Origin of the sequence: Micromonospora sp. NPDC005257, from assembly GCF_042872445.1 — a bacterium.
GTDB lineage: Bacteria > Actinomycetota > Actinomycetes > Mycobacteriales > Micromonosporaceae > Micromonospora.
This window is the reverse complement of record NZ_JBIAKL010000002.1, coordinates 676,772-724,129: the sequence shown is the minus strand read 5'-3', so window position 1 is coordinate 724,129 and position 47,358 is coordinate 676,772. Positions and strand designations below refer to the sequence as shown.

Annotated in this window: 45 protein-coding genes and 1 pseudogene (1 of these 46 running past the window's edge); 27 read left to right on the top strand and 19 right to left on the bottom strand. The window is 71.9% G+C overall.

Annotated elements, in window-relative coordinates:
• The 5 genes and pseudogenes from ACFYO8_RS06830 to ACFYO8_RS06810 all read left to right on the top strand — a co-directional run.
• Positions 1 to 2,514: pseudogene (locus ACFYO8_RS06830) on the top strand (DEAD/DEAH box helicase); the annotation flags it as partial.
• Entirely contained in the window at positions 2,511 to 3,029 is a 519-nt protein-coding gene (dpdK, locus tag ACFYO8_RS06825; protein ID WP_387256860.1) for a phospholipase D-like domain-containing protein DpdK, read from the top strand. The pseudogene ACFYO8_RS06830 and the gene dpdK, both read left to right, overlap by 4 nt.
• Entirely contained in the window at positions 3,026 to 5,023 is a 1,998-nt protein-coding gene (locus tag ACFYO8_RS06820; protein ID WP_387256858.1) for a hypothetical protein, read from the top strand. The genes dpdK and ACFYO8_RS06820 overlap by 4 nt, the downstream gene beginning before the upstream one ends.
• A 630-nt stretch (positions 5,024 to 5,653) precedes the next feature.
• On the top strand, positions 5,654 to 6,832 hold the full coding sequence (locus ACFYO8_RS06815) for a sensor histidine kinase (protein ID WP_387188867.1): 1,179 nt from the start codon (positions 5,654 to 5,656) through the stop codon (positions 6,830 to 6,832).
• Entirely contained in the window at positions 6,829 to 7,491 is a 663-nt protein-coding gene (locus ACFYO8_RS06810) for a response regulator transcription factor (RefSeq protein WP_354867644.1), read from the top strand. Before ACFYO8_RS06815 ends, ACFYO8_RS06810 begins: the two co-directional genes overlap by 4 nt.
• Positions 7,492 to 7,538: 47 nt before the next feature.
• On the opposite strand, the gene ACFYO8_RS06805 is transcribed toward ACFYO8_RS06810, so the two are convergent.
• A complete protein-coding gene (locus ACFYO8_RS06805) occupies positions 7,539 to 7,910 on the bottom strand; it encodes a DUF6223 family protein (protein ID WP_354867647.1) in 372 nt (123 codons plus the stop codon).
• 183 nt (positions 7,911 to 8,093) lie between these two features.
• Here ACFYO8_RS06805 and ACFYO8_RS06800 point away from each other — a divergent pair, with 183 nt between their 5' ends.
• Positions 8,094 to 8,393 carry a hypothetical protein gene (locus tag ACFYO8_RS06800; protein ID WP_354867649.1) on the top strand — a complete coding sequence of 100 codons (300 nt, stop codon included), beginning with the start codon at positions 8,094 to 8,096 and terminating at the stop codon, positions 8,391 to 8,393.
• Between the two features lie 37 nt (positions 8,394 to 8,430).
• Positions 8,431 to 9,513, top strand: a complete 1,083-nt coding sequence (locus ACFYO8_RS06795) for an NAD-dependent epimerase/dehydratase family protein (protein WP_355095212.1) — start codon at positions 8,431 to 8,433, stop codon at positions 9,511 to 9,513.
• A gap of 144 nt (positions 9,514 to 9,657) precedes the next feature.
• Here ACFYO8_RS06795 and ACFYO8_RS06790 read toward each other — a convergent pair whose 3' ends face one another.
• The 4 genes from ACFYO8_RS06790 to ACFYO8_RS06775 all read right to left on the bottom strand — a co-directional run bounded on the left by ACFYO8_RS06790 (position 9,658) and on the right by ACFYO8_RS06775 (position 13,075).
• Positions 9,658 to 10,407 (bottom strand): ZIP family zinc transporter, encoded by a 750-nt coding sequence (locus tag ACFYO8_RS06790; protein ID WP_354867654.1) that lies wholly within the window; start codon positions 10,405 to 10,407, stop codon positions 9,658 to 9,660.
• Between the two features lie 40 nt (positions 10,408 to 10,447).
• Entirely contained in the window at positions 10,448 to 11,647 is a 1,200-nt protein-coding gene (gene eis, locus ACFYO8_RS06785; protein WP_355095210.1) for a GNAT family N-acetyltransferase, read from the bottom strand.
• Between the two features lie 51 nt (positions 11,648 to 11,698).
• Positions 11,699 to 12,418 (bottom strand): protein phosphatase 2C domain-containing protein, encoded by a 720-nt coding sequence (locus ACFYO8_RS06780; protein WP_354867659.1) that lies wholly within the window; start codon positions 12,416 to 12,418, stop codon positions 11,699 to 11,701.
• Positions 12,419 to 12,493: 75 nt separating this feature from the next.
• Positions 12,494 to 13,075: an XRE family transcriptional regulator gene (locus ACFYO8_RS06775; RefSeq protein ID WP_355095208.1), complete on the bottom strand. Its 582-nt coding sequence runs from the start codon at positions 13,073 to 13,075 to the stop codon at positions 12,494 to 12,496.
• 58 nt (positions 13,076 to 13,133) lie between these two features.
• On the opposite strand from ACFYO8_RS06775, the gene ACFYO8_RS06770 reads away from it, so the two are divergent.
• Positions 13,134 to 14,348 (top strand): benzoate/H(+) symporter BenE family transporter, encoded by a 1,215-nt coding sequence (locus tag ACFYO8_RS06770; protein WP_355095205.1) that lies wholly within the window; start codon positions 13,134 to 13,136, stop codon positions 14,346 to 14,348.
• A 66-nt stretch (positions 14,349 to 14,414) separates the two neighbouring features.
• Here the strand turns inward: ACFYO8_RS06770 and ACFYO8_RS06765 are convergent, their stop codons facing one another.
• From ACFYO8_RS06765 to ACFYO8_RS06745, 5 genes are all read right to left on the bottom strand, one after another.
• Positions 14,415 to 15,140, bottom strand: a complete 726-nt coding sequence (locus tag ACFYO8_RS06765; protein WP_354867664.1) for a DUF3800 domain-containing protein — start codon at positions 15,138 to 15,140, stop codon at positions 14,415 to 14,417.
• A 79-nt stretch (positions 15,141 to 15,219) separates the two neighbouring features.
• Positions 15,220 to 15,585, bottom strand: a complete 366-nt coding sequence (locus ACFYO8_RS06760; RefSeq protein ID WP_355095203.1) for a hypothetical protein — start codon at positions 15,583 to 15,585, stop codon at positions 15,220 to 15,222.
• Between the two features lie 29 nt (positions 15,586 to 15,614).
• The gene (locus ACFYO8_RS06755) at positions 15,615 to 15,863 is read right to left on the bottom strand and encodes a hypothetical protein (protein WP_026268772.1); all 249 of its coding nucleotides are present in this window, start codon (positions 15,861 to 15,863) and stop codon (positions 15,615 to 15,617) included.
• Between the two features lie 77 nt (positions 15,864 to 15,940).
• On the bottom strand, positions 15,941 to 16,411 hold the full coding sequence (gene mscL / locus ACFYO8_RS06750) for a large conductance mechanosensitive channel protein MscL (protein ID WP_355095201.1): 471 nt from the start codon (positions 16,409 to 16,411) through the stop codon (positions 15,941 to 15,943).
• 40 nt (positions 16,412 to 16,451) lie between these two features.
• Positions 16,452 to 17,135: an FCD domain-containing protein gene (locus ACFYO8_RS06745; RefSeq protein WP_354867670.1), complete on the bottom strand. Its 684-nt coding sequence runs from the start codon at positions 17,133 to 17,135 to the stop codon at positions 16,452 to 16,454.
• A gap of 49 nt (positions 17,136 to 17,184) precedes the next feature.
• Between ACFYO8_RS06745 and ACFYO8_RS06740 the strand changes: the two genes are divergently transcribed.
• Complete coding sequence (locus ACFYO8_RS06740) at positions 17,185 to 18,453, top strand: MFS transporter (protein ID WP_354867672.1); 1,269 nt, start codon at positions 17,185 to 17,187, stop codon at positions 18,451 to 18,453.
• Between the two features lie 10 nt (positions 18,454 to 18,463).
• Here ACFYO8_RS06740 and ACFYO8_RS06735 read toward each other — a convergent pair whose 3' ends face one another.
• Positions 18,464 to 18,820, bottom strand: a complete 357-nt coding sequence (locus tag ACFYO8_RS06735) for an STAS domain-containing protein (RefSeq protein ID WP_135242831.1) — start codon at positions 18,818 to 18,820, stop codon at positions 18,464 to 18,466.
• Between the two features lie 159 nt (positions 18,821 to 18,979).
• Between ACFYO8_RS06735 and ACFYO8_RS06730 the strand changes: the two genes are divergently transcribed.
• From ACFYO8_RS06730 to ACFYO8_RS06705, 6 genes are read left to right on the top strand one after another with little or no spacing between them, the layout of a single operon-like run.
• A complete protein-coding gene (locus ACFYO8_RS06730) occupies positions 18,980 to 19,840 on the top strand; it encodes an STAS domain-containing protein (protein WP_357708675.1) in 861 nt (286 codons plus the stop codon).
• Positions 19,840 to 20,250, top strand: coding sequence for an STAS domain-containing protein (locus ACFYO8_RS06725; protein ID WP_357708678.1), 411 nt, complete (start codon positions 19,840 to 19,842; stop codon positions 20,248 to 20,250). Before ACFYO8_RS06730 ends, ACFYO8_RS06725 begins: the two co-directional genes overlap by 1 nt.
• Positions 20,247 to 20,666 (top strand): ATP-binding protein, encoded by a 420-nt coding sequence (locus tag ACFYO8_RS06720; protein ID WP_357708681.1) that lies wholly within the window; start codon positions 20,247 to 20,249, stop codon positions 20,664 to 20,666. Before ACFYO8_RS06725 ends, ACFYO8_RS06720 begins: the two co-directional genes overlap by 4 nt.
• A complete protein-coding gene (locus tag ACFYO8_RS06715) occupies positions 20,663 to 21,676 on the top strand; it encodes a SpoIIE family protein phosphatase (protein WP_357708852.1) in 1,014 nt (337 codons plus the stop codon). Before ACFYO8_RS06720 ends, ACFYO8_RS06715 begins: the two co-directional genes overlap by 4 nt.
• Positions 21,673 to 23,019, top strand: coding sequence for a sensor histidine kinase (locus ACFYO8_RS06710; RefSeq protein WP_357708684.1), 1,347 nt, complete (start codon positions 21,673 to 21,675; stop codon positions 23,017 to 23,019). Before ACFYO8_RS06715 ends, ACFYO8_RS06710 begins: the two co-directional genes overlap by 4 nt.
• A 2-nt stretch (positions 23,020 to 23,021) precedes the next feature.
• Positions 23,022 to 24,560, top strand: coding sequence for a SpoIIE family protein phosphatase (locus ACFYO8_RS06705; protein ID WP_357708688.1), 1,539 nt, complete (start codon positions 23,022 to 23,024; stop codon positions 24,558 to 24,560).
• Positions 24,561 to 24,876: 316 nt separating this feature from the next.
• Here ACFYO8_RS06705 and ACFYO8_RS06700 read toward each other — a convergent pair whose 3' ends face one another.
• Positions 24,877 to 25,485 (bottom strand): DUF6597 domain-containing transcriptional factor, encoded by a 609-nt coding sequence (locus ACFYO8_RS06700; protein ID WP_387256857.1) that lies wholly within the window; start codon positions 25,483 to 25,485, stop codon positions 24,877 to 24,879.
• 31 nt (positions 25,486 to 25,516) lie between these two features.
• Between ACFYO8_RS06700 and ACFYO8_RS06695 the strand changes: the two genes are divergently transcribed.
• Positions 25,517 to 26,083, top strand: coding sequence for a TIGR03086 family metal-binding protein (locus ACFYO8_RS06695; protein WP_387256856.1), 567 nt, complete (start codon positions 25,517 to 25,519; stop codon positions 26,081 to 26,083).
• Positions 26,084 to 26,162: 79 nt separating this feature from the next.
• Here the strand turns inward: ACFYO8_RS06695 and ACFYO8_RS06690 are convergent, their stop codons facing one another.
• Positions 26,163 to 26,306 carry a hypothetical protein gene (locus ACFYO8_RS06690; protein ID WP_184681142.1) on the bottom strand — a complete coding sequence of 48 codons (144 nt, stop codon included), beginning with the start codon at positions 26,304 to 26,306 and terminating at the stop codon, positions 26,163 to 26,165.
• Positions 26,307 to 26,341: 35 nt separating this feature from the next.
• Positions 26,342 to 28,435: a S9 family peptidase gene (locus ACFYO8_RS06685; protein ID WP_387188855.1), complete on the bottom strand. Its 2,094-nt coding sequence runs from the start codon at positions 28,433 to 28,435 to the stop codon at positions 26,342 to 26,344.
• Positions 28,436 to 28,535: 100 nt separating this feature from the next.
• Between ACFYO8_RS06685 and ACFYO8_RS06680 the strand changes: the two genes are divergently transcribed.
• Positions 28,536 to 29,954 carry an FAD-binding oxidoreductase gene (locus ACFYO8_RS06680; protein WP_354867693.1) on the top strand — a complete coding sequence of 473 codons (1,419 nt, stop codon included), beginning with the start codon at positions 28,536 to 28,538 and terminating at the stop codon, positions 29,952 to 29,954.
• A gap of 47 nt (positions 29,955 to 30,001) precedes the next feature.
• Here the strand turns inward: ACFYO8_RS06680 and ACFYO8_RS06675 are convergent, their stop codons facing one another.
• Positions 30,002 to 32,062: a SpoIIE family protein phosphatase gene (locus tag ACFYO8_RS06675; protein ID WP_354867696.1), complete on the bottom strand. Its 2,061-nt coding sequence runs from the start codon at positions 32,060 to 32,062 to the stop codon at positions 30,002 to 30,004.
• Positions 32,063 to 32,231: 169 nt separating this feature from the next.
• Between ACFYO8_RS06675 and ACFYO8_RS06670 the strand changes: the two genes are divergently transcribed.
• Both ACFYO8_RS06670 and ACFYO8_RS06665 read left to right on the top strand, forming a co-directional pair.
• The gene (locus ACFYO8_RS06670) at positions 32,232 to 36,596 is read left to right on the top strand and encodes a HAMP domain-containing protein (protein ID WP_354867698.1); all 4,365 of its coding nucleotides are present in this window, start codon (positions 32,232 to 32,234) and stop codon (positions 36,594 to 36,596) included.
• Positions 36,593 to 37,150: a response regulator gene (locus tag ACFYO8_RS06665; protein ID WP_354867700.1), complete on the top strand. Its 558-nt coding sequence runs from the start codon at positions 36,593 to 36,595 to the stop codon at positions 37,148 to 37,150. The genes ACFYO8_RS06670 and ACFYO8_RS06665 overlap by 4 nt, the downstream gene beginning before the upstream one ends.
• Before the next feature lie 4 nt (positions 37,151 to 37,154).
• Here the strand turns inward: ACFYO8_RS06665 and ACFYO8_RS06660 are convergent, their stop codons facing one another.
• On the bottom strand, positions 37,155 to 37,679 hold the full coding sequence (locus tag ACFYO8_RS06660) for a GbsR/MarR family transcriptional regulator (RefSeq protein ID WP_262015609.1): 525 nt from the start codon (positions 37,677 to 37,679) through the stop codon (positions 37,155 to 37,157).
• Between the two features lie 53 nt (positions 37,680 to 37,732).
• On the opposite strand from ACFYO8_RS06660, the gene ACFYO8_RS06655 reads away from it, so the two are divergent.
• The gene (locus ACFYO8_RS06655; protein WP_262015608.1) at positions 37,733 to 38,674 is read left to right on the top strand and encodes an ABC transporter ATP-binding protein; all 942 of its coding nucleotides are present in this window, start codon (positions 37,733 to 37,735) and stop codon (positions 38,672 to 38,674) included.
• Positions 38,671 to 40,263, top strand: coding sequence for an ABC transporter permease (locus ACFYO8_RS06650; protein ID WP_354867704.1), 1,593 nt, complete (start codon positions 38,671 to 38,673; stop codon positions 40,261 to 40,263). Before ACFYO8_RS06655 ends, ACFYO8_RS06650 begins: the two co-directional genes overlap by 4 nt.
• A gap of 95 nt (positions 40,264 to 40,358) precedes the next feature.
• Here the strand turns inward: ACFYO8_RS06650 and ACFYO8_RS06645 are convergent, their stop codons facing one another.
• Positions 40,359 to 40,691 (bottom strand): STAS domain-containing protein, encoded by a 333-nt coding sequence (locus ACFYO8_RS06645; RefSeq protein WP_135242846.1) that lies wholly within the window; start codon positions 40,689 to 40,691, stop codon positions 40,359 to 40,361.
• A 146-nt stretch (positions 40,692 to 40,837) separates the two neighbouring features.
• On the opposite strand from ACFYO8_RS06645, the gene hemL reads away from it, so the two are divergent.
• The 6 genes from hemL to ccsB are packed head-to-tail and all read left to right on the top strand — an operon-like array spanning position 40,838 to position 46,888.
• The gene (gene hemL / locus ACFYO8_RS06640; protein WP_355095486.1) at positions 40,838 to 42,178 is read left to right on the top strand and encodes a glutamate-1-semialdehyde 2,1-aminomutase; all 1,341 of its coding nucleotides are present in this window, start codon (positions 40,838 to 40,840) and stop codon (positions 42,176 to 42,178) included.
• 58 nt (positions 42,179 to 42,236) lie between these two features.
• Positions 42,237 to 42,884 (top strand): histidine phosphatase family protein, encoded by a 648-nt coding sequence (locus ACFYO8_RS06635; RefSeq protein ID WP_354867708.1) that lies wholly within the window; start codon positions 42,237 to 42,239, stop codon positions 42,882 to 42,884.
• Positions 42,884 to 43,459, top strand: coding sequence for a TlpA disulfide reductase family protein (locus ACFYO8_RS06630; protein WP_354867710.1), 576 nt, complete (start codon positions 42,884 to 42,886; stop codon positions 43,457 to 43,459). Before ACFYO8_RS06635 ends, ACFYO8_RS06630 begins: the two co-directional genes overlap by 1 nt.
• A complete protein-coding gene (locus ACFYO8_RS06625) occupies positions 43,459 to 44,295 on the top strand; it encodes a cytochrome c biogenesis protein CcdA (RefSeq protein WP_354867712.1) in 837 nt (278 codons plus the stop codon). Before ACFYO8_RS06630 ends, ACFYO8_RS06625 begins: the two co-directional genes overlap by 1 nt.
• The gene (locus ACFYO8_RS06620) at positions 44,295 to 45,914 is read left to right on the top strand and encodes a cytochrome c biogenesis protein ResB (protein WP_354867714.1); all 1,620 of its coding nucleotides are present in this window, start codon (positions 44,295 to 44,297) and stop codon (positions 45,912 to 45,914) included. Before ACFYO8_RS06625 ends, ACFYO8_RS06620 begins: the two co-directional genes overlap by 1 nt.
• Positions 45,914 to 46,888, top strand: a complete 975-nt coding sequence (ccsB, locus tag ACFYO8_RS06615) for a c-type cytochrome biogenesis protein CcsB (protein WP_354867717.1) — start codon at positions 45,914 to 45,916, stop codon at positions 46,886 to 46,888. The genes ACFYO8_RS06620 and ccsB overlap by 1 nt, the downstream gene beginning before the upstream one ends.
• Here the strand turns inward: ccsB and ACFYO8_RS06610 are convergent.
• Positions 46,857 to 47,081 carry a hypothetical protein gene (locus ACFYO8_RS06610; protein ID WP_354867720.1) on the bottom strand — a complete coding sequence of 75 codons (225 nt, stop codon included), beginning with the start codon at positions 47,079 to 47,081 and terminating at the stop codon, positions 46,857 to 46,859. The genes ccsB and ACFYO8_RS06610 overlap by 32 nt on opposite strands.
• Positions 47,082 to 47,125: 44 nt before the next feature.
• A protein-coding gene (locus ACFYO8_RS06605; protein WP_354867723.1) for a MarR family winged helix-turn-helix transcriptional regulator crosses the window boundary here: on the bottom strand, positions 47,126 to 47,358 show its final stretch. Its footprint extends 238 nt past the window's final position; 233 of the gene's 471 nt are visible here — the last part of the coding sequence; the start codon falls outside the window, past its right edge; it ends in the stop codon at positions 47,126 to 47,128.

The following is a 47,358-nucleotide window of genomic DNA, read 5'->3' as shown; positions in this document are numbered from 1 at the left end:
CCCAACGCGGCCACCACGTCACCGGTTACGACCACGGCTCACATTCACATGCCGGGCCGAACCCACAATGGACGAAAGCTACCGAACCACCCTCTCAAAATCCAAGGCGCGCAGGCTCTGCTGGACTGGCTATCCACGACGCTACGGGACAACCAGATCGACCCACGCCGGCTGCTGTCCGCGCCACGCCCGACTGCCCGCCCGCCGTCTCCAGCACAGGGGCAGGCACTCGCCGATTTGCTGGAAAAACTCATCATCGACCCAACATTGCAGGACAGCCTGATCGTCCACCTGCGTCGCGCCCTTGACATCAGCGCCGACGAGGCTCAGGCATTGCTCTGGGAACAGCCGCGTGCCCTCCTGCTCGGCGTGGTGCCCACAGCCCTGCGCCGGCTGCGGTCCGGGTGGCGACCCGTCGACCCGGACCCAGGCGCGCATCCCGGAAGCCTGCTACCCGAGTTCCTCACCACGGCCTTGTACGAGCCGCTGAACGTGCCGGAGGTCAACTTCCGGCTGCCATTCGCAGAGGATTGGGAAGCCCTTCCCATCGAGCGGGCGCTCCGCGAGGCAGTGCCCGGACGCGTCAGCCGCCGCTATGGCTACCGCCGCAGCAATCACCGCACATGGCTGCCGCTGCCAGATGTCCAGGCCAACGGCGCTCTAGAGATCGACAGTTTCGTCGAGACCTATACGCCACAGGGCACCTGGTCACCGACGGGACACCAGCCGGTTCAGGTCTTCCGGCCCCACGTCGTCGCTCTGCAGCAGCCACCGGACGCGGTCGCCGATCGATCGCAAGGCATTCCGGTGTGGGCGTCTGAGATCCTTGAACCCAGCAGCGGCCTCTACATGGCGGACATCCCCAAGCCGTCCAACTGGACCGACCGCATCACCGCTGTTGGTTTCGCCACGAGCGCCGCCGGCAACCCGGCTGAGGTTCGCCGAATGACGCTCGGGGCCGAATGCGACACGACCTATGACCGCGGCACCGCAGGCACCGTCACCAGCAGCGTCCGCTACAGCTTGGACGGCCGGCCGGCTGCGCTTGGCTTCCGCCTAAACGTCGACGCAGTCCGGTTCGACCTCGCACCGCTTAACCTCACTCGGCCGACCGTCGTCGAACACTTGAAATCGCCAGAGTGGCGATCGCTGGCGTTCGCCACCGCCGTCGCGGAGGACCCGGCGCTCGACGGTGTAGCCAATCCATTCCAGCGGAACTGGCTGACCACCGTGTATACGGCCGCATATGCCCTGGCCGCCACCCAGCCCAACAACGCGACCTCCGGCGAACGCCTTCACGCCCAATTGAGTCGTGGCGCCTGGCGCAACGACGTCCAACAGATCCTGCGGGCCCTCTACCGCGACGCCGGATCCGTCGCGACCGCCGCACCTGAGAGGCTCGTCGCCGGTCTGACTGAACTCAGCAACGACGCGCGGCTCACCGACTGCCTCGACCGTCACGCACGGCTGCTCTGGACCGATCAAGTCGTAAGCCTCACGGAAGACCTCGCCCAACGGACGTACCGCGAGACCGTGGCAGCCGCGATTCTGGCCGCTGCCCAACGCGCGTGCCCCGACGCTCAAGACCGCGACCTGATCGTCGACGTCGTTTCGCCGCCTGGGACCGGAGGCCCCGCCGCGGTCTGGCTGAGCGAAACATCGCTGGGCGGTATCGGAATCATCGAGCAGCTGACGCACTACTATGCCGAGAATCCGCGCCGATTTTGGAACCTCGTCGACAGCGCTTTAGGCCCCAGCGACCACGACTACATTCACAGTACCGTCGTGCAACTGCTCGACCATGTCGTGTCCCAGCCATCAGGGCCCGCCGCACAGGCAATGTCCACGCTCCGTGACCCGCGCTCGGCCCATGCCGCTGAGAGCGCGCTGCAACAACTTCGATCAGCATGGGCGAAACTCACCGGCCACCCACGCCATCAAGCCGTGGCAGCGCTCTCCACCCGCCTGCTAAGACCAGGAACCACCAACGCCACCGACGCCGCAGCGCTCGGACTCGTCCACGCCTGGGACGCCCTCCAGCAACGCCTCGGCTTCGAGGTCGAGGCAGCAGTGTTCGCATATCTCATCGGCAGCGGACAAGTCGCCGTGCCGAATGCAGGCAACACCAGCCTTACACCGGACCAGGTGTTCAGCTTGCTGTGGCCCCGAGGCAACAAGGCCCGAGTCCAACACCTGCAGCACTACCAGCCATACGCCCCCACGCCGATCCTCGATCGGCTCTTGGCGCAGGCAGCACACGACGAACGGCTGCCTGTGGTCAACGTCGACGACGTCGACTGGCTCGACAACTACCGATCGGCAGTACGCGACCGCGGCGCCGTCGTGCTCGTCGCCCCGGCACAGCGGATGCGAGCCTTCAGCACAGCCCTCAGGACCGTGCCGGCGGTTGCCATCGATCGCGACGTGCTGCGGGTCTACGGCGACGTTCGCACCATCACACGTGACGGCGACAATCTACGCGCGACGATCGAAGTTCGTGAGGCTACACAGTGACGTTGGAACGAGTGGTCCGGACCGGCCGGGCGACCGGCCTTCGCATCGACACAGTGCTGGCAACCGTGCTCACCGCTGAACTGGTGGCGCCGAGCAGCCAACTCTGGCTCGTGTCTCCCTGGATCAGCGACGTACCGGCCATCGACAACACCAGCGGCAGCTTCGACAGCGTGTTCGTCGACCCCTCGAACCGGATGTACACCCTTTCCGAAGTCCTATCCCTACTTACCTACAACCAGGCCCGGGTGACAGTCGTCTCGCGTCCCGACCGGCACAACTCGACGTTCTTGGACCGCCTTCGCCGCAGCGCCGACGGCGAGAACCTGCAGATCAAGCAACACGAAGACGTACATGAGAAGACTTTCTGCGGAGACGATTGGCTCCTCACGGGGTCCATGAACCTCACCCTGCGCGGCATGCAGATCAACGACGAAGCCGTCACGTACAAGGTGAGCAGTGAAGCTGCCGCTACCGCCCGCCTCGACTTCCGGCACCGTTTTGGAGGACTCGAATGACCGGGCGCCGCACCGAGAGCAGCTACGCCATTCGGGCGGACCGGCTCATCGAAGCGTTCTTCGGTCCAGCAAATCCTGTGTGGCCGGACCGCGATCCGGGCTCGCCTGTCGGACGCCGCCTCGTTCCTTACCTCCAAGTCCTTCATGAGGCATCTGACGTCCCCATCATCCTGCCGCGCCAGGACCCCGAGACCCGGCAATGGGTGGCATACGTCATCCCCCACGATGAACGACATGCGGCGACGGTTGGTGAACTGCTCCAGGCGTTCATCGGCACCAGCTTCGCCAGATTTCACGGCCTGCCCGCACGCCTCAACCCGAATGATCCGATAGATCGGGCTGTCCTTGAGTTCGCCGGCCACAGTTCAATCTTCGTCATCGCGAGCCCACGCTCGAAAGAGAAAGACATGTGGGACGCCGTACGGCTACTCCAGCAAGCCATACGAGCACGCCCACGACGGTCCTGGCATACGCCGACTCCCGTCGGCCGGCTGCTCAGCCAGTTTGACGTTGCCATGGCCGCAGGCGACAACTCCGCCTCAGCATCGATCCTCGATCAACTCTCGGCCACCGGCGGGCTCAGCGCCACAAACGTCGCTCACCTGCGCATCAAGCGCTTATCCCGCCTCGGCCGGAACAGCGAACTGCTCCGGCTCGCAGAACTGCCCGATGTCGCCATCACGCACCCACCCATCCCTGTGCGCGACGCCATCCTCGCAGCGATCTTTGCCACCGCACTGGCGGAACCCCTAGCAAACGGCGACCTCGACCTTGCGCGGACCCGCCTCATCGAGGCCGGAACTCTGGTCCCCGCCCTCATGAACGGCGAACTTTCCGAACTGAGCCCTGAAGCGCTCACTGTCCTCGCGCTAGCTGCAATCGTCGTAAACAGCACACCCATCTTAGACCTCCTACGCGACCAACCCGATGTCCTCGAAGCGGTCGAACGGTTGGCACCTGAACTGGCCGCGAAATACCGCAACACCCGCCCCGAACCGCATGGGGGAGGCAATGTCCCAGAACCGACCGAACGCAGATCCAGCCCGCCGGCAGCAGCACCAGCGTCATGGCTTCAGTTGGTACAAGCCGTCGCAGTCCGGTCACCCGTCACTGAGGTCCTTGCCGGCGAGCAGTGGCGCCAATGGTCACAAGCAGCCGAGCACGACGACCAGATCGCTGCCGTCCTCGGTCAACTCGACGATGCAGCGGCGGACCGAATTTGGTCACTTGTTGGCCCATTCGTCGATTCGGACCGCTACCTGACCCCAGCGGCGAAATCAGCACGTGAGTTCCTCGTTAACGCGCTCACCCATGACCGTTTCAGCCCTGGTGACCTGGCCGGCGTCGTCGCTCTCACAGAAATCGTCCTTCGGTCCGCACCGGACGCCCCCGCATACGCACACCTCCTGGACGACCTGACGGCTGAAGCACCGCGATGGGCCGGCCCCGATCGTGCCCCAGTCGTCCTCGACCTCGTCGACCTCGTCGCACGGTCGGCGTGTCCAGACTCCGACGCCCGGCTTCGACTGGGTTACCGCCTACTTCGACCGCTGAGCGATCACAGCACCCGCCTCGACCCCGATCAGGCCACTTTTGCCGCTCAACTGAGTGCCGAAATCGCCGTTGAACTCCCGTGGCCTGAGCCCGAACCGAAATCATCAGCAGAGGCATGGTCGTTAGTGATGGCTCAGGATCTGCTCCTGTACTCACTGGACGAAAAGGTCCTCGGCCGGGTAGCCGCGACCTTCAATGCCGTCGCACCCCAGGTCAACGTCATCACAAGCCATGATTACGTCGGCAGCACGCAACTAAGACAGTGGGCTCGGCGTGCCGACGTCGTGGTCATGGCCACACGCTGCGCGACTCACGCCGCGACTGGCTTCATCCGTGCGAACTGTCGGCCGGGAACACCTGTCCGTGAAGCTGATGGAAGTGGCTCGGCCTCCCTCCTGCGCGCCGCGACAGCAGCGCTGATGCGTCGGCAGCCGATTTGAGCGGTGCCCCCAACTCGCGGTCGCTGGAGGACGCCCAACGACGCCCGAGTGCTGCTGTTGCATCCCGGCGGTGCAGGTGTTTCGTCCTCCAGGTCCACTTCTCCAGGTAAGAGCCGCGTTCCTCGGACGCGCCGAGGGGCAACTCGTCGCCGGACTCCGTCGTCAACCCACCCCGCCACACCACGCGAGGAGTACGACCAGTTCCGCGTCATCCCGTGCGGCCCCCTCACATGAAGAATAGAATAGGAAGGCGCAGGTCATTGCCTGCGTGCACAGATAGAGCATCGCCTTAGGGGAAACCGGTACCCCATTTCCTGAGCTCAACCCGCGCCGTGTGCCTGTCACAGGTGGCGGGCACGTTCCGTATGGCAAGCGAGCAACCCGCGAGCATCACGGATCCATAGTGGATTAAGAGCGCGGCATTCGCGCAGGTCGTTGCATGATCGTCTCAGTGCTGGCAGACATTGCTCTGGATTAAAAGTCCACAGCTCTGCCATTGAGCTAGCGGCCCGCACGCACAGGTTACCCGAACCTGATCAGCCCCGGCGTGCGTCACGCATCGACCCTCCGGCACGCCACGATCCCACTTCGGGGCCCTCCGCTGCGTCCGCGGACCGCTACGCTTCGACGATGTCGAGCTGGCGCTGGGCGCGGACCGCTTCGGTGCCGCTCGTCGCCCTGGTCGCCCTGCTCGGTCTGGTGGTTCAGTCGGAGGGCATCGACACCACCGCCGAGATCGTGGCGCTGCTTGTCGTCCTCGCCTCCTCCGCCGCGCTCTACCTGCGCCGGCGATACCCCGTGGCGGTGGGCGTGGTGGCGCTGGCCGCTGTCGCCGCGTACGGGGCTCTGCTGCACCGCCCCGGGCCGGTCATGCTGGTGTTCGTCGTGGCGCTGTACACGGTCGTCGACGAGGGGCACCTCGCGGTCGCGGTGGGGCTCGGCCTGGCGTCGGTCGTCTCCTTCGCCGTCGCCGACAGCTACACCCGGACCGGCGTCAGCGGGAACGGCGCGACGCTGCTGCACGCCGGGTGGCTCGTCGCGGTCATCGTCGGCGTGACCCGTAACCGGCGGGCCTATCTCGCCGAGGTGCAGGCGCGCGTGCTGGCCGCCGAGCGGCGCAAGGAGGAGGAGGCCCGGCACCGGGCCACCGAGGAGCGGCTGCGGATCGCCCGTGAGCTGCACGACCTGCTCGGCCACCACCTGTCGCTGATCAGCGTGCAGGCGAGCGCCGCGTTGCACCGGCCCGATCCGGAGCGGTCGGCGGAGGCGCTCGCGGTGATCAAGCGGACGAGCCGGGAGACGTTGCGCGAGCTGCGGGCGGCGCTGGGCGTGCTCCGGCAGGAGGGTACGACGCCGAGTGATCCCGCGCCCGGTCTCGACCGCCTCGACGAGCTGGTCACGGGGGCGGGGCGCTGCGGGCTGGCGGTGCGTACCGAGGTGACGGATACCGGGCCGTTGCCGCCGGAGGTGGATCTGTCCGCGTACCGGATCGTCCAGGAGGCGCTCACGAACGTGAGCCGTCACGCGGGCGCGAGCACGGCGGTGGTCCGGGTCTTGCCGGACGGCGACGAGGTGGTGGTGGAGGTGGCGGACGACGGCGCCGGTCCGACGGGCCCGCCCGACACCACAACCGGGAACGGGGCCGGGACCGGGGTCCTCGGCATGGGCGAGCGGGCCCGGGCGCTGGGCGGTTCGCTCACCACCGGACCGGGGCCGGACGGCGGATTCCTGGTGCGGGCCCGCCTTCCGCTGCGACCCGCCCCGCTGCCGGTCCCTGCGCCGCGCGCGGAACTGGGGGAGACCGCATGATCCGGTTGTTGCTGGCCGACGACCAGACCCTGGTACGCGCCGGCTTCCGCTCGATCCTCGACGGCGAGGACGGCATCGAGGTGGTGGGCGAGGCCGCAGACGGCGTCACCGCGGTGCGGCTGGCGCGGGAGCTGCGGCCGGACGTCGTCCTCATGGACATCCGGATGCCGCTGTTGGACGGGCTCGCCGCCACCCGCGAGATCGTTGCCGGCACCGGGGCCCGGGTGATCATCCTGACCACGTTCGACCTGGACGACTACGTCTACGGCGCGTTGCGGGCCGGCGCGAGTGGCTTCCTCGTCAAGGACACCGAGCCGGCGGAGCTGATCCACGGCGTACGGGTGGTGGCCCGGGGCGACGCGTTGATCGCCCCGAGGGTTACCCGCCGGCTGATCGCCGAGTTCGCCGCCCGCACCCGGCACCCCGACCCGGGCCCACGGCTGAGCGCACTCACCGAGCGGGAACGGGAAGTGCTCGTCCTGGTCGCCGCCGGCCTGTCGAACGACGAGATCGCGGCCCGGCTGGTGCTGAGCCCGGCCACCGCGAAGACGCACGTCAGCCGGATCATGACCAAGACGCGGGTACGGGACCGGGCCCAGCTCGTCGTGCTCGCGTACGAGTCGGGGCTCACCGTGCCCGGCTGGCTCACCGCCTCCTGAACGAGCAGCCGGGACACGACGAGCAGCCGGCCGGAACGAGCGGCCGGTCAGGCGGTACGCCGGGAACGGGCCAGCGCCAGCCCGCCCAGCACCGCACCGATCAGCCCCAACGCCACACCGGCGACCGCACCGGCACGGCCCTGACCGCTGCCGAGACCCTCGGTGGTCAGCGCCAGGTGCCAGGCGCTGAGGACCAGGCTGACCACTCCCGCCGCGGCCGCCACAAGGGCCTGGACCCGCCCCTCGCCCGGCCCGCGGCGGGAGCGGCTCAGCGCCAGCCCGCCGACGACCACGCTGGCCAGGGCCACCACGGCGATGACAGTGGCGCCGACCCGGCCGGAGCCGCCGATGCCCCCGGTGGCGAGCGGGATGTGCGCGGCCGGGGCGACTGCGCCGGCGAGCAGGTGACGGATGGACATCTCGGGGCTCCCTGGGGTCGTGACAAGTGGTGACGGCGGCAGCGTATGGACGCGCATCGCCGCCGGTCGTCGTCCCGGAGTCGTCGACCGGGCTACCACCACGGGAGTACGCGATCGGCCCGCGTACCCCAGGGGTTGTCGCCGCCAGGCGTGAACCGCGGCGGCCGGGGAACCTGGGCGACCATGCGAGTCACGACCACCGCCGCCGTGGCGGCGTCCCGCGAGGTGCCGGGCGACGACGGTGCACGCCGGCCCGGCGGTGAGGTCCACGCCTGGCTGCCGGGTCAGAACCAGACGCTGTGCGGGCTGCCGCTGAGCCGGACCCGCCTGCGCCGCTTCCCGCACGTGCCGTTCGACTACTCCGGCACCGACGTGCTCACCGCGGCCGACCCGGAGGGCTGGGTCTGCCCGCATTGCCTGGCCGCTACCGCGGGTCGCCGTGACCGGGAGAAGGGCTGGGTGCGCACGAACCCCCGTCCGTGAGCGGTTGCCACCCGGTTCAGCGGGTACCGCTCACGTTATGCGCATCGTGATCGTGGGGGCGACGGGCAACGTGGGGACGGCAGTGCTGCGCCGGCTGCGGCGGGAGACGGGCACGGAACTGGTCGGCGTGGCCCGCCGGCTGCCCGGGCCGGCCGCCGGTGAACCGTACGACGACGTCGAGTGGCACTCCTGCGACATCGGCGCACCGGGCGCCGCCGACCAGCTCGTGCGGATCTTCGCCGGGGCGCGGGCGGTCGTGCACCTGGCCTGGCAGATCCAGCCCAGCCACGACCGGCGCACGCTCTACCGGACCAACGTCGGCGGCAGCCGCGCGGTGATCGAGGCCGCCGTCCGGGTCGGCGTTCCGGCCCTCGTGTACGCCTCGTCGGTCGGCACCTACGCGCCCGGCCCGAAGAACCACCCGGTCAGCGAGAACTGGCCGGCGACCGGGGTGGAGACGTCGTCGTACAGCCGGGACAAGGCGGAGGTGGAGGCGCTGCTCGACGGTGTGCAGCGGGAGCACCCGAAGCTGTGCGTGGTACGGCTGCGGCCCGGACTGATCTTCCAGCGTGCGGCCGGTACGGAGATCAGCCGCTACTTCCTCGGCCCACTGGTGCCGGTGCGGCTGCTGCGGTACGGCCGCATCCCGCTGGTGCCGTCGAACCGGCGACTCCGGATGCAGGCGGTGCACGCCGACGACGTCGCGGACGCGTACGCCCGGGCGGTTCTGGGGGACGCGAGCGGCGCCTTCAACGTGGCGGCCGACCCGGTGCTGACGCCGGAACTGATGGCCCGGCACTTCCACGGCTGGACGCTGCCGGTGGCGACGCCGGTGCTGCGCGCCGCGGCGGCGCTGACCTGGCGGGCGCGGCTGCAACCGGTCGACACCGGCTGGGTCGACCTGGCGCTGAACGTGCCGCTGATGTCCAGCCACCGCGCCGAGACCGAACTCGGCTGGACACCGGCCGTCGACACGGTGACCGCCCTGAAGGAGCTGTTCGCCGGCATGGCCGCTCGCGCCGGCGCCGACTCCCCACCGCTGTCCCCCGACCCGGCGCTGCCCGGCCGCCCCGCCGCCCTGACCCGGGGCCACCTCCCCGGCCACCCCAACCCCTACTGACCCTGCCCCCCGCCCTCACCCCGCCTGCCCGCACCCGGTGATCAAGGAGTTTGTGTCACCCGGCGAGATCAACCAGGACACAAACCCCTTGATCACGCAGCGGGAGAGGGGGATCCTCGACCCGCCGCTAAGCCGGGCCGGCGGTCAGGCGTGCGAGAGCGCGAACGCGACCAGGAAACCGAGCACGGTGATCAGCCCGACCAGCAGGTGCGCGTCCGCGAACGCCTCCGGGACCATGGTGTCGGTGATCATCGCGAGGATCGCTCCGGCGGCGAGCGCGGTGATCGTCGCCAGCACCTCCGGCGGTGCGCCGCCCAGCAGCGTGTACCCGGCCAGCGCCGCCGCACCGGAGATCAACGCGATGGCCGTCCACAGCCCGAACACGTACCGCCGGGTGCGGCCGGCCTGCCGCATCCCGGCCGCGCTGGACAGCCCCTCCGGCACGTTGCTGAGGAACACCGCGATGACGGTGACCAGGCTGACCGGGCCGCCGGCCAGCAGGCTCGCGCCGATCACCACCGATTCGGGTACGCCGTCGAGCAGCGCGCCGACCGCGATCGCCGAACCGGAACCGGGCTGCTCCCGCTCGGAGGGCTGCTCGTCGCCGGAACGTTTGCGGTGCCGCGCGCCGTGCCGGGCCAGCAGCACGTTCGCCCCGGTGTACAGCAGCGCGCCGGCTGCCGCGCCGATCACCACCGGCAGCAGGCCACCCTGCTCGTGCGCCTCGTCGATCAGCTCGAACGAGACGGCGGACAGCAGCACGCCCGCCCCGAACGCCATCACCGAGGCGGTCACCGGGCGCGGTACGCGCGCGAAGAACCCGACGGCCGCCCCGATCAGCAGGGCCGACCCGGCGAGCAGGCCCCAGAATCCCGCTTCCAGCCACTCCGGCACGCGCTGCACCCTACCCCCGGGCGCGTGCCGGCAACCCGCCTCAGAAGTCGGCGAACAGGTGCGGCAACTCGCGGGGGAAGAGTCGGCGCAGCTCACCGGCCGCGTCCACCGGCACCTCCCCGAGTCCGCGTACGACCACCTCGACCGGGTCGAGTACGCCGTACGCCAGGGCGGAGAGCCCGGCGGCGGTGAGCCGGGCGGCCGGGACGCTGCCCTCGGCGGCGGTCCGCGCCGGCAGCACGGCCAGCTTGCCGGTGGTGCCGTCGAGCAGGTGGCGCCCGGCGAGCCAGCGGTCGCCGACCACCTCGACCAGCACCCGGCCGGCCCCGACCGGCTGCTCGGCCAGCGCCTCCAGGCTGAGCAGCCGGGCCATCGGCGCGGTCGGGTCGGGCCGGGCCACCCGCGCCTCCACCTGCACGTCGAGGTCGGTGAGCCACAGCTCGGGCAGTTCGTCGGGGGTCACCTGCACGCTGATCCGGGCCACCTGGTCGACGTGCCGGGCGAAGAACTGGAGCACCGAAGCGCGAGCGTACGGGTCGTCGACGAGCAGGTCGTCGGCGAACAGCGTGCCGGCATGGTCGTCGATCCGGTACGTGACCGCGCCGACCGTCTCGCCGCCGCGCACCACCCTGAGCAGCCAGCGGTCGTCCCGGTCGCGCAGCCCGACGGCTCGGAAGTCCGGGAAGACCGCGAAGCCGTGCCGCTCGCGCAGGCACCGTTCGGTGTACGCGCGCCACCTCGCATACCCCGCGCCGATCCGCTCCCAGACCAGCTCGTCGGGCAGTTCGGCGCGCAGCAGCGGTGCCAGGTCCGCCGGGTTGAAGATCGCGGTACGCCGCCGGGGCAGCCCGATGTAGCCGAAGCGCTCGTAGAACGAGGCGCGGAACGGGTGCAGCGCGCTGAGCTGGTGGCCCTCGTCGCGCATGCCGTCGAGAAGCTGCTGCATCAGCGTGCGGACGTGGCCGCGCCGGCGGGCCAGCGGATGGGTGGCCACGCCCGCGACACCGGCCATCGGCAGCACCGCGCCGCGCAGGTTCTGCCGCATCGGGATCGCCGACACGGCCGCCGCGGTGACCCCGTCCTCCTCGGCCACCAGCGTCGTGTTCCCCGCGTTGTACGGCAGGTAGGCGCGGAACTGGTCGGTCCGGGTGGCGCCCATCGGCGAGGACTCGAACGCGTACGCCTGGAGCGGGAAGCTGGTGGTCAGTCGTTCATCGGCGGCCAGCCGGCGAATGTGCATCCGTTCATCCCAACCGCACCCGCCGTGGTCCGCAACCGGAAGGGCGCCCGCTCACGCCTCGGTGACGTCCGAGATGACCACTGTCACGTTGTCCGGTGCGCCGGCCTGGTGGGCCAGTTTCACCAGTTGCTCGCCGCACTGCTGGCGGTCGCCGTACGTGGCGAGCGCCGCCGCGATGGCGGCGTCCTCCACGTAGTCGGAGAGGCCGTCGCTGCACAGCAGCAGCCGGTCGCCGGGGAAGACGGTGAGCGCGCCGACGGCGGGTGGCGCGTCGGAGCCCTGCACCGCGCGGGTGACCAGCGAGCGCTGCGGGTGGTGCCGGGCCTGGTCGCGGGAGAGCGCGCCCTGGTCGACGAGCGCCTGCACGAACGTGTCGTCGCGGGTGAGCTGGGTCAGCTCGTGGTCGCGCAGCAGGTAGCAGCGGGAGTCGCCGACCTGCGCCAGGACCAGGGCGTCCCCGGCGAGCAGGGCGGCGGTGAGCGTCGTACCCATGCCGTCGCGGGCCGGGTCCACCGTGACGGCCGCGCGGATGCGCTGGTTCGCGGTGCTCACGACGGCGCGCAGCGCGTCGGCCGCCTCGTCGGCGCCGGTGGGCGGCGTCAGCTCGTCCAGGATGCGGATGACGATCTCGCTGGCCACCTCGCCGGCGGGGAGCCCGCCCATGCCGTCGGCCACCGCCACGAGGCGGTCACCGGCGAGGGCGGAGTCCTCGTTGTTGGTCCGGACGAGGCCGACGTCGTTGAGGATGGCCGAGCGGAGGATGAGCGTCATGCCGACAAGCTTGCCAAGAAGAACGGCTCCGCGTCTGCACGCGCTGGCGGGTCTGCTGAAAGAAATGTCATCCGCTTACATCCTGGGTATGCGTCTACTGTCCAGTATGGATGGACGAGGATAGCGCAGCAGGAGGCTCGCGTGGACCTCCTCCTCGCCCACCGCCGCGTAGGTGTGCGGCACGTCGGAGGTCCACCGCAGGTAGCCACCGGGACCGGCGGTCAGCGGGGCGTCGACCGGGCCGGCGCGCAGCACGCCGGAGAAGACCGTCACGTGTTCGGTCACGCCGCTGGAGTGGGCGGGGGAGAGCTGCGCCGGGCCCGGGGTGACCCACATCCGGTACAGCTCGTAGGTCGCCTCCCGGTCGCTGAACACCTCCAGCAGCGTGCCTCCCACCGCGGCCCCGCGCAGGGTCGGCGTCTCGCCGGGCGTGGCGAGCACGGCGGTCAGCGGTACGCCGAGCTGCGCGGTGATCGCGTACAGGGTCTCCAGCCGGGGGTTGCGCACACCGTTCTCCAGGCCGGAGAGCGTGGCCTTGCCGACGCCCGCGAGGCGGGCCAGCTCGGACAGGGAGATGCCCCGCTCGGTACGGAGCGAGCGGATGCGCCGGCCGACCTCCCGGGCGCCCCGGTCATCGGCTGGTGCGGCGGCTGTCATGGGGGCTATCGTGCTACACCGTGCCGTTCCGTAAACGGAACGGTCGGAGGAGGAGAGCATGGGCGGTCGGCTCCAACCCGTGCTGGCCGGCGTGGTGACCGCCCTGGTCGGCTTCGCCAGCTCGTTCACAGTCGTCCTGGCCGGGCTGCGCGCGGTCGGCGCCGAACCGGAGCAGGCCGCCTCCGGCCTGCTCGCGCTCTGCGTCGCCAGCGGCGCCTGCGCGGTCTGGCTCGGCCTGCGGCACCGGCTGCCGCTGTCGATCGCCTGGTCCACGCCGGGCGCGGCGCTGCTGGTGGCCACCGGGCCGGTCGCCGGCGGCTGGCCCGCGGCGGTCGGCGCCTTCCTGCTCGCCGGGCTGCTGATCATCGCGGCCGGGCTGATCCCCGCGCTCGGCCGCGCGGTCGCCGCCATCCCCACCCCGATCGCCTCCGCCATGCTCGCCGGGGTGCTGCTGCCGCTGTGTACGGCGCCGGTACGCGCCCTGGTCGAGGTGCCCTTGCTGGCCGGGCCCGTGGTGCTGGTCTGGCTGCTGCTGCACCGGTTCGCCCGCCGGTGGGCGGTGCCGGGCGCGCTCGCCGTGGCGGTGGTCGCGATCGCGCTGACCACCTCCGGGCCGGCCCGGCTGGACGCCGCACCGGTCGTCGCGTTCACCGCGCCGGCCTGGACGCTGCCCGCCGTCGTCGGGCTCGCGCTGCCGCTGTTCCTGGTCACCATGGCCGCGCAGAACGTGCCCGGCACCGCGGTGCTCGCCGGGTACGGCTACCGGGCCCCGCTCGGCTCGGCGCTGCGGGTGACCGGACTCGCCACCGCGCTCGGCGCCCCGGCGGGCGGGCACGCGGTGAACCTGGCCGCGATCACCGCCGCCCTGGCCGCCGGCCCGGACGCCCACCCGGACCCGGAACGGCGCTGGATCGCCTCGGTCACCGCCGGGATCGGCCTGGCCCTGCTCGGCCTGGGCGCCGGCGTGGCCACCGCCCTGGTGCTGCTCTCCCCACCGGTGCTGGTCGAGGCCGTCGCCGGGCTCGCCCTGCTCGGCGCGCTCGCCGGAGCCGTCACGGCGGCGGTCGCCCAGCCGGACGCGCGGGAAGCAGCGGTGGTGACGTTCGTGGTCACCGCCTCCGGGGTGAGCCTGCTCGGGGTGGGCGGCGCGTTCTGGGGACTGGTCGCGGGCTGGCTGATGCTGCTGCTGTTCCGCCGCCGGGCGGTCGTATCCGCGCCGGTCGAGCCGCCCCGGACCGAATCCGCCCCGTCGCTTTCCGGCCGGACCGGGTGACGAACTGTTAACCTGGAGTGCGCAGGAGGCCCGTGAGGGTTCCCGCAACCGCCTTAGGGCCCGCTTTCAAGCGGGCCCTTCGTGCGTCGGTCGTCCGGTCGGATGCCAGCACCAGGAGTGGTACCGGCGCGGCTCGACCCAGGACCACAACCGCGTGTTGGTCGTCGCCTCCCGAGGATCCGCGCCCGCCCCGCTCGCCATCCTGCGGAACAGGAAGGTGACCAGGTCGACGGCCTGCACCAGCCGGGATGCGTGCGACGGGGCGAAGTGCAGGGTGTCCACGATCCGGCTGAGCCGCCGCGAACGGTAGCCCCCGGTTCCGTCGACCCGGTAACGGGTCAGGTCCGAGCGGTGAATGGCGGGGTTGTCGACCTCGTCCGCGATCACCAGGGCCAGTTCGTCCCGCATCGCCGTGTACCCGTCCACCCGTTCCAGCAGGTGTGACAGCACCACCTCGTGAGCGGGTCGGGTGAGCCCGTAGCGCCGGGCGAGACCGTGCCGGTCGACACCGCGCAGGATGAGGGTGACGTCGTACGTGCCGATCGCCTTGAGCGCGGCGTTGTAGACGGCGATCCGGGCGCGTGGCGGCACGCCCGCCCAGGACGTCCGCCCCTGGAACAGGTCGTACCCGTGGAGTTCGGCGGCTCGATCGATGCCGTACGCCTTGGCCGCGTCCGTCATCACCTCGTCGAGTGCGGTGCTGAGCGGGATGGCCACGGCCTCCGGGACCAGAAGCGCGCCGATCCAGTACCAGCGATCGGTGTACGACTCGTCCACATAGGTCAGCAGCACCCGACGAGCCTAGGCCGTACTCCGAGCGCGGCCGCCTCGACGCGCAGAGCCGCCTAAACGGCGCATTCGACCCGGCTGGTCACTCCTCGGCGGGTAGCTCCGCGGCCGGGACGGTGAGGCGTACCGCGCCGTCGCTCACCGCGGCGATCCGACCGGACGGGACGTAGACCGCGCCGGTGCGGACCAGCTCGGTGGAGACCTTGAGGTAGCCGTCGCGCAGCAGCCGGGCGGCCAGGTCGGCCGGCACGTCCGGCTCCTCGGCCGCCGCCGACTCGATCAACTCGTCCAGGCTGCTGCCCGGGTCGACAGGGGCGGGCGCCTGCACGGTCACCGCGGCCGGGTCGCCGCGCTGCACGAGATCGACTGTGCCCACCTCGACGCCTGCGGAGTCGACCACCCGCATGCCGGTGGTGACCCGGGAGACGGTGTCCTGCTGCTGGCTCATGCGGAAGCGGTTCCCGGGTCGCGCGGGCGCTAAACGGACGGGGCCCAGCCGCCCGGCGGCCGGGGGGACAGCTCGCGCCAGGTGTCGGTGCCGTCCAGCAGCGCCCGGACCGTCTCCTCGGCCTCCTCGACGCTGGCGTGCTCGTAGAACCGGGAGACCCCCTCGGCGCCGCCGGCCCGCTGCTCCACGTGCCAGCGGTCGCCGTCCACCCGGAGGAAGACGTCTCGCCGGGCGAGGCGTCCCCATTTCCCGTTCCACCAGTGCCTGCGCTGCTCCATGCCCGGACTCTATCGAACATGTGTTCGATACACGTCGGCCCCCGCGAGATCGTCGCGGGGGCCGATCGGCTATGGCGTCAGCGCGGCGCTGGTGGCTCCTGCCGGCGGCCGAGCACGTCGTCGAGGGCGCTGCGCTGGCCCGGTGTGCCGTGGTCGCCGGCGAGCAGCGCGTCCCGGATCTCGGTGAGCAGCTTGACCTCCTCGCTCGGGGCCGAGGGCGGCGGCTCCTCGCCGCGCTTGCGGCGCTCGGCGAGCTTGTTCATCGGGTAGACGACGAGGAAGTACAGCGCCGCCGCGGTGAGCATGAACGTGATCAACGCGTTGACGAAGGCCACCCAGTCGAACGGGATGCCCCGGAACGCGGGCGTCGAGCCGCTGAGCCCGTCCTTGTTGCCGGTGATCAACACGATGAACACCCGTACCAGCGGTTCCAGGAACGACTTGGTGAGCTGGGTGACCACGCCGGTGAACGCGGCGCCGATGACGACACCGACCGCCAGGTCGACGACGTTGCCGCGCATGATGAAGTCTTTGAAGCCCTTGAGCATCCGTACTCCCGTGCCCTGATGAGTCTGCGTCGGGGACAACCTATGCCCCGGCGGGCCCTTCGAGAAAAGCACCGGCCTCGATCGCCGCCCGCTGCGGGTCGCCGGCCCGGATCGCCTCGACCAGCCGGCCGTGGTCCACGTACCGCTCGGGGGTCAGCGCCTCGCCCATCGCCTGGGCCACGGTGCTGCGCAGCGCGGCGCCGACCGAGGCGTACAGCTCGGCGAGCATGGCGTTGTGCGCGGCGGCCACCACTACCGTGTGCAGCGCGGCGTCCGCCTCGACGAACTCGTCCACCCGGCCGCCGCGCCAGGCGGTCTCGCGGGCCGCGAGCGCGCCGTCGAGCGCCGCCAGGTCCTCGGGCGTACGCCTCAGCGCGGCGAGCCGGGCGGCCTCCACCTCGAACGCGCGCCGGACCTCGACCACCTCGGTCATCCGGTCGTCGGTGAGCCGGCGGGCCACCACCGGCGCCAGCTCGTCTGTCGACACCACGTAGGTGCCGGAGCCCTGCCGGCACTCCAGCACCCCGGCGTGCACGAGCGCCCGGACCGCCTCGCGAACCGTGTTGCGCCCCACCCCGAGCGCGGCGACCAGTTGCGGCTCGGTGGGGATGCGCCCGCCCACCGGCCACTCGCCGCCGAGGATCCGTTCCCGGAGCTGTTCGGTGGTCTGCCGGACCCGGTGACCGCGCGGTGGCACGGAGACGGAATTGACGGCCGGTGTCACCGGTTACACCTGCTGCCGAAATTCATCCCATGATTGTAGGTTCGAGGTCATGACTCCGCCACCTGCGCCCGCCGCGACAGTGCCCGCCCCGGGCGTCACCCCCGCGCCGGGCCGCGGTCCGGCGGCCCGCCCGGTCCGGGGCGGTCTGCTCGTCCTGGTCGGGATGCTGCTCGTCGCGCTGAACCTGCGGGCCGCGGTGACCAGCCTGGGCGCCCTGCTCGACGAGATCCGGACCGGGCTCGGCCTCTCCGGGACCATGGCCGGCCTGGTCACCACGCTGCCCACCATCGCGTTCGCCGGGCTGGGCGCGCTCACCCCGTGGCTGGTCCGCCGCTGGGCCGCGCCCCGGGTGCTGGTGGTGGCCATGCTGGCGCTCACCGTCGGGCAGGTGCTGCGCGTGGTCACCGGCTCGGCGGCGGTCTTCGTGCTCACCAGCGCGCTCGCGCTGGCCGGCATCGCGGTGGCGAACATCCTGCTGCCGATGCTCGTCAAGCAGCACTTCCCGCACCGCACCGGGCTGGTCACCGGGGCGTACACGATGGCCCTGACGGTGGGGACGACGGTGGCCGCCGCCTCCGCCGTGCCGGTGGCGCACGCGTTCGGCTCCTGGCGGGCCGGACTCGGCATCTGGGCCGGGCTGGCCGCGCTGGCCGTACTCCCGTGGGTGCCGCTGGCGCTGCGTGCCCGCGCCGCCCGACGGGCCGCGCCCCCGGCGGTGGCGGTCGCCGCCCCGGCCCGGGTGCAACCGGCCCGGACCCGGCTCGGCTGGGCCATGGCGGTCTACTTCGGGGCGCAGTCGCTCAGCGGGTACGCGATCATGGGCTGGCTGGCCCAGCTCTTCCGCGACGCCGGGTACCGGCCGGAGGTGGCCGGGCTGCTGCTCGCCGGCGTGACCGCGCTGGGCGTGCCGGTGGCGCTGATGATGCCGACGCTGGCCGGGCGGCTGGCGACGCTGCGACCGCTGGTGCTGTCGCTGACCGTGTTCTCCGCGGCCGCGTACACCGGTCTGGCGCTGGCCCCGCGCGGCCTGGCGCCGCTGTGGGTGCTGCTGCTGGCGCTCGGCCAGGGCGCGTTCCCGCTCATCCTGACCACGATCGGGCTGCGCGCCCGGACCGCCGAGGGCACCGTGGCGCTGTCCGCGTTCGCGCAGAGCACCGGGTACGTGATCGCGGCGCTCGGACCGCTGCTGGTCGGCATCCTCTACGAGGCGACCGGCGGCTGGACGGCCCCGATCGGCTTCCTGCTGGTGGCGTTGGCCGTGCAGACGGCAGCGGGCATGGTGATCGCCCGTCCCCGCTACATCGAGGACGAGCGCTGAGCGGGATCGGTCAGGAGGAGGCCGGGGTGGGATCGCCCGCGACGGCCTGCTCCACCGTCGGGTACGTGTGCAGCACCTCGACCAGGCCGCTGACCTCGAGGATGCGCAGCACGCCGCGCTGCGGGGCGGCCAGCCGGACCACGCCGCCCACCTCGTCGCAGTTGTTCTTCGCCCGGACGAACACCGACAGGCCGGTGGAGTCGCAGAACGACACCTCGGCCAGGTCGAAGACGAGGCGACTGCGTCCCTTGTCCAGTAGGTCCGTGATCTGGTCCTGCAGCTGCGGTGCCGTGGCCATGTCCAGCTCGCCCGCGACCGACACGACGACCACGTCGCCGCGTTGTTCCGTATGCACCGTCAAGGACATTCGTCGACCTCCTGTGTTCGGGGGAAACGGTATCCCACGAAGGGCACGCCGCGCAGAACGGGAGCGGTCACGGTGCGGTCGATCATTCTTTGCTACGCGACAACTAGCGCACCAGCCTCCGGTGATAGAGTCCGCCCGTCCAAATCAGGGAGGTCAACCATGGCGTTGAGCGCCGAACAGGGTGATCGGCTCGCCCACCTGCTCACTCAGCACGCGGACCGGTTGACCAGCCGCTGGACCGAGATCGTCGCCGCTTCGCTGCGCGGTCGGCTGAGCCGGGCCGAACTGGCTCGCCAGGTACAGGAGCTGCACCGCGCGCTGATCGACGCCGGTCGGCAGGGCGTCGCCGACCTGGCCGACGAGCACGGCGGTGAGCTGCGCGCCGTGCTGTCCGAGCTGTCCACCAACCGGGCCCGGCAGGGGTTCTCCGCCACCGAGACCGCGATCAGCGTGTTCGCGCTCAAGGACACCCTGCTGGAGGTGCTGGAGGAGGAGAAGGGCGCCGACGCCCTGCGCGATTTCGTCGCCTTCTCCGCGCTCGTGGACCAGATGGGGCTGTTCACGTTCGAGACGTTCGTCCGGGCGCGGGAGAGCCTGATCGCCGACCAGGCGGAGCAGTTGCTGGAGCTGTCCACCCCGGTGGTCAAGCTCTGGGAGGGCGTGGTCGCCGTCCCGCTGGTCGGGACGCTGGACTCGGCCCGCGCCCAGGTGGTGATGGAGCGGCTGCTCCAGACGCTCGTCGACACCGGCTCGCCGTACGCGATCATCGACATCACCGGCGTGCCGGCGGTGGACACCCAGGTCGCCCAGCACATCCTCAAGACCGTGGTGGCCGCCCGGCTGATGGGCGCCGACTGCATCATCTCCGGCATCCGGCCGCAGATCGCCCAGACGATCGTCGCCCTCGGCATCGAGTTCGGCGACATCGCGACCAAGGCCAGCCTCGCCGACGCGCTGCGCCACGTGCTGCGCCTCACCGGGGTCGAGACCACCGCCCGCCGCTCGCGCCGGGAGTCCTGATGGAACGGGTGCCGATCCTCAAGATCGGCGACATCCTGCTCGTCTCCATCCAGCTCGACATGTCCGACCAGACGGCGATCCAGTTGCAGGAGGACCTGGCCGAGCGGATCGTCGCCACCGGCTGCCACGGTGTGATCATCGACATCACGGCGCTGGACATCGTCGACTCGTTCGTCGGCCGGATGCTCTCCACCATCGCGTCCATCTCGAAGGTGCTGGACGCCGAGACGGTGGTGGTCGGCATGCGCCCCGCCGTCGCCATCACCCTGGTCGAGCTGGGGCTGTCGCTCAACGGCATCCGTACCGCGCTGAACGTCGAGCGCGGCATGGAGCTGATCGCGGCCAGCCGTGCCGACGAGTGGGACGAGGCGGCCGACGACGAGGGCACCGAGACGACGGCGACGGCATGACCACGGGCGTCGACCTGGGTGTGCCGGCGACGCAGGCGATCCGCAGCGACGAGGACGTGGTGCGGGTCCGGCAGTTGGTGCGCAGCACCGCCGTCGCGGTCCGCCTCTCCCTGGTCGACCAGACGAAGCTCGTCACCGCCGCCAGCGAGCTGGCCCGCAACACGCTGATCTACGGCGGCGGGGGCAGCGCCGAGGTGAGCACCGTGGAAGACGGCCGTCGACGCGGCGTGCGGATCGTCTTCGCCGACGAGGGACCGGGCATCCCCGACCTCGACCTGGCGCTCACCGACGGCTACACCACCGGCGGCGGACTGGGTCTGGGACTCAGTGGCGCCCGCCGGCTCGTCGACGACTTCGACATCCGGACGGCTGTCGGCGAGGGAACGAGGATCACCATCACCAAGTGGTCGCGATGATCGCCGACGTGGTGCCCGACCACGGGATCTGGTTCCGGGTCGACACCGGAGCGACAGCCGGCAGCGTACGCCGGGCGGCCGAGCGTCTCGGCCGGCAGCTCGAACTGAGCGCGTCGCGCGTCGCGGACCTGGCCATCGTCACCGCGGAGATCACCAGCAACCTGGTCAAGCACGCCCGCGAGGGCACGGTCCTGATGCGTCCGGCACGCCGGGGCGGGTATGCCGGGGTGGAGCTGGTGGCGATCGACTCCGGCCCGGGCATGGCCGACCTCACGCTCTCCTCCGTCGACGGCCACTCCACCGCCGGCACGCTCGGCATCGGGCTCGGCGCGATCGCCCGGCAGTCGAGCCGGTTCGACGGCTACTCGTCGCCGGGGAAGGGCACGGTCCTGGTCGTCCAGGTCTGGGACGGCGCACCGCCGGAGCCGGACTGGGCGGCCGGGCTGGCCCGGCCGATCACCGGCGAGCAGAGCAGCGGCGACGGGTACGCGGTCCGGCTGGCCGCCGGCCGGCGGCAGGTGCTGGTCTCCGACGGGCTGGGCCATGGGCCGCTCGCCGCCGCCGCCACCGGTGCCGCGGTGTCCGCGTTCCGCTCGGCGCCGGACGGGCCGCCGGACGTGGTGGTGCGGCACCTGCACGCCGCCATGTCGCACACCCGGGGCGCGGCGCTCGCGGTCGCGGAACTGGACCCGGCCGCCGGGGTGCTCCGCTATGCCGGGCTGGGCAACATCGCCGCGATGATCGTCACGCCCGGCGAGCGGCGGCGCGGACTGGTCTCGCTGCCGGGCATCTCCGGGCACCAGCGTCCGGTGATCCGCGGATACGACTACCCCTTCTCGCGCGACGCCACCCTGGTCATGCACAGTGACGGGGTGGTGGATCGCTGGGACCTGGCCGACTATCCCGGGCTCGCCGCCGGCAACCCGCTGCTGGCCGCCGCGACCCTGCTGCGTGACGCCGGCATTCGTCGTGACGACGCCTGCGTCCTGGTGGCCCGGGGGGCGGCATGACCGAACCCCTCCTGCACCTCGCGCTCCGGGTGGAGCAGGACATCTTCCTGGTCCGGCAGCGCGGCCGGGAGGTGGCCGCAGCGGTCGGGCTGGAACACCAGGACCAGGTACGGATCGCCACCGCGCTCAGCGAGGTGGCCCGGGGACTGTTGCGCGGGGCCGACGGCGCGGACGTGACATTCGCCCTCGCCCGCGACGCCGTCGGCCGCCGGGTCCTCCAGGTGGACCTGTCGCCGGTGCGTCCGCTCCCCGATGGACGGTACGAGCCGCAGTCCGGCGCCGTCGCTCGTCTTGTGGATACGTTGCGGGTCGTGAACGTCGAGGGCGATACCGTCGTGAGGATGTCCCGACGAGTGCCCGACAACGGCGAGGAGCTGACGGCCAAGCGTGCCGCCGAACTCCGCGCGGAGCTGGCCGAGCGTGCGCCGGGTTCCGCCCTGGACGAGTTGGCCACCCAGAACACGCAGCTCATCGCCGCACTCGACGAGGTACGCAGCCAGCGCGACGAGCTGGCGGTGCTCAACTCCGAACTCCAGGAGACCAATCGGGGCGTGATGGCGCTCTACAACCAGCTCACCGAGGAGCTGGAGGAGACCAACCGCGGCGTGGTGGCGCTCTACGCCGAGCTGGACGAGAAGTCCGCCCAACTGCGGGCCGCCAGCGAGTCGAAGAGCCGGTTCCTGGCGAACGTCAGCCACGAGCTGCGCGCCCCGGTCACCGCGATCATCGGCCTGGCCCGGCTGCTCGCCGACTCCGCCTCCGATCCGCTCACCGGCGAACAGGCCCGCCAGGTGGGGCTGATCCGCTCCTCGGCGGACGACCTGCTGGGGCTGGTCAACGAGCTGCTCGACCTGGCCAAGGCGGAGTCGGGCCGGATCGAGCCGGACTGGGCCGACGTCGATCTGCGCGCGGTGTTCGGGCAGTTGCGCGGCACGCTGCGGGCGCTCACCGCGCGCCCCGAGGTGGAGCTGGTGGTCGAGGAACCGCCGGCCCCGGCCACGGTCCGCTCGGACGAGGTGCTGCTCGCCCAGGTGCTGCGTAACCTGCTGCACAACGGGCTGAAGTTCACCGAGCGCGGCGAGGTGCGCCTGCGCGCCGAGCGTCGCGGCGAGCAGTGGACGCTGTCGGTCACCGACACCGGCGTGGGCATCCCGCCGGAGCTGCACGAACGGGTCTTCGAGGAGTTCTACCAGGTGCCCGGCACGACCCGGGTCGGCGGCACCGGGCTCGGCCTGCCGTACGCGCGACGGCTGGTGAAGCTGCTCGGCGGGACGCTGGAGCTGGCCAGCGAATCCGGCCGGGGCAGCACGTTCACAGTGGTCCTCCCGTCGGGCGGAGCGTGACGGTGGACGGCGGGCCGGTGACCGTGCTTGTGGTCGACGACAGCGGCCCCAAGCGATACCTGCTGGTCAACTGGTTGACCCGGGCCGGCTTCGTCACGGTCGAGGCGGAGAACGGCACGGCGGCGCTGGAGCGGGTGGCCCGGGAGCACGTCGACCTCGTGGTGCTCGACGTGCGGCTGCCCGACATGAGCGGCTTCGAGGTGTGCGAGCGGATCAAGGAGGAGTTCCCGTACATCCCGGTCATCCACGTCTCCGCGCACGCGGTCGACGTGGTCGACCGGGCGCAGGGCCTCACCCGGGGCGCGGACGCCTACCTGGCCGAGCCGATCGAGCCGGAGGAGCTGGTCGCCACCGCCCACGCGGTGCTGCGCTACTACCAGGCCCGGCTGCGTGCCGAGCAGCTCGCCGAGCGGCTCGCGGCGCTCGCCGACGCCACAGTCGAGATGCACGCGACGCCGAACTTCGTCCGGCTGCTGGAGGCCGCCGCGAGCGGCGCGGCGCGGATCTTCAAGGCCCCGGCGGCGGTGGTCGCGGAGACGTTCGACGGGGACTGCCTGGCCGGGGTGGCGATCGACGCGCACACGCCGGCCACCATCGTGCCGTGGGTGGTGGACGACACCGGAGTGCCGATCGGCACCCGGGTACGGGTCGACGAACCGGCCGACTGGGCGCTGACCGACTGGCCGGACGGCGACACCGTGACGGTGGCCGCCTCCCGGCTGCGCGAGGACCGGGCCCCGCTCTACGTGGTGGTGCCGACCGCAACCCAGACCGTACGCACACCGGTGCTGGTGCAGCTCGCCCAGGCGGTCGCCTCGGCGGTGGAGGCGCAACGGTCCTTCGACGAGGAGCACCGGATCGCTGTGACGTTGCAGCGCAGCCTGCTGCCGCAGCGGCTGCCCGACGTGGTCGGCCTGGACCTGGCCGTCCGGTACGAGCCGGCGAGCGCGCAGACCGAGGTGGGCGGCGACTTCTACGAGCTGGTGATGCTCGACGGGCACCTGCTGGTGGCGATCGGTGACGTGGCCGGGCACTCGCTGCACGCCGCCACGGTGATGGCCGAGCTGCGGCACGCGGTGCGGGCGTACGCGGTCGAGGGGCACCAGCCGGGCGTCATCCTGGACCGGGTCAACGAGCTGATGCGCAACCTGCTGCCGACCGAGCTGGCCACCATCTGCGTCCTGCTGCTCCACCCGCCGACCGGGCTGATCCGGATGGCCAGCGCCGGGCACCTGCCGGCGCTGCTGAGCCGGGACGGGCGGGTCGAGTTCGTGACGCAGACCGCGCCGCTGCTCGGTGTGCGCGCGCCGCGCCCGCCGGATCTGGACTTCGTGCTGCCCACCGGGGCCACGCTCGTGCTCTACACCGACGGGCTGATCGAACGGCGGGACGCCACGATCGACGACGGCATGGCGGCGCTCGGCGTGGCCGCCGCCCGGGTGGACGACGACCTGGACGACTTCTGCCGCCGGCTGCTGGTCGAGCTGGCACCGCCGGAGATCCAGGACGACGTCGCGGTGGTGGCGGTCCGCCGCCGCTGACGCGCTCCCGGTCACGTACTGTAGCTGAACTGACTGTCACGCTGCGTCACCGCGACTGCGGGGCGAGCGAGTGGGCTTGCTGCCGGCTTTGCTCTGCAGCCATCGGTGCAGCAGGCGTCTGAGCAGGTGCTCCCTGTTGGTCATTGTCGACGGCGTCGCGTCGCCACCGTCACCGTCGGTGTGCGCTGCGTCAGTGGGTGCAGAGCAAAGTCGGCGCGAGGTGAGGCCCGCCGCTCCGCCGACTGTCACCGTTCGTGACTGCGAAGTGAGGGCGGGCAAGGCGACGGCCCGCGCTTCGCGGGGCGCCCGACCCGCGTCACTGTCTCGGACCGACGCCGACGTGGTCGAGGAAGAGGCGCTGGAGCCGGCGGACGGAGACGCCCCGCCGCCGCGCGAAGTCGGTCACCCGCAGCACGGTCCGGTCGGCGCGGATCTCCTCGACCAGCGCGGTGGCCTCCGCGGCGAGCGGATCCGCGACCGGCGACCACGAGGTCAGCAGCTCGTCCAGCCTCGCGCAGCGCTCGTCGTCGGTCCCCGGGCAGATCGGCCCGTCGGTGATCGGTACGCGCCGGCCGGTCAGCTCGGCGACCGGACGCCGCCAGAACGGCCGGAAGCCGCCCGGGCTGAACTGGACGCCGGAGACCCGGCCGACGCCGTGCAGCGTGACGGCGAACAGGCCGGTGTCGACGCCCGCGATCTCACCGTGTTCGACCGCGCCGTCCTGCGCCTGGAACACCACGTTCACGGTCGGGTGCGGCACCACCCGTTGCTCGAACGGCTCGTCCAGGTCCCAGTCGATCAACCAGTAGTGCTCCACCCACCGACGCAACGCCGGGGCCGCCATCCGGCGCCGGAACCGGACCTGCCGGCGCAGCCGGCCCGGATCGAGGATGCCCCGGTTGTCACGCCGCGGTTCGTGTCGCATTTCTTCAAGACCACCCTCCTAGGCTGCCCCTATGAGCACGAAGACTAGTGAGCTGCTCGCCGTCGCGGCGCCGCGTACGGTCGATGTGGTTCGCGGCATCTCCGACGAGCAGCTCGGCCTGTCCACCCCGTGCCCCGACTACACGGTGCGCGACCTGCTCGGTCATCTGTTCGACGCGGTGGCCAACTTCCAGGCGCTGGCCCACCGGGAGGCGGTGGACTGGTCCGGCAGGACCGACCACCTGACCGAGGGCTGGCGCGACCGGTTCGCGGCCGAGGCGGCCCGGCTGATCGAGGCGTGGTCCGACCCGGCCGCGCTGGAAGGCGTTTCACCCGGCATGGGGCTACCCCAGGAGACGGTCGGGTCGATGGCCCTGATCGACCTCACGGTGCACGGGTGGGACCTGGCCCGGGCCACCGGCCAGGAGCTGACAGTGGACCCGGCCGTGGTGTCGGCGGGGCACGAGTTCATGGACCGCATGGGCGACACGGGGCAGAAGATGGGCGCGTTCGGCCCGCCGGTGCCCACCGAGGCCGCGCCGACCAGCATGGACGCGCTGCTCGGCCGGGCCGGGCGGAACCCGGCCTGGACCCGCTGACCCGAACGGCCCGCGTGGTCCCGCGCGGGCCGTTCGGCCGCGCCCGCCGGGCCGGGACGGCCGGCGTCCGGCCCGGCGGTCAGCGGCCGAGCAGGCCGGCGGAGCCCGCGACCACCAGCCCGATCACCGTCGAGCAGCAGCAGACGACAAGCGCGGCGGCGACCACCACGAGGACCAGCCAGGTCGGTCCCCGTCGCGCCACCGAGGGCTCCTCGTCGCTCATCCCTGATCCGGGACGCGCGACTGGTGGCCCTTCCTTCACGCGCGGCCGACGCGGTCGAGGATCCAGGCGTTGACGAACGCCTCCTCGCGCCAGGAGTCGTACCGGCCGCTCGGGCCGCCGTGGCCCGCGCCCATCTCGGTCTTGAGCAGGTAGTCGCCGGACGGCGCGAGCGCGCGCAGCCGGGCGATCCACTTGGTCGGCTCGTGGTAGAGCACGCGGGTGTCGTTGAGGCTGGTCACCGCCAGGATGGCCGGGTAGTCGGCGGCGGTCACGTTCTCGTACGGCGTGTACGACTTCATGTACGCGTACACCTCGGGGTCGTCGAGCGGGTTGCCCCACTCCTCCCACTCGGTGACCGTCAACGGCAGCGACGGGTCGAGGATCGAGGTGAGCGCGTCCACGAACGGCACCTGCGCGACGATCCCGGCGAACGCGTCCGGGGCGAGGTTCGCCACCGCGCCCATCAGCAGGCCGCCGGCCGACGCGCCCCGGGCGACCAGCCGGTCGCTCGTCGTCCAACCCGCCTTGACCAGGTGCCGGGCGCAGGCCACGAAGTCGGTGAACGTGTTCTTCTTGGCCAGCAGCTTGCCCTCGTCGTACCAGCGCCGGCCCAGCTCACCGCCGCCCCGGATGTGCGCCACCGCGAAGATCACGCCGCGGTCGAGCAGGCTCAGCCGGGCGATCGAGAACCACGGGTCCATGCTCGCCTCGTACGACCCGTAGCCGTAGATGACGGCGGGCGCCGAGCCGTCGCGCGGCGTGCCGCGGCGGCAGACCAGCGAGATCGGTACGCGGGTGCCGTCGTCGGCGAGCGCCCAGTCCCGATGCTGCTCGTAGTCGGCCGGGTCGTACGGCCGCCCGTCCGCCCCGGGCCGGACCGGCTTCTGCCGGCGCAGCGTCAGCTCCCGGGTGACCAGGTCGTAGTCGTAGACCGAGTCGGGGGTGACGAGCGAGGTGTAACGCAGCCGTACCTCGTCGGTCCGGTACTCCGGGTTCGCGTCCAGCCCGACGCTGTAGATCGGCTCGGGGAAGTCGATGTCCCAGCTGTCGTCGCTGCCCACCGGCAGCACCCGCAGCCCGGTCAGGCCGTTCGCACGCAGCGAGACCACGAGGTGGTTCTCGAACGCGTCGACCGCCTCCAGCCGGGTGCCGGGCGTGTGCGGGATCAGCGGCGTCCACTCGCCCGGCGCGTCGGCCGAGGTGTACGCGAGCGCGAAGTCCTCCGCGCCGTCGTTGTGCAGGATCAGGAAGCGGTGGCCGTGGTGCTCCACCGCGTACTCGATGCCCTGACGCCGCGGGGCCACGACGGCGGGCTCGCCGGTCGGGTTGGCCGCCGGGATCACCCGCACCTCGCTGGTGATCTTGCTGTGAATGTCGATCATCACGAAGCGCTCGGAGCGGGTCAGCTCGACGCCGACCCAGAACCGCTCGTCGTCCTCCTGGTAGACCACCACGTCCTCGGTCGACGAGGTGCCGACGGTGTGCCGCCAGACCCGGTTCGGCCGCCACGCCTCGTCCACCGTGACGTAGAACAGCGTCGAGGCGTCGCTCGACCACGCGGTGCCGTGGAACGTGTCCGGCACCTCGTCCGGCAGCGACTCGCCGGTGGTCAGGTCCTTGATCCGCAGCGTGAAGCGTTCGTCGCCGGAGAAGTCGGTGGAGTAGGCCAGCCAGCGGCCGTCCGGGCTGACGTCGAACGCGCCGAGGGAGAAGAAGTCGTGCCCCTCGGCGAGCTGGTTGCCGTCGAGCAGCACCTCTTCGCCGTCGAGCGGCGCGCCGTCCGCGCTGACCGGGGGCGTCTTCTCGTCCGGCCGGACCGCGCGCCGGCACTGCACGCCGTACTGCTGGCCCTCGACCGTGCGGGTGTAGTACCAGTAGCCGTCCTTGCGGGTGGGCACCGAGAGGTCGGTCTCCTGGGTGCGCCGGCGCGTCTCCTCGAACAGCTCCGCGCGCAGGTCGGCCAGGTGGGCGGTGCGCGCCTCGGTGTACGCGTTCTCCGCGTCCAGGTACGCGATCGTGTCCGGGTCGTCCTTGGTGGCGAGCCAGGCGTACTCGTCGAGGACTGTGTCACCGTGATGGACGCGCTCGGTCGGGACACGCTTGGCGACGGGCGGTGGGGTTTCGGTCACGGCGCCACGTTACCGGTCGGCGGGTGGCCGCCGGGGTCGCCCACTGCCCGAACCCCGCGACTCGCCGCCAGGTCGTTCGAACATGTGTACGATAACCGCCATGGCGGATGCGGCACGTTCCACCGACCGACTCGGAGCCCTCGACATCACCCGGAAGCTGGCCGCGATCTGCGGCGACCCGTTCGCCCGCTTCGCCGGCCCGGCCGACGAGGTGGCCGGCCGTACCGCCCGGTGGGTGGCTGTGCCGGGCGGCCCGCACGCCGCCGCGGAGGTGTTGCGGCTGGCCGCCGCGTACGACCTGACCGTGGTGCCCCGCGGCGCCGGCACGAAGATCGACTGGGGCGCCTCCCCGGCGCAGGTGGACATCATGCTCGACACCGGCCGCCTCGCCGGGGTCTGGCACGAGTCGCGCGACGCGGCGGTGGCCGAGATCGGCGCGGGTACGCCGTTGCGCGCGGTCCAGGCTACGCTCGCGCGCACCAACCAGCGGTTGCCGGTCGACGCGCCGTCACCGGGCGCGACGCTCGGCGGGGTGCTCGCCGCCGACGAGTCCGGCCCGCTGCGGCACCGGCACGGCAGCCCGTGCGCCCAGCTCGTCGGGGTGCGCTACCTCGACGCCGACGGCGAGCTGGTGAGCGTGGGCGAGTCCGGCACGGAGGCGCTCGGCCGGGCCGCTCCGGGCAGCGGCGGTGGCGGGGACGCGATCCTCGGTCGCGGCGAGGTGCCCGGGCTCGACGTGGCCCGGCTGCTCTGCGGCTCGCAGGGCGGGCTCGGCGTGCTGGTCTCGGCCACCATGCGGGTGCACGCCGTGCCGGCCGGCCGGCTCTGGGTGTCCCGTCCGGTCTGGACGCCGCTGGAGGTGCACGACCTGGTCCGGGCGGTGCTGGCCGCGGGCGTCGATCCGGCCGCCGTCGAACTGGACCTGCCGGTGCCGGTGCCGCTGCCCCGGCGTCGCATCCCGCCGACGCACCCGTCGGTGATCAACCGCCCCGACCATCCGGCCGTGACCGGCCGGCCCGCGGCGGGCAGCCTGGTGGTGCTGCTTGAGGGCGGCCCGGCCGACGTGACCGAGCGGGCCGAGCGGCTCACCGCCGTCCTCGGCGCCGAGGCGATGGTCAGCCACCACGCGCCGGAATGGTGGGGGCGGTACCCCTTCGCGCCGGGCGACACGGCGCTGCGTATCGAGGTGCCGATAAACGACCTGCACGCCGCCGTCTACGCGTTGCGCGACGCCACCGGCGGCCCGGTGCCGGTACGCGGCTCGGCCGGCTCGGGTGCCGTGCACGCCGCCCTGTCCGGTGCGCTGCCGCCCGATCGGGTCGCCTCGATCCTCACCGCGGTCCGCAGTGTGCTGATCGCCCGGCGGGGCCGGTGCGTGGTGGTGGCCGCGCCCGCAGCGGTACGCCGTGGCGTCGACCTCTGGGGCGAGCTGCCCGCGTTGCCGCGTCTGCGCAGCGCCAAGGCCCACCTGGATCCGCACCACCGCCTGGCTCCCGGCCGCCTCCCCGGCGGCCTCTGAGGAGGGAGCGGGCGAGCGCCGGCGCGGAGGCAGGGCAGGGCGGGAGGTTACGGGGTGTCGTTTCGGAGGACCAGGATGGCTATGTCGTCGCGCGGGGGTTCGGCCGAGAACGCGATGGTGGTGGCGCGCAGCCGGGCGGCCACCACGTCGGCCGAGTACCCGGCCAGCGGCGCCGCCGAGTCGAGCAGCCGCTCGATGCCGAACAGCTCGCGTCCGCGCCGCCGCTCGGTGACGCCGTCGGTGTAGAAGATCAGCGCGTCGCCGGGCTTGAGCGTCAGCTCGGCGGTCGGTGTGGCGATCGCGTCGACCAGGCCCAGCGCCGTACCGCCGGTGCCGACGAACGTCGCGCCGCCGCCTCCGTGCAGCAGCACCGGGCGGTCGTGGCCGGCCAGGTGCAGCGAGACGTCGAGCTGGTCGCCGTCGCCCGGCGCGACGGACGCGAGCGCCAGCGTGCAGTAGCGTCCGCCGCCGCGCTCGACCAGCGTCTCGTTGAGCCGGCCGAGCACCTCGGGCAGCGGCTTGCCGTCGCCGACGAGCACCCGGATCACGTCCCGGACCAGCCCGGTCACGGCTGCGGCCTGTACGCCCTTACCTGACACGTCGCCGACCACGACGAGCCAGCGGCCGTCCGGCAGCGGAAGCACGTCGTAGAAGTCGCCGCCGACCTCCGCGTCGTCGCCGGTCGGGACGTACTCGGCGGCGAAGCCGATGCCCTCGACCACCGGGAGCACCGGCGGCAGCAGCGACTGCTGGAGCGTCTGGGCCACCCGGCGGCGTTCGGCGTGGATGCGGGCGTTCTCGATGGCGAGGGCGGCGCGGCGGGCCACGTCCTCCAGCACCGAGACCTCGTCCGGGTCGTGCCGGTGTCGCTGGTGCCGGCCCACGGCGAGGGTGCCGAGCCGCTGGCCACGGGCGATCAGCGGTACGGCGAAGCCCTCCATCGGGCCGCCGAGCGGCACCTGGGCGGCGTTGCGGGACGCCTCACGCAGCCGCGACTGGATCGAGTCCGGGCCGGTCTCCTGGAGGATCCGGTGCAACTGCGGCAGCATCGCCTCGTCGGCGTGGCTCGACGCGGCGAGGCGCAGGCGGCCCCACTCGTCGGTGGTGTGCACCGCGCACCACTGGCCGAGCCGGGGCACCACGAGCTGCGGGACGAGCGCCATGGTCAGTTCGACGTCGAGCGACTGGGCGAGCAGTTCGCCGGCCTCGGCCAGGAACGTCAGCCAGGTGGAGCGGCGTACGTCGGCGCGGCGCAGCCTGTCGTTCTCCAGGTGCAGCGACAGCCGCTCGGCGGCCAGCACGGCGAGCGGCCGGGCGTACGCCGAGGGCGCCGCGTCCAGCTCCAGCTCACCGGAGTACGGCCGGTGCACGGCCAACGGCACGCGTAGCAGCTCGTTGTCCTCGCGCGGCGGCCGGCCGTACCTGGCGAACACCTGGGTGCCGAGTCCGTCGCCCCGGTCCAGCCGGACCGTGCCACCGGCGGCGCCCACCATCTCGGCGACCCGGGTCAGCAGCCCGGTGGCGAACTCGGGCAGCGGCTCGTCGGCGTACGCGTCGGGGGTGATCTGCATCAAGTCGCTCATGGCCGCGGCGCTCGGCGTACCGTCGCCGGTCCGCTCCGGTTCGACGACGCGCAGTGGGCCGGCCGACGGCCGGGCGGACCCGCCGGGGCCGGGCCGGTCCAGGCGGAACCAGACGCCCTTGCCGGTGGGCAGGTACGTGGTGCCCCACCGGCTGGCGAAGTGGTCGACGAGCAGCAGCCCGCGCCCTCGGGCGGCCACCTCGGTGATGTCGGACGTGGTGTTGCGCACACCGACGGTCAGCTCGTCGACCGGGCCGGAGGCGAAGTCGGTGACGGTCACGGTGAGGCTGTTGCGGTCGGCCTCGACTTCGATGTCCAGTTCGGTACGCGCGTGTTCGACGGCGTTCGTGGTCAGCTCGGTGGTGAGCAGCAGCGCCTCGTTCAGCAGTTCCGGCAGCCGGGCTTCGAGCAGCATGGTGCGCACCAGCGCGCGGGCCGCCGCCGGGGTGCGGCGGTCGGCGGGGAGGCGGACCCGGCGGACGCGCCCGCCCGCGCCGCCGCTGACCGGCCCTGCCTCCGCTGACACCTTCGTATCCTCCACCGCGCCCACCCCGGGTGCCAAGCGTCCCGGCGAACCCACCACCCGGGTTGATACCCGCATGACGCGCGAGCACCCGCGGTGACCTCGACGGATCGCGCGGCACAATGATGGGATGGCCCGTGTGACCGCACGAGCCCGAGCGGAGCGAGGAACGATGGCCACGGTGAATCAGTCGGTGACCGCTGACCCGTCCGCGTCCGACCACGAGGTGCTCCTCGGCGAACTGGTCGAGGCGTTGCGCCGGGTGGGGCGCGGCGATCTGCGGGTGCGCCTGCCCCGGCGGGCGGGTCTGCCCGGTGAGGTCGCCGACGCCTTCAACGACGTGGTGTCGTTGCAGGAGCGGCAGCACCTGGACCTGCGGCGGATCAGCCGGATCGTCGGCCGCGACGGCCGGCTCACCGAGCGACTGGACGACGAGGGCCTGGACGGCTCCTGGGCGGAGGGGCAGCGGGCGGTCAACTCGCTCATCGACGACCTGGGCCGGCCGACCACGGAGATCGCCCGGGTCATCGTGGCGGTGGCCGACGGCGACCTGTCCCAGCACATGGCGCTGGAGATAGACGGTCGCCCGCTGCGCGGTGAGTACCTGCGCATCGGCCGCACCGTGAACACGATGGTGGATCAGCTGTCGTCGTTCGCCGACGAGGTGACGCGGGTGGCCCGTGAGGTGGGCACCGAGGGCAAGCTGGGCGGCCAGGCCGACGTGCGCGGGGCGGCCGGCACCTGGAAGGACCTCACCGACTCGGTGAACACCATGGCGTCGAACCTCACCGGGCAGGTGCGGTCGATCTCCCAGATGGCGACCGCTGTGGCGAAGGGCGACCTGTCGCAGAAGATCACGGTCGGGGCGCGCGGCGAGGTGGCCGAGCTGGCCGACACGATGAACTCGCTCACCGACACGCTGCGGCTGTTCGCCGAGCAGGTGACCCGGGTGGCGCGCGAGGTGGGCACCGAGGGCAAGCTGGGCGGCCAGGCCGAGGTGCCGGGCGTGGCCGGCACCTGGAAGGACCTGACCGACAACGTCAACTCGATGGCGTCGAACCTGACCGCGCAGGTGCGGAACATCGCCCAGGTGTCGACCGCTGTGGCGAAGGGTGACCTGTCGCAGAAGATCACGGTGGCCGCGCAGGGCGAGATCCTGGAGCTGAAGGACACCGTCAATACGATGGTCGACCAGCTCTCCTCGTTTGCCGACGAGGTGACGCGGGTGGCGCGTGAGGTGGGCATCGAGGGCAAGCTGGGTGGTCAGGCGCAGGTGCGCGGTGTCTCCGGCACCTGGCGCGACCTCACCGAGAACGTGAACCAGCTCGCCGGCAACCTGACCAGCCAGGTCCGCAACATCTCCCAGGTCTCCACGGCTGTGGCCAAGGGCGACCTGGGCCAGAAGATCACCGTGGACGCGCAGGGCGAGATCCTGGAGCTGAAGAACACCGTCAACACGATGGTGGACCAGCTCTCCTCGTTCGCCGACGAGGTGACGCGGGTGGCGCGTGAGGTGGGCACCGAGGGCAAGCTGGGTGGTCAGGCCCAGGTGAAGGGCGTCTCGGGTACGTGGCGGGACCTGACCGACAACGTGAACTCGATGGCGTCGAACCTGACCAGCCAGGTCCGCAACATCGCCTCGGTCACCACGGCCGTCGCCAAGGGTGACCTGTCGCAGAAGATCACCGTGGATGCCCGGGGCGAGATCCTGGAGCTGAAGTCCACGGTCAACACGATGGTGGACCAGCTGTCGTCGTTCGCCGACGAGGTCACGCGGGTGGCGCGTGAGGTGGGCACCGAGGGCAAGCTGGGTGGTCAGGCGCAGGTGCGCGGCGTCGCCGGCACCTGGCGCGACCTCACCGACAACGTGAACTCGATGGCGTCGAACCTGACCGCGCAGGTGCGCAACATCGCCCAGGTGTCGACGGCGGTCGCCAAGGGTGACCTGTCGCAGAAGATCACCGTGGATGCCCGGGGCGAGATCCTGGAGCTGAAGTCCACGGTCAACACGATGGTGGACCAGCTGTCGTCGTTCGCCGACGAGGTCACGCGGGTGGCGCGTGAGGTGGGCACCGAGGGCAAGCTGGGTGGTCAGGCCCAGGTGAAGGGCGTGTCCGGTACGTGGCGGGACCTGACCGACAACGTGAACTCGATGGCGTCGAACCTGACCAGCCAGGTCCGCAACATCGCCTCCGTCACCACCGCCGTGGCGAACGGCGACCTGGGTCAGAAGATCACCGTGGACGCGCAGGGCGAGATTCTGGAGCTGAAGAACACCGTCAACACGATGGTGGACCAGCTCTCCTCGTTCGCCGACGAGGTGACGCGGGTGGCGCGCGAGGTGGGCACCGAGGGCAAGCTGGGTGGTCAGGCCCAGGTCAAGGGAGTCTCCGGTACGTGGCGCGACCTGACCGAGAACGTCAACCAGCTCGCCTCCACGCTCACCACGCAGTTGCGTGCCATCGCGCAGGTCTCCACGTCGGTGACCCGCGGCGACCTGACCCAGCGGATCAACGTGAAGGCGCAGGGCGAGGTCGCCGAGCTGAAGGACAACATCAACCAGATGATCGTCACCCTCCGGGAGACGACGAAGAAGAATGCCGAGCAGGGCTGGCTCGACTCGAACCTGGCCCGGATCGGCGGTCTGCTTCAGGGCCAGCGCGACCTGGGCGAGGTCTGCCGCATGATCATGCAGGAGGTGACTCCGCTGGTGGACGCGCAACTCGGCGCGTTCTTCCTGGCGGACAGCTCCGAGGGCAGCATGCGGCTGCGGCTCACCGCCTCCTACGGGTATGTGGCGCGCGGCCACGACGTCACGTTCGGCCCGGGTGAGGGACTGGTCGGGCAGGCCGCGCTGTCGCGCCGGACGATCCGGGTCAAGGCGCAGCCGGACGGGCGCCTCGTCGTGCGGTCCGGGCTGGCCGACACGCCCCCGGCCGACCTGGTGGTGCTGCCGGTCCAGTTCGAGGGCGAACTGCTCGGCGTGATCGAGTTCGCCGGTGTGGCCACCTTCTCCGAGCTGCACCTGGCGTTCCTGGAGCGGCTGGTGCTCACCATCGGTGTCGCGGTGAACACCATCCAGGCCAACCGGCGTACGGAGGAGCTGCTGGCGCAGTCGCAGCGGCTAGCGCACGAGATGCAGGACCAGTCGGCCGAGTTGCAGCGAACGAACGCCGAGCTTGAGGACAAGGCGAAGCTGCTGTCCGAGCAGAAGGCCAACATCGAGACGCAGAACCGGGAGATCGAGCTGGCCCGGCTCGGCCTGGAGGAGAAGGCGCAGCAGCTCACCCGCGCGTCCGCGTACAAGTCGGAGTTCCTGGCCAACATGAGCCACGAGCTGCGTACGCCGCTGAACTCGCTGCTCCTGCTGGCCCGGCTGCTCGCCGAAAACCCGGAGCGCAACCTCAGCGCGAAGCAGATCGAGTTCGCCCGGACCATCCACGGCGCCGGGTCGGACCTGCTGTCGCTGATCGACGACATCCTCGACCTGTCCAAGATCGAGGCGGGCCGGATGGACGTCGAGCCCACCGAGATCCAGTTCGCCGAGATCCGCGGTTACGTGGAGCAGGCGTTCGCGCCGCAGGCCGAGGAGAAGGGCCTGGACTTCCAGGTGCGGGTGAGCGGCGACCTGCCGCCCGCGCTGGTCACCGACGCCCAGCGGTTGCAGCAGATCCTGCGCAACCTGCTGTCCAACGCGGTGAAGTTCACCGACAACGGCGCGGTGACGCTGCGGATCGGCCCGGCGGCCGAGAACGCCGTCTTCGACGTGCCGGCGCTGACGAACGCGCAGCGGGTGATCGCGTTCACCGTCATCGACACCGGCATCGGGATCTCCGACGACAAGCTGTCGCTGATCTTCGAGGCGTTCCAGCAGGCGGACGGCACGACCAGCCGGCGCTACGGCGGCACCGGGCTCGGCCTGTCCATCAGCCGCGATCTGGCCCGCCTGCTCGGCGGCACGATCACCGTCTCGTCCGCGCCCGGTCAGGGTTCGACGTTCACCCTCTTCGTACCCGATGTGCTGGCGCCGGACGCGGTGGTGGCGCCGGCGCCGCCGTCACCGGGCCGCGCGGGCCTGCCGTCGTCGCTGCTCATGCCGATGGAGCTGCCGCAGCCGCAGGAGACGCCCACGACCCGGCGCCTGGACGGCGTGACCGTGCTGATCATCGACGACGACGTACGGAACGTGTTCGCGCTGACGTCCGCATTGGAACTGCACGGGATGACCGTGTTGTACTCGGACAACGGAGCGGACGGCGTCCGTCAGCTCGCCGAGCACCCGGAGGTCGACATCGTCCTGATGGACGCCATGATGCCGGACCAGGACGGGTACGAGACGACCGCGCAGATCCGCCGCAACCACCGGTTCGCGGACCTGCCGGTCGTGTTCCTGACCGCCAAGGCGATGCCCGGCGACCGGGAGTCGGCGCTCGGCGCCGGCGGCAGCGACTACATCACCAAGCCGGTGGACCTGGACGAGCTGATCGAACTGATGGCGTCCTGGATCGGCCGGAGCCGAGGCGAGGAGAACGCGTGACGCAGACGGCCAAGGCCCTGCTGGTGGACGACCGGCGGGAGAACCTGATGGCGCTGGAGGCGATCCTCCAGGGCCTTCCGGTGCAGTCGGTCGCGGTGGAGAGCGGCGAGGCGGCGCTCAAGCAGCTCTTGGTGGACGACTTCGCGGTGATCCTGCTTGACGCCCAGATGCCGGACATGGACGGGTTCGAGACCGCCACCCACATCAAGCGGCGTGAGCGCACCCGGCACGTACCGATCATCTTCCTGACCGCCGCGGACAGGGACGCGCAGCTCGCGCTGCGCGGCTACGCGGCCGGCGCGGTCGACTACCTGACCAAGCCGTTCGACCCGTGGGTGCTGCGCGCCAAGGTGACGGTCTTCGTCGACCTGTGGGTGAAGACGCGGCAGCTCGCCGCCCAGTCGGATCTGGTGCGGGAACGGGATCTCCAGTGGCGGCACCTGACCGACGCGGTGGACGAGGCGACGGCGCTGCTGCGTGCCGACGACGACCCGTCGACCCGGGAACGCGCGGTGGAGCTGCTGGAGCAGGCGCGCTGGGGCAACACCCGCTGACGGTTCAGCCGCCGGCCGGGCCGCCGTGCCCGGTCGCGGCCCGCCGGGCCCGCCAGCGGTCGCCGAGCGATTCCAGTTCCTCCTGTACGAAGAGGAAGAAGTCGCGCATCTCGGCGACCCGCTCACCGGCCGGTGTGTTTCGCCCGTGCAGCGCGTCGACCCCGCCGGCGGCGATGTCGATGAAGTTCTTGTAGATCGTGGTCTTGGTGATGGTCGCCTCGTACCACGGGTTGTCGGGCATCCGGTAGCGGTCGCTCCGGGAGCCCTTGACCGGCTCGCGGACCAGCATGGCGAACTGGGTCAGGTAGCGCACCGCGCCGCTCACCGCCGCCGCGCTGACGCCGAGCCGGCCGGCGATCTCGCCCGCGGTGAGCGGGTCGTCGGCGCTCATCACCGTGAACAGGACCCGGGCGGCCATCCGAGGGAAGCCCACGTCGGCGAAGGCCATCGCCATCCGCTCGACGAAGAGGTGGACCTCTTCCTCGTCGTGCTGGGGCGGCACGTTCATGGTCGGCTCCTCGACACTCACCCCGTGACCCTACAGTCTTCACAACTTTGTGAAACGAGCGTAACTTCTGAAGTATGGAAACGGCAATCGATGTGTCCGGACTGGTGAAGACGTTCGGCCGCACCCGAGCTCTCGACGGGCTCGACCTGACCGTCCGCACCGGAGAGGTGCACGGCTTCCTGGGCCCGAACGGATCCGGCAAGTCGACCACCATCCGGGTGCTGCTCGGCCTGCTGCGGGCGGACGCGGGGGCCGTCCGACTGCTGGGCGGCGACCCGTGGCGGGACGCGGTGGCGCTGCACCGCCGCCTCGCGTACGTGCCCGGCGACGTCACGCTCTGGCCCCACCTCAGCGGCGGCGAGGTGATCGACCTGCTCGGCCGGCTGCGCGGCGGGCTCGACCCGAGACGCCGCGCCGAACTGCTGGAGTCGTTCGAGCTGGACCCGCGCAAGAAGGGCCGCACCTACTCCAAGGGCAACCGGCAGAAGGTCGGCCTGGTCGCCGCGCTCGCCTCCGACGTCGAACTGCTCATCCTCGACGAGCCGACCTCCGGGCTCGACCCGCTGATGGAGGAGGTCTTCCAGCACTGGGTCCGCCGGGCCCGGCAGGACGGGCGCACCGTGCTGCTGTCCAGCCACATCCTCGCCGAGGTGGAGGCGCTCTGCGACCGGGTGACGATCATCCGGGCCGGCCGGACCGTCGAGTCCGGCACGCTCGGCGACCTGCGCCACCTCCACCGCACCGCGATCGACGCCGAGGTCACCGCGCCGCTGGACGGCCTGGCCGACCTGCCGGGTGTGCACGACCTGCGGGTGGACGGGCAGCGGGTCCGCTTCGACGTGGACACCGCGTCGCTCGACGCCGCGCTGCGCCGGCTCACCGAGCTGGGCGTACGCAGCCTGGTCAGCACGCCGCCCACGCTGGAGGAACTGTTCCTGCGGCACTACGAGGCCGCGTCCCCCGCGTCGGCGCCCTCCTCCGGCGTGGCGCGTTCCGAGACGGCGGACCGGTCATGAGCACGCTCACCGGCACCCGTCACCTGGTCCGGCTGATCATGCGCCGGGACCGCCTCCTGCTGCCGCTGTGGGTGCTCGTGCTCGCGGTACTGCCGATCACGTACGCGGCCAGCTTCTTCGAACTGTTCCCCACCGCCGCCGAGCGGGCCGCGTACCTGGAGGGCACCGCCCGCAACCCGTCGATCGTCGCGCTGCTCGGCCCGGCGTACGGCGACAGCGTCGGCGCGCTCACCGCCCAGCGCAGCGGCTTCCTGCTGCTCATCGTCGCGCTGGCGAGCCTGCTCACGGTCATCCGGCACACCCGCACCGAGGAGGAAGCCGGGCGGCGGGAACTGCTCGGCGGCAGCGTGCTCGGACGGCACGCCGGGCTGACCGCCGCGTTGCTCGTCACGTACGCGGCTGCCCTGGCGCTCGGGCTGCTCACCGCGGCCGGGCTGGTCTCGACCGGGCTGCCGGTCGGCGGCTCGGTCGCGTACGGGCTGGCCACCGTGCTGACCGGCGTGGTCTTCGCGACGCTCGGCGGCCTGGCCGCCCAGCTCACCGAGACCGCGGGCGGAGCACGGGGCATCGGCCTCGCCGGTCTCGGCGCCGCGTTCGGGCTGCGCCTGGCCGGGGACACCGCCGGCAACGACTGGCCGAGCTGGCTGTCCCCGCTGGGCTGGGGCGCCCGAGTCCGGCCGTACGAGGGGGAGCGCTGGTGGGTGCTGCTGCTGCCGTTGGCCGCCACGGTGCTGCTCGCCGCGCTCGCGTACCCGATCTCGGTGCGCCGCGACCTGGGTGCGGGCGTGCTGCCGCCCAGGCTCGGCCGGGCGGCCGCGAGTGGCGCCCTGTCCGGTCCGTTCGGCCTGGCCTGGCGGTTGCACCGGGGGCAGATCCTCTGGTGGTCGGTCGGGTTCGGCCTGCTCGGGCTGATCCTCGGCGGCGCGGCCGAGGCGGCCGGCCGGTCCGTCGAGGGGAGTCCGCGGATGGAGGAGATCGTGGCCCGGCTCGGCGGGGCGTCCGGGATGGCCGACGCGTACCTGGGGGCCACGCTGAGCTTGGCCGGACTGGCGGCTGCCGGGTACGGCATCCAGGCCGCGCTGCGGATGCGCGCGGAGGAGTCCGCGGGGCACGCCGAGCCGGTGCTCGCCACCGAGACCCGGCGCTCGACCTGGCTTCTCTCCCACATGACGTTCGCTCTGCTCGGCCCGGTGGTGGTGCTCGTGGTGACCGGGCTGGCCACCGGTCTGACGTACGGCGCGAGCACTGGTGACGTGCCCCGCCAACTGGGCCGGATGCTCGCCGCCGGACTGGCCCAGGTGCCGGCGGCGTGGGTGCTGGCCGGGCTCGCCGTGCTGCTCTACGGCCTGCTGCCCCGGCTCGCGTCCGCCGCCTGGGTGGTGCTTGCGGTCTGCGTGCTGCTCGGCCAGCTCGGCGCCGTGCTCAAGCTGGACCAGTGGCTGCTGGACGCATCTCCGTTCACGCACACCCCCCAGGTGCTCCGCGACACCTGGACCCCCACCCCGCTCTACGTGCTGGCGGCCCTGGCCGTGACCCTGACCACAGCCGGCCTGCTCACCTTCCGCCGCCGCGACATCCCCGTCCTCTAAAGGCGTTGATCTTGCATTTGCGGCCCCAGCAGAAGGGGCGAATCACCCCGGCTGAGGGCCGCAAGTGCACGATCGCGGGGGGAGGGCCCCGAGGGCTACGGGGTGGCTTCGTTGCGGATCATCAGGGCGCTGCGGAGGCCGGTGATGTCCAGGACGCGGATCAGGAAGTCACCCACGTTGGTGAGCATCAGCAGGCACTGGGCGTGACTGGCCTTGCGGCTGAGCACCACGAGCGTCCCGAGACCCTGCGAGTCGCAGAACGTGACCCCGGCGAGGTCGAGCACGATGCGCGGGGGCGGATCCGCCAGCACCTCGTTGACCACCGTCGAAAGCTGGGCGGCCGTGAGCATGTCGATCTCACCGGCCAGGCGAAGCACTGCTTCGTCACCCGTCCGGTGTACGGTGATGGACAGTTCGGCACGATCCACCCGGTCAGCCTATCGCGATCTCGACCGGCGGGCCTGTCGAGCGGATCGCCGCCGGCCCGTCGCGCCGCTCAGGCGGGTGAGCCTGATAACCCCCGTCGCGGGGTGCCTGCCAGGCAGCACTCCGGCGCTGACACAATGGCCCCATCGTGACCGAGACGCATTCCGCCGGATCCGGCCGCTACCCGGCCGACGCCCCGGCTTCCGAGGCCCTGTTCGACCGCGCCAAGGCCGTCGTGCCCGGCGGGGTGAACTCTCCCGTGCGCGCGTTCCGTGCCGTCGGCGGCACCCCGCGCTTCATGGTCCGGGGGGAGGGTCCGTGGCTCTTCGACGCCGACGGCCGGCGCTACGTCGACCTGGTCTGCTCCTGGGGCCCGCTCATCCTCGGCCACGCGCACCCGGCCGTGGTGGAGGCGCTGCGTGAGGCGGCGGCGCTCGGCACCAGCTTCGGCACGCCGACGCCGGGCGAGGTGGACCTGGCCGACGAGATCGTCGCGCGGACGCCGGTGGAGCAGGTGCGCCTGGTCAACTCCGGCACCGAGGCGACCATGTCGGCGATCCGGCTGGCCCGCGGCTTCACCGGCCGCTCCAAGATCATCAAGTTCTCCGGCTGCTACCACGGCCACTCCGACGCGCTGCTCGCCGCCGCCGGCTCCGGCGTGGCCACGTTCGGCCTGCCCGACTCGCCCGGCGTGACCGGCGCGGCGGCCGGCGACACCATCGTGCTGCCGTACAACGACCTGCGCGCGGTCGAGGAGGCGTTCGCCGCCCAGGGACAGCACATCGCCACGATCATCACCGAGGCCGCCGCCGGCAACATGGGCGTCATCGCCCCCCGCGACGGCTTCAACGCCGAGCTGGCCCGCATCGCCCACGCCAACGGCGCGCTGCTCATCGTCGACGAGGTGATGACCGGGTTCCGGGTGTCCCGCGCCGGATGGCACGGCCTCGACCCGTCGGACGCCGACCTGTGGACGTACGGGAAGGTCATGGGTGGTGGCCTGCCCGCCGCGGCGTTCGGCGGGCGCGCGGACATCATGGCGAAGCTGGCCCCGGTCGGCCCGGTCTACCAGGCCGGCACGCTCTCCGGGAACCCGCTGGCCTGCGCGGCCGGGCTGGCCACGCTGCGGCTGGCCGACGACGCCCTCTACCGGCGGCTCGACGAGACCGCCGCCACGCTGGGCAAGCTCACCACCGAGGCGCTGTCGGCGGCCGGCGTGCCGCACCGCCTCTCCACCGCGGGCAACATGTTCTCGGTCTTCTTCACCGACGCGGACGTGCGCGACTACGACAGCGCCCGCACGCAGGCGGTGCCCGCGTTCAAGGCGTTCTTCCACGCGATGCTCGCCGGTGGCGTCTACCTGCCGCCGAGCGCGTTCGAGTCGTGGTTCGTCTCGACCGCGATCGACGACGCCGCGTGGGAGCAGATCGCCGCCGCCCTGCCGGTGGCGGCGCGGGCGGCGGCAGCGGCCGGAAGCGGGGCCCAGTGAGCGCGAGGAGTGAGCCGGGTTCGCGAATCCCGCAGTCGCGAGCGAAGGGGGCCTGACCATGGCGGAGACAGTGGTGCACGTGCTGCGGCACGGCGAGGTGCACAACCCGGACGGCATCCTCTACGGCCGCCTGCCCGGGTTCCGCCTCTCCGAGCTGGGCGTGCAGATGGCCAAGGCGGCGGCGCAGGCGCTCGCCGACCGGACCGTCGTGCACGTGGTGGCCAGCCCGCTCGACCGTGCCCAGCAGACCGCCGAGCCGATCGCGGCACAGTTCGGCCTCTCCGTCGGCGTCGACGAGCGGCTGATCGAGAGCGCGAACTGGTTCGAGGGCAAGAAGGTCTCGCCGGGTGACGGCTCGTTCCGTGACCCGCGCAACTGGTGGGTGCTGCGCGACCCGGTGACCCCGTCCTGGGGCGAGGCGTACCGGGCCATCGCCGAGCGCATGTTCGCCGCGCTGCACGCCGCCCGGGTCGCCGCCGAGGGACGTGAGGCGGTGCTGGTCTCGCACCAGCTCCCGATCTGGACGCTGCGCCGGCACGTCGAGCGCAAGCGCCTCTGGCACGACCCGCGCCGCCGCCAGTGCGGCCTGGCCAGCCTCACCTCGTTCCACTTCGACGGCGCGAAGATCGTCGGTATCGGGTACTCCGAGCCGGCCGCCCACCTCGTCTCGATCTCGCCGACCGCCCGGACGGCCAAGGGGGCCTGATGCTCACCCGGAGGCTCGCCGCCGCCCTGCTCGCCGCCGTCACCGCCGGTGCGGCGCTGGTCGGCTGCTCCTCCGACAGCCAGGAGAGCCGGTGCGACGCCGACGGCTCCACCGTCACCTGCGCCCCCGAGCAGCGCTCCAAGACGCCGAAGGTGAGCGGCGAGCTGCTCACCGGCGGCAGCTACGACATCTCCCGCGACCGTGGCCAGGTCGTCGTGGTCAACTTCTGGGGCTCCTGGTGCGCCCCCTGCCGCGCCGAGGCGGACGACCTGGAGGCCACCCACCAGGCCACAAAGGGCTCCGGCGTGACGTTCCTCGGCATCAACGTGCAGGACAGCAAGGACAAGGCGATCGCCTTCGAGGAGGGGCGGGTCACGTACCCGAGCATCTTCGACCCGGCCAGCCGGCAGGCGCTCAACTTCGACATCCCGCCGAACACCACCCCGGCCACCGTCGTGCTCGACCGCGAGGGCCGGGTCGCCGTGGTGATCCGCCGGGCCGTCACCCAGGACGAGCTGCGCCCGATCGTCGAGAAGGTCGCCGCCGAGTCGCCGCCGCCGAACGGCTCCCGCTGATGGGCGAGACGTTCCGCCAGCTCGCCGAGTCCGGCCCGCTGCTGCTCGCGGTCGGCGCGGCGGCCCTGGCCGGACTGGTCAGCTTCCTGTCCCCGTGCGTGCTCCCGCTGATGCCCGGCTACCTCTCGTACGTGACCGGCCTGGCCGGCTCCGACCTGGAGGGCCGCCGCCCGGGCGCCCCGCCGCCGCAGGACCCGCCGCCGACCGGGGGCGGCGTCGGTGTGGTGGAACGGACGCAGGCGCGGACCACCGCCGCCGTCAAGGGCCGGGTGCTCGCCGGCACGCTGCTGTTCATCGGCGGCTTCACAGTCGTGTTCGTCGCCACCGCGATCCTCTTCTCCGGCGTGGGCAAGCTCTTCTTCCGGTACGAGCGCACGCTGGAGATCGTCATCGGCGCGCTCGTGGTGGTGCTCGGCCTCGGCTACCTCGGTGTGATCCCCGGTATGCAGCGCGAGTTCCGCATCCGCTGGCTGCCCGCCGCCGGCCTGCTCGGCGCACCGGTGCTCGGCGCGGTCTTCGCGCTCAGCTGGTTGCCGTGCACCGGCCCGACGCTCGGCGCGGTGCTCGGCATGGCGGCCACCGAGGGCGGGACCGACCGGGCCGTGCTGCTCGCCGTGGCGTACTGCCTCGGGTTGGGGATACCGTTCGTCGTCTTCGGGCTGGGCTTCCAGCGCCTGCTCGGGGTCTTCCGCGCCGTCCGGCGCAACAGCCGCTGGGTCACCCGGATCGGTGGCGCGCTGCTGATCGCCATCGGCCTGGCGCTGATCACCGGCGGCTGGGTGAACGTGGTGATCTGGTTGCAGACGAACGTCGGCGTGGGCGAGGTGAGCATCTGATGACGACCGTCGACGACCGGCCGGCCACCCCACCCGCGCAGGCGCCCCGGCGGCGGGTCAACCCGCTGCTGGCCCTGCTGCGCAACTCGTGGCGGCAGCTCACCAGCATGCGTACGGCGCTGATCCTGCTGTTCCTGCTCGCCATCGCGGCCATCCCCGGCTCGGTGCTGCCCCAGCGGGGCGTCAACCCGGAGCGGGTCAACCAGTGGTTCGTCGACCACCCCGACCTGGCGCCCCGGCTGGATCAGATCGGCGCGTTCGAGGTCTTCGGCTCGGTCTGGTTCTCCGCGATCTACCTGCTGCTGTTCACCTCGCTGATCGGCTGCATCCTGCCCCGGGCCCGGGACCACGTCCGCGCGCTGCGGATGAAGCCGCCGGCCGCGCCGAGACGGTTCGACCGGCTGCCGCAGCACGCGGTGCTGGAGGCTCCGGCCGCCGCCGGCCCCGAGGCGATCGCGGCGGTGCTGCGCCGCCGCCGCTGGCGGGTCACCGTGCGCGGCAACGAGGTCTCCGCCGAGAAGGGCTACCTCAAGGAGACCGGCAACCTGCTCTTCCACGTGTCGCTGGTCGCCGTCCTGCTCGGGGTGGCGCTCGGTTCCTGGTACGGCTGGCACGGCAACCGCATCCTGGTCGCCGGCGCGGACAACGCTTTCTGCAACACCCGCCAGCAGTACGCCGAGGCGTCGCTCGGCCCGCGCGTGGACAGCTCCGACCTGCCGCCGTTCTGCCTGACGCTGGAGAAGTTCGAGGCCGACTACCTGCCGTCCGGGCAGGCGTCCCGCTACTGGGCCACGGTGAGGGTGGACGAGCCGGGCGGCGCGGAGCGGACCGCCGGATTCTCGGTCAACTCACCGCTGCGACTCGGCTCGGCGAACGTCTACCTGCTCGGCAACGGCTACGCGCCGCTGCTGAAGTACACCGACAAGTACGGCCGCAGCCAGACCAGCGAGGCGCCGTTCCTGCGTACCGGCGACTCGAACGCGACCGAGGAGGGCGTGGCGATCTTCCCGGACGCCAACGTCGACCCGAAGACCGGCGCACGGGCCCCGGACCAGCAGATCGCCTTCGACGGGCTCTACCTGCCGACCGGACCGGAGAGAGCGCCGTACGTGGCGTCGCAGTACCCGGCCGAGCGGAACCCGATGGTGAACCTGACCGCGTACCGGGGGAACCTCGGGCTGGACGCCGGCATCCCCGGCTCGGTCTACGCGCTGGACCGGCGGCAGATCGACGACGGCAAGCTCAAGGAGATCGGCACGAAGCTGCTGCGGCCGGGGGAGAAGTGGACCCTCGACGACGGCAGCACGCTGGAGTTCGTCGGCACGAAGCCGTACGTCACGCTCGCGGTCCGGCACGCGCCCGGGCAGACGCTGCTGCTGGTGGCGAGCGGCACGCTGCTGCTGGGCCTGATGGGCTCGCTGTTCGCCCGGCGTCGGCGGGTCTGGTTCCGGGTTTCGCCCCCCGAGGGTGGATCTCCGACGAGCGGTAGTAGTTTGGTGGAGGCCGGTGGGCTGCCGCGCACCGAGCACCCTGGGTTCGCCGACGAGTTCGCGCAGCTCGTCTCCGCGGTGAGCGGTGACGCGCCGGACGCGCGGCGGGCGCGAGAAGGAGACGAGTGATGTCCGCACTCTCCGACCAGCTGGTCGCGTTCGCGATCCTGGCGTACCTGATCGCGATGATCAGCCACGCCGTGGAGTTCGCGCTGGGCAACGCGCGGAAGGCGCCCGCGGCCGCACCGGCACGGGAACTGGTCGGCGCGGGCGTCGGCGGCGCCGGCGGCACCGTCGCCGAGCCGGTCGTGCCGGCTGCGCCGCCGCGCCCGGACCGCACCGGCGCGCGGGCCGTGCTGGCCGGCCGGATCGCCGGCTGGCTCACCGTGCTCGCCGCCGCGCTGCACCTGGGCGCCGTGGTCACCCGGAGTGTCGCCGCCGACCGGATGCCCTGGGGCAACATGTACGAGTTCGTGCTGACCGGCACCTGGATCGGCATGGCGGCCTGGCTCGTCGTGCTCTGGAAGCAGCCGTGGCTGCGCCGGCTCGGGCTGTTCCTGACGCTGGTCATGGTGCTGCTGCTGGCGTTCGCCGAGCTGAAGCTCTACGTGCCGATCGAGCCGCTGATGCCGGCGCTGCAGTCGTGGTGGTTCGTCATCCACGTCTCGACGATCATCTTCGCCTCGGGCATCTTCCTGCTGGGCGTGGTGCCCGCCGCCGCGTACCTGATGCGGGCCGGCTGGGAGCAGGGGCGGCGCAGCTTCCCGTACACCCTGGCCCGCCGTCTCCCGGAGGCGGCCGGGCTGGAGCGGCTGACCTTCATGCTGCACGCCTTCTCGTTCCCGATCTTCACCTTCGCGGTGATCGCGGGTGCGATCTGGGCCGAGGCGGCCTGGGGCCGTCCCTGGGCCTGGGATCCGAAGGAGACCTGGGCGTTCATCTCCTGGGTGGTGTACGCGGGCTACCTGCACGCCCGGGCCACGCCGAACGTGAAGCGCAACGTGGCCACCTGGATCTCCATCGTGGGCTTCCTGACCGTGATGATGAACCTGTTCGGCGTGAATTTCTTCTTCACCGGCCTGCACTCGTACGCCGGGGTGTAGCGACCGGGCGACCGCTCAGCACCTCGTCCACCCGGCGCGTGACCTGGTAGGCCACCTCCGGCAGATCGGCCAGTTCGAGGCGGTCCGCCCGGAGCGCGAACTGGGCGTGCAGCTCGCGGGCCACCGCGTCGCGGATCTCTGTCTGGAGTGGGCTGAGGCCGTCCGGGTCGCCCACCACGTACGCGTCGTCCATCCACCGATGATGAACCGCCGACGGCGCAGCTGTCAGTGACGAAGTCATCCGCCGAACCAGCCGGGGACGTCGAGGCGGAACACGTCGGCGGGGACCATCCGTCGCAGGTCGTCCTCGATGGCGGCGACCCGGTTCGCGCCGAGCGTCGCGGCCCAGCGGTCCCGTAGCTCGTCGAAGACGACTGCCGAGCGGTGCAGGCCGTCGCGGCCCTTCGCGGTCATCCGGACCAGCCTGCGGCGGGCGTCGGCGGGGTCGTCCACGCGTTCCAGGTAGCCGA

Coding starts and splice junctions, on each gene's coding strand:
- ACFYO8_RS06795 (WP_355095212.1), top strand. CDS start 8,431: ATGCGCATCGTGATCGTGGGGGCGACGGGCAACGTGGGGACGGCAGTG.
- ACFYO8_RS06735 (WP_135242831.1), bottom strand. CDS start 18,820: ATGTCCTTGACGGTGCATACGGAACAACGCGGCGACGTGGTCGTCGTG.
- ACFYO8_RS06780 (WP_354867659.1), bottom strand. CDS start 12,418: ATGACGCTCATCCTCCGCTCGGCCATCCTCAACGACGTCGGCCTCGTC.
- ccsB (WP_354867717.1), top strand. CDS start 45,914: ATGTCCGCACTCTCCGACCAGCTGGTCGCGTTCGCGATCCTGGCGTAC.
- ACFYO8_RS06815 (WP_387188867.1), top strand. CDS start 5,654: ATGTCGAGCTGGCGCTGGGCGCGGACCGCTTCGGTGCCGCTCGTCGCC.
- ACFYO8_RS06730 (WP_357708675.1), top strand. CDS start 18,980: ATGGCGTTGAGCGCCGAACAGGGTGATCGGCTCGCCCACCTGCTCACT.
- ACFYO8_RS06690 (WP_184681142.1), bottom strand. CDS start 26,306: ATGAGCGACGAGGAGCCCTCGGTGGCGCGACGGGGACCGACCTGGCTG.
- ACFYO8_RS06755 (WP_026268772.1), bottom strand. CDS start 15,863: ATGGAGCAGCGCAGGCACTGGTGGAACGGGAAATGGGGACGCCTCGCC.
- ACFYO8_RS06725 (WP_357708678.1), top strand. CDS start 19,840: ATGGAACGGGTGCCGATCCTCAAGATCGGCGACATCCTGCTCGTCTCC.
- mscL (WP_355095201.1), bottom strand. CDS start 16,411: ATGCTCAAGGGCTTCAAAGACTTCATCATGCGCGGCAACGTCGTCGAC.
- ACFYO8_RS06695 (WP_387256856.1), top strand. CDS start 25,517: ATGAGCACGAAGACTAGTGAGCTGCTCGCCGTCGCGGCGCCGCGTACG.
- ACFYO8_RS06760 (WP_355095203.1), bottom strand. CDS start 15,585: ATGAGCCAGCAGCAGGACACCGTCTCCCGGGTCACCACCGGCATGCGG.
- eis (WP_355095210.1), bottom strand. CDS start 11,647: ATGCACATTCGCCGGCTGGCCGCCGATGAACGACTGACCACCAGCTTC.
- ACFYO8_RS06740 (WP_354867672.1), top strand. CDS start 17,185: ATGACTCCGCCACCTGCGCCCGCCGCGACAGTGCCCGCCCCGGGCGTC.
- ACFYO8_RS06770 (WP_355095205.1), top strand. CDS start 13,134: ATGGGCGGTCGGCTCCAACCCGTGCTGGCCGGCGTGGTGACCGCCCTG.
- ACFYO8_RS06810 (WP_354867644.1), top strand. CDS start 6,829: ATGATCCGGTTGTTGCTGGCCGACGACCAGACCCTGGTACGCGCCGGC.
- ACFYO8_RS06775 (WP_355095208.1), bottom strand. CDS start 13,075: ATGACAGCCGCCGCACCAGCCGATGACCGGGGCGCCCGGGAGGTCGGC.
- ACFYO8_RS06680 (WP_354867693.1), top strand. CDS start 28,536: ATGGCGGATGCGGCACGTTCCACCGACCGACTCGGAGCCCTCGACATC.
- ACFYO8_RS06620 (WP_354867714.1), top strand. CDS start 44,295: ATGACGACCGTCGACGACCGGCCGGCCACCCCACCCGCGCAGGCGCCC.
- ACFYO8_RS06610 (WP_354867720.1), bottom strand. CDS start 47,081: ATGGACGACGCGTACGTGGTGGGCGACCCGGACGGCCTCAGCCCACTC.
- ACFYO8_RS06715 (WP_357708852.1), top strand. CDS start 20,663: ATGATCGCCGACGTGGTGCCCGACCACGGGATCTGGTTCCGGGTCGAC.
- ACFYO8_RS06720 (WP_357708681.1), top strand. CDS start 20,247: ATGACCACGGGCGTCGACCTGGGTGTGCCGGCGACGCAGGCGATCCGC.
- ACFYO8_RS06625 (WP_354867712.1), top strand. CDS start 43,459: ATGGGCGAGACGTTCCGCCAGCTCGCCGAGTCCGGCCCGCTGCTGCTC.
- ACFYO8_RS06670 (WP_354867698.1), top strand. CDS start 32,232: ATGGCCACGGTGAATCAGTCGGTGACCGCTGACCCGTCCGCGTCCGAC.
- ACFYO8_RS06650 (WP_354867704.1), top strand. CDS start 38,671: ATGAGCACGCTCACCGGCACCCGTCACCTGGTCCGGCTGATCATGCGC.
- ACFYO8_RS06635 (WP_354867708.1), top strand. CDS start 42,237: ATGGCGGAGACAGTGGTGCACGTGCTGCGGCACGGCGAGGTGCACAAC.
- ACFYO8_RS06820 (WP_387256858.1), top strand. CDS start 3,026: ATGACCGGGCGCCGCACCGAGAGCAGCTACGCCATTCGGGCGGACCGG.
- ACFYO8_RS06805 (WP_354867647.1), bottom strand. CDS start 7,910: ATGTCCATCCGTCACCTGCTCGCCGGCGCAGTCGCCCCGGCCGCGCAC.
- ACFYO8_RS06710 (WP_357708684.1), top strand. CDS start 21,673: ATGACCGAACCCCTCCTGCACCTCGCGCTCCGGGTGGAGCAGGACATC.
- ACFYO8_RS06800 (WP_354867649.1), top strand. CDS start 8,094: ATGCGAGTCACGACCACCGCCGCCGTGGCGGCGTCCCGCGAGGTGCCG.
- ACFYO8_RS06655 (WP_262015608.1), top strand. CDS start 37,733: ATGGAAACGGCAATCGATGTGTCCGGACTGGTGAAGACGTTCGGCCGC.
- ACFYO8_RS06630 (WP_354867710.1), top strand. CDS start 42,884: ATGCTCACCCGGAGGCTCGCCGCCGCCCTGCTCGCCGCCGTCACCGCC.
- ACFYO8_RS06700 (WP_387256857.1), bottom strand. CDS start 25,485: ATGCGACACGAACCGCGGCGTGACAACCGGGGCATCCTCGATCCGGGC.